Source organism: Vibrio sp. YT-15 (genome assembly GCF_033337445.1).
Classification (GTDB): domain Bacteria; phylum Pseudomonadota; class Gammaproteobacteria; order Enterobacterales; family Vibrionaceae; genus Vibrio; species Vibrio alginolyticus.
This window is the reverse complement of the sequence record NZ_JAWOQR010000013.1, coordinates 1-56,599: the sequence shown is the minus strand read 5'-3', so window position 1 is coordinate 56,599 and position 56,599 is coordinate 1. Positions and strand designations below refer to the sequence as shown.

At 42.9% G+C, this 56,599-nt stretch carries 58 protein-coding genes; 44 read left to right on the top strand and 14 right to left on the bottom strand.

What is annotated here, in order from left to right:
* The first annotated feature begins 231 nt into the window (after positions 1-231).
* The 9 genes from R7D93_RS19880 (at position 232) to R7D93_RS19840 (ending at position 14,646) form a co-directional block, all read left to right on the top strand.
* A complete protein-coding gene (locus R7D93_RS19880; RefSeq protein ID WP_225477992.1) occupies positions 232-1,671 on the top strand; it encodes a hypothetical protein in 1,440 nt (479 codons plus the stop codon).
* Positions 1,672-2,682: 1,011 nt separating this feature from the next.
* A complete protein-coding gene (locus R7D93_RS19875) occupies positions 2,683-4,362 on the top strand; it encodes a hypothetical protein (RefSeq protein ID WP_225477993.1) in 1,680 nt (559 codons plus the stop codon).
* A 498-nt stretch (positions 4,363-4,860) separates the two neighbouring features.
* On the top strand, positions 4,861-5,382 hold the full coding sequence (locus R7D93_RS19870; protein ID WP_225477995.1) for a FlhC family transcriptional regulator: 522 nt from the start codon (positions 4,861-4,863) through the stop codon (positions 5,380-5,382).
* A 39-nt stretch (positions 5,383-5,421) separates the two neighbouring features.
* Entirely contained in the window at positions 5,422-5,697 is a 276-nt protein-coding gene (traF, locus tag R7D93_RS19865; protein WP_053410900.1) for a conjugal transfer protein TraF, read from the top strand.
* Positions 5,698-5,820: 123 nt separating this feature from the next.
* Positions 5,821-6,861, top strand: coding sequence for a conjugal transfer protein TraF (gene traF, locus R7D93_RS19860; protein ID WP_225477996.1), 1,041 nt, complete (start codon positions 5,821-5,823; stop codon positions 6,859-6,861).
* Positions 6,861-8,285 (top strand): conjugal transfer protein TraH, encoded by a 1,425-nt coding sequence (locus tag R7D93_RS19855; protein ID WP_225478017.1) that lies wholly within the window; start codon positions 6,861-6,863, stop codon positions 8,283-8,285. The genes traF (R7D93_RS19860) and R7D93_RS19855 overlap by 1 nt, the downstream gene beginning before the upstream one ends.
* Positions 8,286-8,287: 2 nt before the next feature.
* A complete protein-coding gene (locus R7D93_RS19850) occupies positions 8,288-12,988 on the top strand; it encodes a conjugal transfer protein TraG N-terminal domain-containing protein (protein ID WP_225477997.1) in 4,701 nt (1,566 codons plus the stop codon).
* A 119-nt stretch (positions 12,989-13,107) separates the two neighbouring features.
* Positions 13,108-14,418 carry a hypothetical protein gene (locus R7D93_RS19845; RefSeq protein WP_225477998.1) on the top strand — a complete coding sequence of 437 codons (1,311 nt, stop codon included), beginning with the start codon at positions 13,108-13,110 and terminating at the stop codon, positions 14,416-14,418.
* 9 nt (positions 14,419-14,427) lie between these two features.
* Positions 14,428-14,646 (top strand): hypothetical protein, encoded by a 219-nt coding sequence (locus tag R7D93_RS19840; RefSeq protein WP_225477999.1) that lies wholly within the window; start codon positions 14,428-14,430, stop codon positions 14,644-14,646.
* A 66-nt stretch (positions 14,647-14,712) separates the two neighbouring features.
* On the opposite strand, the gene R7D93_RS19835 is transcribed toward R7D93_RS19840, so the two are convergent.
* Together R7D93_RS19835 and R7D93_RS19830 are read right to left on the bottom strand one after the other, a co-directional pair.
* Positions 14,713-15,360 carry a hypothetical protein gene (locus tag R7D93_RS19835; RefSeq protein WP_225478000.1) on the bottom strand — a complete coding sequence of 216 codons (648 nt, stop codon included), beginning with the start codon at positions 15,358-15,360 and terminating at the stop codon, positions 14,713-14,715.
* Positions 15,361-15,415: 55 nt separating this feature from the next.
* Entirely contained in the window at positions 15,416-16,300 is an 885-nt protein-coding gene (locus tag R7D93_RS19830) for a DNA replication terminus site-binding protein (RefSeq protein WP_225478001.1), read from the bottom strand.
* Between the two features lie 488 nt (positions 16,301-16,788).
* Here R7D93_RS19830 and R7D93_RS19825 point away from each other — a divergent pair, with 488 nt between their 5' ends.
* Entirely contained in the window at positions 16,789-17,367 is a 579-nt protein-coding gene (locus R7D93_RS19825) for an OmpA family protein (protein WP_189338761.1), read from the top strand.
* 37 nt (positions 17,368-17,404) lie between these two features.
* Here R7D93_RS19825 and R7D93_RS19820 read toward each other — a convergent pair whose 3' ends face one another.
* Positions 17,405-17,731, bottom strand: a complete 327-nt coding sequence (locus R7D93_RS19820) for a hypothetical protein (RefSeq protein ID WP_169600725.1) — start codon at positions 17,729-17,731, stop codon at positions 17,405-17,407.
* 312 nt (positions 17,732-18,043) lie between these two features.
* On the opposite strand from R7D93_RS19820, the gene R7D93_RS19815 reads away from it, so the two are divergent.
* The gene (locus R7D93_RS19815) at positions 18,044-18,457 is read left to right on the top strand and encodes a hypothetical protein (RefSeq protein ID WP_225478002.1); all 414 of its coding nucleotides are present in this window, start codon (positions 18,044-18,046) and stop codon (positions 18,455-18,457) included.
* Positions 18,458-18,511: 54 nt separating this feature from the next.
* Here R7D93_RS19815 and R7D93_RS19810 read toward each other — a convergent pair whose 3' ends face one another.
* Positions 18,512-18,832, bottom strand: coding sequence for a hypothetical protein (locus tag R7D93_RS19810; protein WP_225478003.1), 321 nt, complete (start codon positions 18,830-18,832; stop codon positions 18,512-18,514).
* A gap of 313 nt (positions 18,833-19,145) precedes the next feature.
* On the opposite strand from R7D93_RS19810, the gene R7D93_RS19805 reads away from it, so the two are divergent.
* The 4 genes from R7D93_RS19805 to R7D93_RS19790 all read left to right on the top strand — a co-directional run bounded on the left by R7D93_RS19805 (position 19,146) and on the right by R7D93_RS19790 (position 22,259).
* Positions 19,146-20,309, top strand: a complete 1,164-nt coding sequence (locus tag R7D93_RS19805; RefSeq protein WP_225478004.1) for a hypothetical protein — start codon at positions 19,146-19,148, stop codon at positions 20,307-20,309.
* Positions 20,310-20,377: 68 nt separating this feature from the next.
* Positions 20,378-20,887 carry a hypothetical protein gene (locus R7D93_RS19800; RefSeq protein ID WP_053411085.1) on the top strand — a complete coding sequence of 170 codons (510 nt, stop codon included), beginning with the start codon at positions 20,378-20,380 and terminating at the stop codon, positions 20,885-20,887.
* Between the two features lie 9 nt (positions 20,888-20,896).
* Entirely contained in the window at positions 20,897-21,367 is a 471-nt protein-coding gene (locus R7D93_RS19795) for a hypothetical protein (protein WP_225478005.1), read from the top strand.
* Between the two features lie 16 nt (positions 21,368-21,383).
* Entirely contained in the window at positions 21,384-22,259 is an 876-nt protein-coding gene (locus R7D93_RS19790) for a hypothetical protein (protein ID WP_276404800.1), read from the top strand.
* 39 nt (positions 22,260-22,298) lie between these two features.
* On the opposite strand, the gene R7D93_RS19785 is transcribed toward R7D93_RS19790, so the two are convergent.
* Both R7D93_RS19785 and R7D93_RS19780 read right to left on the bottom strand, forming a co-directional pair.
* The gene (locus R7D93_RS19785) at positions 22,299-22,721 is read right to left on the bottom strand and encodes a hypothetical protein (protein WP_225478007.1); all 423 of its coding nucleotides are present in this window, start codon (positions 22,719-22,721) and stop codon (positions 22,299-22,301) included.
* Between the two features lie 9 nt (positions 22,722-22,730).
* Positions 22,731-23,096: a hypothetical protein gene (locus R7D93_RS19780; RefSeq protein WP_225478008.1), complete on the bottom strand. Its 366-nt coding sequence runs from the start codon at positions 23,094-23,096 to the stop codon at positions 22,731-22,733.
* 190 nt (positions 23,097-23,286) lie between these two features.
* On the opposite strand from R7D93_RS19780, the gene R7D93_RS19775 reads away from it, so the two are divergent.
* The 7 genes from R7D93_RS19775 to R7D93_RS19745 all read left to right on the top strand — a co-directional run bounded on the left by R7D93_RS19775 (position 23,287) and on the right by R7D93_RS19745 (position 30,652).
* Complete coding sequence (locus R7D93_RS19775) at positions 23,287-24,603, top strand: EAL domain-containing protein (RefSeq protein ID WP_225478009.1); 1,317 nt, start codon at positions 23,287-23,289, stop codon at positions 24,601-24,603.
* Positions 24,604-24,723: 120 nt separating this feature from the next.
* Positions 24,724-26,631: a methyl-accepting chemotaxis protein gene (locus tag R7D93_RS19770; protein WP_276404799.1), complete on the top strand. Its 1,908-nt coding sequence runs from the start codon at positions 24,724-24,726 to the stop codon at positions 26,629-26,631.
* Positions 26,632-26,681: 50 nt separating this feature from the next.
* Positions 26,682-27,998: a PAS domain-containing methyl-accepting chemotaxis protein gene (locus R7D93_RS19765; RefSeq protein WP_276404798.1), complete on the top strand. Its 1,317-nt coding sequence runs from the start codon at positions 26,682-26,684 to the stop codon at positions 27,996-27,998.
* 292 nt (positions 27,999-28,290) lie between these two features.
* Positions 28,291-28,923, top strand: coding sequence for a hypothetical protein (locus tag R7D93_RS19760; protein ID WP_225478010.1), 633 nt, complete (start codon positions 28,291-28,293; stop codon positions 28,921-28,923).
* Between the two features lie 170 nt (positions 28,924-29,093).
* Positions 29,094-29,657 carry a hypothetical protein gene (locus R7D93_RS19755; RefSeq protein WP_225478011.1) on the top strand — a complete coding sequence of 188 codons (564 nt, stop codon included), beginning with the start codon at positions 29,094-29,096 and terminating at the stop codon, positions 29,655-29,657.
* Positions 29,658-29,669: 12 nt separating this feature from the next.
* Complete coding sequence (locus R7D93_RS19750; RefSeq protein WP_225478012.1) at positions 29,670-30,194, top strand: hypothetical protein; 525 nt, start codon at positions 29,670-29,672, stop codon at positions 30,192-30,194.
* On the top strand, positions 30,191-30,652 hold the full coding sequence (locus R7D93_RS19745) for a hypothetical protein (protein ID WP_225478013.1): 462 nt from the start codon (positions 30,191-30,193) through the stop codon (positions 30,650-30,652). The genes R7D93_RS19750 and R7D93_RS19745 overlap by 4 nt, the downstream gene beginning before the upstream one ends.
* 80 nt (positions 30,653-30,732) lie before the next feature.
* Here the strand turns inward: R7D93_RS19745 and R7D93_RS19740 are convergent, their stop codons facing one another.
* Positions 30,733-31,551, bottom strand: coding sequence for a hypothetical protein (locus R7D93_RS19740; protein ID WP_225478014.1), 819 nt, complete (start codon positions 31,549-31,551; stop codon positions 30,733-30,735).
* 70 nt (positions 31,552-31,621) lie between these two features.
* Complete coding sequence (locus tag R7D93_RS19735) at positions 31,622-32,005, bottom strand: hypothetical protein (protein WP_318129519.1); 384 nt, start codon at positions 32,003-32,005, stop codon at positions 31,622-31,624.
* A gap of 248 nt (positions 32,006-32,253) precedes the next feature.
* Here R7D93_RS19735 and R7D93_RS19730 point away from each other — a divergent pair, with 248 nt between their 5' ends.
* From R7D93_RS19730 to R7D93_RS19710, 5 genes are all read left to right on the top strand, one after another.
* The gene (locus R7D93_RS19730; protein WP_225478016.1) at positions 32,254-32,862 is read left to right on the top strand and encodes a hypothetical protein; all 609 of its coding nucleotides are present in this window, start codon (positions 32,254-32,256) and stop codon (positions 32,860-32,862) included.
* Between the two features lie 605 nt (positions 32,863-33,467).
* Positions 33,468-34,571, top strand: coding sequence for an ISAs1 family transposase (locus R7D93_RS19725; protein WP_225478370.1), 1,104 nt, complete (start codon positions 33,468-33,470; stop codon positions 34,569-34,571).
* Between the two features lie 425 nt (positions 34,572-34,996).
* A complete protein-coding gene (locus R7D93_RS19720; protein WP_017822040.1) occupies positions 34,997-35,653 on the top strand; it encodes a quinolone resistance pentapeptide repeat protein QnrVC10 in 657 nt (218 codons plus the stop codon).
* A gap of 165 nt (positions 35,654-35,818) precedes the next feature.
* Positions 35,819-36,067, top strand: coding sequence for a toll/interleukin-1 receptor domain-containing protein (locus R7D93_RS19715; RefSeq protein ID WP_225478353.1), 249 nt, complete (start codon positions 35,819-35,821; stop codon positions 36,065-36,067).
* Between the two features lie 82 nt (positions 36,068-36,149).
* Complete coding sequence (locus tag R7D93_RS19710) at positions 36,150-37,253, top strand: ISAs1 family transposase (protein WP_225478370.1); 1,104 nt, start codon at positions 36,150-36,152, stop codon at positions 37,251-37,253.
* Here R7D93_RS19710 and R7D93_RS19705 read toward each other — a convergent pair.
* Positions 37,240-37,536, bottom strand: a complete 297-nt coding sequence (locus R7D93_RS19705) for a hypothetical protein (RefSeq protein WP_258718607.1) — start codon at positions 37,534-37,536, stop codon at positions 37,240-37,242. The genes R7D93_RS19710 and R7D93_RS19705 overlap by 14 nt on opposite strands.
* A 259-nt stretch (positions 37,537-37,795) precedes the next feature.
* Between R7D93_RS19705 and R7D93_RS19700 the strand changes: the two genes are divergently transcribed.
* The 9 genes from R7D93_RS19700 (at position 37,796) to R7D93_RS19660 (ending at position 44,761) form a co-directional block, all read left to right on the top strand.
* Positions 37,796-38,428 carry a hypothetical protein gene (locus tag R7D93_RS19700; RefSeq protein ID WP_017190622.1) on the top strand — a complete coding sequence of 211 codons (633 nt, stop codon included), beginning with the start codon at positions 37,796-37,798 and terminating at the stop codon, positions 38,426-38,428.
* A 697-nt stretch (positions 38,429-39,125) separates the two neighbouring features.
* Positions 39,126-39,455, top strand: a complete 330-nt coding sequence (locus tag R7D93_RS19695) for a hypothetical protein (protein WP_017190623.1) — start codon at positions 39,126-39,128, stop codon at positions 39,453-39,455.
* Between the two features lie 14 nt (positions 39,456-39,469).
* Positions 39,470-39,898 carry a hypothetical protein gene (locus tag R7D93_RS19690; RefSeq protein ID WP_017190624.1) on the top strand — a complete coding sequence of 143 codons (429 nt, stop codon included), beginning with the start codon at positions 39,470-39,472 and terminating at the stop codon, positions 39,896-39,898.
* 210 nt (positions 39,899-40,108) lie between these two features.
* Positions 40,109-42,571: an S-type pyocin domain-containing protein gene (locus R7D93_RS19685; protein ID WP_318077172.1), complete on the top strand. Its 2,463-nt coding sequence runs from the start codon at positions 40,109-40,111 to the stop codon at positions 42,569-42,571.
* 1 nt (position 42,572) lies between these two features.
* Positions 42,573-42,854: a bacteriocin immunity protein gene (locus R7D93_RS19680; RefSeq protein WP_017190626.1), complete on the top strand. Its 282-nt coding sequence runs from the start codon at positions 42,573-42,575 to the stop codon at positions 42,852-42,854.
* Positions 42,855-42,932: 78 nt separating this feature from the next.
* Positions 42,933-43,298 carry a hypothetical protein gene (locus R7D93_RS19675; RefSeq protein ID WP_017190627.1) on the top strand — a complete coding sequence of 122 codons (366 nt, stop codon included), beginning with the start codon at positions 42,933-42,935 and terminating at the stop codon, positions 43,296-43,298.
* Positions 43,286-43,564 (top strand): hypothetical protein, encoded by a 279-nt coding sequence (locus R7D93_RS19670; protein WP_017190628.1) that lies wholly within the window; start codon positions 43,286-43,288, stop codon positions 43,562-43,564. Before R7D93_RS19675 ends, R7D93_RS19670 begins: the two co-directional genes overlap by 13 nt.
* A gap of 42 nt (positions 43,565-43,606) precedes the next feature.
* Positions 43,607-43,843, top strand: a complete 237-nt coding sequence (locus R7D93_RS19665; protein ID WP_017190629.1) for a hypothetical protein — start codon at positions 43,607-43,609, stop codon at positions 43,841-43,843.
* Positions 43,844-43,942: 99 nt separating this feature from the next.
* Positions 43,943-44,761, top strand: coding sequence for a hypothetical protein (locus R7D93_RS19660; protein WP_017190630.1), 819 nt, complete (start codon positions 43,943-43,945; stop codon positions 44,759-44,761).
* Positions 44,762-44,820: 59 nt separating this feature from the next.
* On the opposite strand, the gene R7D93_RS19655 is transcribed toward R7D93_RS19660, so the two are convergent.
* Positions 44,821-45,234, bottom strand: a complete 414-nt coding sequence (locus R7D93_RS19655; RefSeq protein WP_017190631.1) for an H-NS family nucleoid-associated regulatory protein — start codon at positions 45,232-45,234, stop codon at positions 44,821-44,823.
* A gap of 91 nt (positions 45,235-45,325) precedes the next feature.
* Entirely contained in the window at positions 45,326-46,642 is a 1,317-nt protein-coding gene (locus tag R7D93_RS19650; protein ID WP_202801023.1) for a tyrosine-type recombinase/integrase, read from the bottom strand.
* Positions 46,643-46,890: 248 nt separating this feature from the next.
* Between R7D93_RS19650 and R7D93_RS19645 the strand changes: the two genes are divergently transcribed.
* From R7D93_RS19645 to R7D93_RS19635, 3 genes are read left to right on the top strand one after another with little or no spacing between them, the layout of a single operon-like run.
* Positions 46,891-47,175: a hypothetical protein gene (locus R7D93_RS19645; protein ID WP_053411072.1), complete on the top strand. Its 285-nt coding sequence runs from the start codon at positions 46,891-46,893 to the stop codon at positions 47,173-47,175.
* A complete protein-coding gene (locus tag R7D93_RS19640) occupies positions 47,168-47,509 on the top strand; it encodes a hypothetical protein (protein WP_017190634.1) in 342 nt (113 codons plus the stop codon). The genes R7D93_RS19645 and R7D93_RS19640 overlap by 8 nt, the downstream gene beginning before the upstream one ends.
* The gene (locus tag R7D93_RS19635) at positions 47,506-47,709 is read left to right on the top strand and encodes a hypothetical protein (RefSeq protein ID WP_026000361.1); all 204 of its coding nucleotides are present in this window, start codon (positions 47,506-47,508) and stop codon (positions 47,707-47,709) included. The genes R7D93_RS19640 and R7D93_RS19635 overlap by 4 nt, the downstream gene beginning before the upstream one ends.
* On the opposite strand, the gene R7D93_RS19630 is transcribed toward R7D93_RS19635, so the two are convergent.
* The 3 genes from R7D93_RS19630 to intI1 form a co-directional block, all read right to left on the bottom strand.
* Complete coding sequence (locus R7D93_RS19630; RefSeq protein WP_001138073.1) at positions 47,678-50,650, bottom strand: Tn3 family transposase; 2,973 nt, start codon at positions 50,648-50,650, stop codon at positions 47,678-47,680. The two genes, R7D93_RS19635 and R7D93_RS19630, sit on opposite strands and share 32 nt — an antisense overlap.
* A gap of 2 nt (positions 50,651-50,652) precedes the next feature.
* Entirely contained in the window at positions 50,653-51,210 is a 558-nt protein-coding gene (locus R7D93_RS19625; protein ID WP_001162012.1) for a recombinase family protein, read from the bottom strand.
* A 296-nt stretch (positions 51,211-51,506) separates the two neighbouring features.
* Entirely contained in the window at positions 51,507-52,520 is a 1,014-nt protein-coding gene (intI1, locus tag R7D93_RS19620; RefSeq protein WP_000845039.1) for a class 1 integron integrase IntI1, read from the bottom strand.
* 171 nt (positions 52,521-52,691) lie between these two features.
* Between intI1 and R7D93_RS19615 the strand changes: the two genes are divergently transcribed.
* From R7D93_RS19615 to R7D93_RS19595, 5 genes are all read left to right on the top strand, one after another.
* Positions 52,692-53,591: an extended-spectrum class A beta-lactamase VEB-2 gene (locus R7D93_RS19615; protein ID WP_063865158.1), complete on the top strand. Its 900-nt coding sequence runs from the start codon at positions 52,692-52,694 to the stop codon at positions 53,589-53,591.
* A 144-nt stretch (positions 53,592-53,735) separates the two neighbouring features.
* Positions 53,736-54,269, top strand: coding sequence for an aminoglycoside nucleotidyltransferase ANT(2'')-Ia (gene aadB / locus R7D93_RS19610; protein WP_000381802.1), 534 nt, complete (start codon positions 53,736-53,738; stop codon positions 54,267-54,269).
* Positions 54,270-54,353: 84 nt separating this feature from the next.
* Positions 54,354-54,806, top strand: coding sequence for an NAD(+)--rifampin ADP-ribosyltransferase Arr-2 (locus R7D93_RS19605; RefSeq protein WP_000237816.1), 453 nt, complete (start codon positions 54,354-54,356; stop codon positions 54,804-54,806).
* Between the two features lie 132 nt (positions 54,807-54,938).
* Positions 54,939-55,412, top strand: coding sequence for a trimethoprim-resistant dihydrofolate reductase DfrA27 (dfrA27, locus tag R7D93_RS19600; protein WP_001749985.1), 474 nt, complete (start codon positions 54,939-54,941; stop codon positions 55,410-55,412).
* A gap of 180 nt (positions 55,413-55,592) precedes the next feature.
* Positions 55,593-56,438, top strand: a complete 846-nt coding sequence (locus R7D93_RS19595) for an ANT(3'')-Ia family aminoglycoside nucleotidyltransferase AadA16 (protein ID WP_001749984.1) — start codon at positions 55,593-55,595, stop codon at positions 56,436-56,438.
* Positions 56,439-56,599 lie beyond the last annotated feature (161 nt).

Below are 56,599 nucleotides of genomic sequence, written 5' to 3'. Positions count from 1 at the left end.
GGAGACATTTCACTCTGAAACGAGTGTGGCAGTACTGCTCAGAGTTAATTTTTTAAAAATTAAAATAGCACCTAACCAATTGAAAGATATAGATAAATAGGTCGTTTTACCAAAGTCTCCCACGTGGGAGACATTTAGGGTAATCCTAACGTCAAATAACGATTTCGGTGTACTGTGGTTATCAAAGACCTGTATAGCCACCTATACAACAAAGCAATAGAGAGCTATCAAATGGCAACAAATAAAACAGACGCATTGGACCTTATACATCTTCATGAAGAAGAAGGTTTAAGCGCTCCACTAGTGAAATTTGAAGATGCTGAGCTCCAGCTAAAAGTAAACCGCTTCCTACCCTCGGTAGGTGTAGCTCCTAAAAAAAGAGAAATGGTCAATGCCATTTTCGATATTTGCGAGCGCTCAAAAGAATCAATAACATCTCTTAGTAAAGTTTCAGACTCATTTGGTTTATCAGTCAATACTATAAGAAGCTATCTAAAGGAATTAGAAAAGTTAGGAGTAGTTGAAACTGTCACCTGTACAACTGATCCAATAAATAGACGTAGAGGTATGCTTTACGTATTTAAGCAACCGAACTTATCAGCTGTATTCGAGAAATTGGTAGAAGAAGACAGTAAACAGAATGACACGCGTCCAATAGTACAAATTGAAGATGTAGATTTAATAAACCAACATGAGCTGACAGATATAGCATTTTGCGACCTAATAACAACTGTACTATTTGGTGCTTTACGTTTTAACCGCAAGGGAAATGCAACCAAGATTGAATCACATGTTTTGTGGGGACCAGAGCGAGTTGCTGTAGAAACACGTTCCGGTAAGGGTGAAAGAATAGCTTTACTATTCGATTTAAAATACTACATAGGAACAATAACTGTCCTTGAAAACATAATTAAAGAAAGAATCAAAAATGATGAGTTAGTTACAGAAACCTATAATATACCTCTAAATGCAATTTTGAACTCATTGAGGCTACCCAAAACCGGAGGCCATAAAAACTCAGCACTAACAGCAATAAGGAGGTTGTCTGGTACAACATTCCATATTCGACAGCTACCAAAATGGTTTCTTCATAGATATGGGATGACAAGCAACTCTGCTTTGCACCTAAACATGCTGACATTAAGAGTCGAAGGAGAGTCCAGTGAAGCACCAGGATCAATTGTGCTGCAATTGCAATTCCCACCAGAAACTATTGCTCAAATAAAAAGACAAATAGACGGAAACACTGAGGCAATACATGAATTGACCCGAGTGTATTCAAATGCACTAACCACATCGAATAGTCTGGTGTTTGGATTTAATTTATGGACATCAAACTATTTCAGTGAAAAAGGCATGGCAATAATAGATTGGCTGGAACTTAAAGACCGAACAGCACCACAATTATCAATCACGGAATTTAAGAAAAGCTTTAGCGAGATACTAAAAAATCATGCGATTAAAGCGTCAGTAAAAGAGTATGACCAGAGTCTTGATAGAGAAGTTGAAGTTATCGATGTAGAGTACGAATCCATCTATAACAATCAGGGTATAGCATTGAAAGAGACATCTTGCATAAGTGGAATAAGGGTGTCACTTGAAGATGGCCAGTTCGTGTTACTGCCAGAAATAGATACTTCATCATTAATACTGAAAAATCTGTACCTTTAAACGATTCATAATAATAGATAAACGAGGTTGGCCTTAATGCCAACCTTTTTTATGGAAACAATAAAATTACTAATTATTAGAGCGAAGAAACGGTAGTGTTTTGTAATAAAAATAAAATGTTACGTCGTCACTTACCAGCGGAACTTTTAGAGAGCATCAACGGTACAAAAAGTATTATCAAGTACTGTTTCTAGAGATAAAAACTCTAAACCATAACAATAATAGGATAGGGGAGGGGAATCTGATAATTAATGTATATAAATCAACAGATTTCAGAATGAGATCTAAATCACTACAATATCAGCCCAATACGATTCCATACTTTTAAAAATTTTACGGATTCACTACGCATTTAAAGGCCAATAAAGTGAATTAAAATAAATAAATTGAACCTAAATCGGGAAAGATGATTTCAACAAATATCCTTTAGAAAAACATTTTTCTTTTTAATCAACAACTTATTAAAACATTAAAAAATCAAGCACCCTTTTATGGCTAAAAATTACGTGCATTCATGAAAAAAGAGTAAACGTGAAAACTTGAAAATAACAAAAAAACGATCGAAAAACGGTATTGAAAGTTCAAAACGGTACTGAAAGTTCGGATCGGTATTGAAAGTTTGATAATTGATCAAGGAAATATGGGGAGATCTAGCCGTTTTCATTAAATCTATCGCATAAACAATAGGTTACAGCACGATCTATTATGATCAGTAGATCGTTGATCTATTGACAAGATCAACTTAAAATCTAATAAGTTCGTAGATTCAAAAACATAACTGCAATTATGTGTTTCTACAACTAAAACCATAACGATGGTAAAAAAAAAGCTGAAAGCCCTGCAAGGCTAACAGCTTCATTACAACATTAAATATTGTGATGGATAAAGACTGCAATCTCTATCCTTCAAGCATCCAATTAAGTTTGGAGGACGCCCTTCACCCCTAATTATACTAGCTATCATAATTAGGTCAATGTCCCCAACTATGGATGCTCTCAAAAAGAGTGTCTTATGGCAGGGACTAAACACGCCTTTTTAAAGGCTATAGAGAAAACATACCCATTAACATTTGTTGATGACGAACGCGATCTACATACAGAAGAGTTGGCATTAACCAAAGCTCAACTTGTGGAGATCTTAACCCATCACCAAAAAGCTACAGATAAATCTGTTCCAGCATACATTCCAGGAACGTTTAACTCTCCAAAAACTAAAGCGATAGAAGAAGTGAGACAACTTTCACTTCTCGTTTATGATGTTGATTGTAAAACAACCACTTACACTTTAAGCCAACTCGAAAGTAAGCTTGAAGGATATGCTCATATAATCCATTCAACATACAGTGCTACCTATGAAGCACCAAGATGGAGAGTAATCCTATTTCCATCAAATCCAATACAACCAGAAGATTTTCATAAGGTATACGTTGGAACTGCTAAACGCTTTAACATTGAAATTGATCAAACTTGTACTAATGCTAATAGGCTTTTCTACCTACCATCAGTAAATGTACTAAATGACTTTGTATTCTCTACATTCAATGACGGTAAAGAGATAACAATCAAAGAACCTAAAATAAAAACTAAAAAGAAAGTGAACAGAGGATACGTTTCCTTAAGTTCAGTAAGTGAAGGTTCGAAAGATAGATTACCTTGCCAGTTCGGAAAAGCCTCTAGTAATGGCTCTGCTAATGGTTTTGTAGTACCACCAGCTCTTAAGGCGCCATTTACTAAGGAGCAGTTCGATGAATTACTCTCGCATCCGGGAACATGGCTTCGCGCAGCAGAGTATATGGGTCTTCCGGTAGAGGGTATTGGTTCCAAATCAAACTATTCCAAATCATTTTCGTCTGTAATTCCGGGTGTAGAAGATAGAAAACCAAGTTGCAGCCTTGGCCTTCTTTCAGATACAACAAGGCTTGTATATTTTGCTTTCAATGAAGTTCATGAGACTACTTTAAGCTCAGGCCCTGTTAAGTTCGATTTGGCGCATATATTTGCAATGATGAAGTGTGGTCGTCGGATACCTCAGACAGAGTTTAAATCTGGTATGCACAAAGCTTGGTTAACTCGTTTATTGATAGATTCAGGGCTGATTATCCCTCAACCAGTTACAGATTTACCTGAGTTGCCAACTGATGCTAAGTCAGCTGAAAGATTGTATGTTGGTTTTAAAGAGCTATTACAATGTAAACGAGCTTTCATCGATCAGATTGATGACCCAACTGCATTCAGCTTAACCTTTGCGTGCTATTGGTGTGGTATAGGCAACCGAAATACAGCTAAAAAGTATACTCAAATGCTATTAGAACACGGTGTATTACGATTTGTAGACAAAATCACATTGCCTCGTGGTGGTTCAATACCAGTATTGTTACCAGCAGGGAAAACTACCAATGTATATCAAATGCGTAAGAGAAATTCTCATAAGAAGTCGGTCGAAGCTGAGGTCGCTAAGCGTGTACCTACTGCGAACACTGTTCGTTCTACAAATACGGAGAGATTGCCATCTGAGCAAAATTCTTGTGAGGTTGTTACCTATGCAAATCGCCGGGAAATAGGGAATTATGCAAGGATCGATAAGCTTCATGACGATTATATTTTCGCAGATCAATCAGATGTTAATTGGATAGAAACAGATCCTGCGCTTAATAAAATTCACGAAACACCACGTAATTTAGGATACGGCTAACCCTTTCAATACTCATTGTATATAACCAACAGGGAAAATTGTTGAACGAACGAGCAAACAGACATATCATACTACTACATGTTTAATGATTTGCGTTTTAAAGGCTACCGTTCAATGGAAATTGGAATACTAGACAATAACAGTTATCGCTCGATTCAGGATTCGCAGACCGCATATATCATGTCAATGCGAGATTTAGCGCGTGTTGACCCTATCAGTGTGGCAGCATTGTTTAAGATTTCCACGGCAGAAGCACGTAGATTAGCAGAAACGTCAACATATGATCTGCAGGTCGCTTTACATTCTTGCCCTCCAATCTTGACGATTAAAGGCCAGGATACTTTACGCGGCGCAAGTCCAATGACAGCTCTTCTTGACTCGTTAGAATCTAATACTGACGAGTTTCACAACACGGCTGCACACATCAACGCTTATAGTGGACCCGTTAATACTTCTGGTTTAACTACCACCCCATTAAAAAAGGCGAGAGGGTAGTTTGTGAGTAGTGCTGCATCGAAGCGTAGAACCCAAAGTTGGGAACCAGATATTTATTACGAAAAACAGCAACTCTCTTACCAAATGGCAAGACTCGGTGCTAATACTCGTGTACTGAAAAAATTCTTTGTTGTTGATAAACGACTAGAGAAATCGATAAACAAAGAGCTAGGGAAATTTCGTAAGGGTTCTGGATGGATGACTACTCATGTTGTTCACCGAGTTCATGCAAACATTGTTTATCGTAATTACTGCAATGCAGTACCTGATAATTCAGACTTTCATCGTCCACCTACGCCAACTGAATTGCTGTCTTTAGCGCGTACATATTTGGTTGTGTATAACAATCAGTATATGGATATTAATAGAATCTATCATATTTTCGAGTACTTGAAGGATGGTACTTTCACAAGAAAAGTCTGCAACAAATGTGGGATAGATTATATCTTTCACTCAGAAAGAAACTACAATCAATGCCCGTTCTGTGAAAAGGACTCTACCTTGTATAACAAAGGTAAGCGTTAGTCATCTGTAATTCTTTTTAAATAATCCCATTAGGCAAATATGATTAACAAATTTACAACTCCAATCCTGTTGGCAATTGCACTATGTTCATGTTCTACAATTGAAACTGAACAACAGATAACGGTTGATTCTCCAAGCGATCTAGAACTGCCATCCGTTTTTACAGAAGCTTGGTTTAAAGATAACCTACCAATCCTTCGTGAAAGAGCTATAGATGATCCAACGGAAGCAAACGTTAGAAAATATTTTATCGCTCAAAAAGCTATGCTTGATATGGCTGAAAAGAAAGCTAACTCTACGACTTACCCTCAGTAATATACCTATTCCCACCCAGCGCTTTTAGCGCTACCACGCTATCAAAATCATATCGATTAAGTGTGCCTACTAAGACCCACTTAATCGACACGCAATCTATTCCAATCCTGCAATATTCATTGCATGAAAAAACATATCTTATCTTTGGCTGTGGCTGTCTGCCTGACGACGGCTTATACGTCGAATGCATTTGCTAATAGCGATACATCTGACTCCTTCTATAACCGTAAAAGTGAAGGTTGGTTTTGGTATGAGCCTGAACCGGAACCTGAGCAAGAAATAAAGGTAGAACCTAAGAAAGAACCAGTACAAGCACCGGAAACAAAACAAGAAGCTAAGCCAAAGAAAGAAGCAACTGAAAACAACGAAGTAGTTGTCAATGTTGCATGGCTTAGAGAGAACTTACCTAAATTACGCGATTCAGCGATCGATAATCCAACCTATGAAAACGTTAGGCGGTATTTCTATGCCCAGCGAATCATGATGGATAAAAGTTCGAAATTTGCCTCCGTCGCACAACAAGTATCAAAGTTTGAAGTGCCTTTGGATGAAACTTTGCGTCGACCAGAAAACCAAGTTGCACTAGTTGACCAAAAAATTGCGGCTAAACAAAATCGAAGTGATTTGATCAAACAGTTAGCAGATAAGGTCGGGTTCTTCTTTTTCTTCTCTTCTACATGTACTTACTGCATGAAAGAAGCACCCATGCTCAAACGTCTGCAGATGGAAACAGGTATAGACATACTTGCGATCTCACTTGACGGCCGACCGCTGCCTAATAACGAATTTCCAGATTATGTAACTGACCCAGGCACATTAAAACAGAAACTCCAGGTCATGGTTACACCCACAATTTACCTCGTTACGAAAGATGGCAGTGAATTCCATAACTTGGCCGTTGGACTTACCGCGCCAGATGAATTGATGCGTCGAACCATCATGTTAGCAAGCAAAGAAGGGTGGATTACCGGCGAACAATATGATGCGACACAAGACGTTCGTGAAATCCTCTTGGATGACGCAACTAAGAGTCAGTTAACAGTCGACCCAGACAAAGTGTTCAGTGACCCAGATTACCTAGCGAACAAGCTACGCGCCAAATTCCAAAAGCAATATGACCAAACGAAGGACATCCAGAATATTAATCAGGACGTGACACCGTGATGAATAGTAAGAAAAGACTGTTATTAGCATCGACAGCATTAAGCTTTTCTATGCTAATGCCTAGCCAAACCTTGGCTGGTGACCCCTTAAAAGAAATATTCGGGATGATGACCACTGCAACCGGTTCTCAAGTGTATGAATCACAGAAACGCAACGGTGTAGCCTTCGGTACGTTTAGTGCTAGGTTCTCTATGTATCAGCCAAAAGTTATTAATTTTCAAGCACCTAGCATGAATGCCGGGTGTGGTGGAATTGATTTTTTTGCGGGTTCAATATCGCTGATCAAGAAGGAGGAACTTGTTCAAATGGGCCGCTCGATAGCTGCTGGTGCGGCTGTCTATGCATTTAACTTGGCAGTTGAGTCCATATGTCCATCATGTGCTCAGGGTATGGCTTGGATTCAGGACAAGCTTGATGACTTCAATGACTTAGTAAGTATGAGTTGTCAGGATACTGTGGATGCATTGAGTGAAGCGAAAGTTGGCCAAGGTTTGGCAAAGTCTCTGACTGATACTGTAAACAAAGATGGTTGGCAAGAACGATTAGGTTCATATGCTGAAACAAAAGTTGACGCCATGAGTAGTTGGGGTGACTTTTTCTCTGAACGTTCAGAAGATGGAGACGCTAAATCTGTCAAAGTACCAGGCCTTAAAGGGAATATCGTTTGGGATGCATTGGGTGCTGCAAAAGTTGATCAATGGAGTTTTGCTACAGGCTGGGAAAAAGACGATATTCAAGAACTGATTATGTCGTTAATTGGTACAAAGGTCATTACCGTTGGTGATGGTGATGAACTTGAAACCACACCATACGCAAAAACAGTTTCTGCAGAGGACCTTCTTTATAACAAAGAAGGTGAAAAGATTGAATTACTTAGATGTGATACTAGTGAAACTAAAATCGATAACCGTCTCCCTTGTACGAAAATTAAATCAGGTTCAGCAGCAAAAGTAGAGTGGGAAGGGATTTATCCAAGAGCTCTTAAACTGTTAAACGGTGACGGTTCAGAAGTAGGCATCCGTAAACGCATTCTAACCAAACAAAACCTGACAAGTGAGCAGCAGAAATTTGTAGAAAATGCTGATGTTCCGATGATGACATGGCTATTTATGACGGGTAAAGATGATGGTGCTCAAGAAGCGATAGCCAATCTAGTAGCTTATCGTGTAGCGGAAAAGTCGTTACAAGATTTGATGTACCAATTACAAGAAATCCTCAAAAAAGCGGAATTGAGTGCTACCTCTGACGCTAAGGCAACCCAGAACTTAATAGATTTCTTGAAAGGCAGGATGATCGAATTCCAATCTCAGATTGATGACATCCAGACGAAGAAACGCGATGAAATAAAATCAGCTAATGATCTAATGAATACTTATGAAACTTTAGCTGAGGCAGTTAAAGCAATGGCAGCGAGTGGGGTGTAGGGATGTCAGGTTTTGTAATTTATTCTATGGGTGACCCTAGCTTCATGCGACTTGCGCTTCTGGGGTTATCTCATGCTTTCGAGCAAGGCGCTATTTCGATTGCAAAAATTGGTTTGATGCTCGGTTTACTTTCTGTCTTTTGGAACGGTATTTGGAACCCTGGAAAAATCGAATTCAAGCAGTTTTTTATCGGTTTCTTCCTAGTTCTGATCCTTTTCGGTAAATCCGTACCTGTCACACTCATTCATGCCGATGGTGGTGCTGATGCAATGCCTGATATTCCAGTTGGTATTGCACTAGGTGGAACACTTGCAACTACGTTTGGATATACGATGGCCAATAGTTTGCGAGAGTTCTACCACACAACTTATGTACCCGGTAGTGCGGCAACCGGTAGTTATCGCGCAATGATAGGGGTTGATGGTGACGACCCAAGTTCAGTTCCAGTTGCTGGTAATGGTTTAGAGCCATTGCGTGAATTGATGAAAATGCGATTCACAGGTGACGTTGATGAATTTAAGGCAGGCCAAACATATGCTGCAACAGCTGCCATTGCATCTGGTGCATCTGCTACTGATTTATCTTCATCGGTAGAGAGCTACATTAAAAATTGCGTACTAAAAGATTTATATCTAAAGAATGGCGCGCAAGAAATAAATGAGAATGCAATGTCAACACTTCCATACTCTTGGGATGCGATGAAGGTTACCTATAACGGTTGGACTACCGAGGTAAATGTAGACGCGGGTCAGGGCTGGAAAGTCATGGGTTGTGGTGATGCATATACCAAAATTGGTAATGCTATTGGTACTGAATGGAAGTATGTTGCTGAGCATGGTGCATCAATAGGTGGTAATGCTGACGAGATTCAGTTGAAAGAAGGTCAGAGCATGTTGACCCAAACAAGCTATGACGCATGGAAAATCAAAGTTAACCAAATTCTACAATACCATTGGAAAAAGGCTAAAGCGGGTAGCCCTTGGGCAAGTGAAGCTGAACTAATGGCAAGCCAGGCTGAATTCCAAGCAATTGACCAACGAAGGGTATCTACTGCCGTTCAGTATTCCTTGTGGTCAGAAATGGCTATCCCACTTATCACATACATCGAAGCATTTGTATTTCTGATTGGTCCAATCATGCCTTTTGTAGTTGCCTTTGGCGAGAAAGGTATGGGAATGGTGATCAAGTACTTCTTTCTGTTGATTTGGGTAAATACTTGGCCAATTCTGCAAGTCGGAGTGAATATGTACCTGCAGAATGCGATGAATAACGCGTCATTCAACTCGACTAGTTACGATGCCTTCTCATGGGCTGGATACAACACAAGCTTTACCGAATTAGAGTCATTTATAGCAATGGGTGCCACATTACAAACTATGGTGCCAGCTTTGAGTTTAATGCTTCTATATGGGTCTGTTCATACAGCTATCAACTTATCGAATAGTGCATCTAAAGGTGGTGGTAGTGAAGGCTCCGTTGCAACACCAAAAGCAACTGGCTCGGCTGATGGCGGTAAGCTGTCTGTTGGACAAAACACCAAAGCGTATGATGCGAGTGCTGGTGGAGCAGTAGATTCGTATAATGGTTCAAACGCCGCCCCAATTGGTATGGCACAAAACAATACTAAGACTGACCTTAACAACACTACCTCTACTGCATTATCCAATGCGACAGAAACGGCCAAGCAACAAGGAACGAAACTGAATAATGCTCAACAGGAAATGTATAACAACATGACTGTTAGTGGTGAAAATGCAACGGCAGCTCAAACAGAAGCGGCTACCAAAAATGAAGGTATTGCTCGAGCGAATTCTTACGCAAATACCTTGATGAAAACTGGGCAGTTTAGCGCTCAGGATGCTAAAACTCTTGGTTTAGCATTGTCAGGTGGTATGGGTGTTAAAGCACAAGCAGAGGCTGCAGCAGCACTTGGGTTTGGCAAAAAGGATGGTGTGGCAAGTGCCAAATTTGGTGCAGCAGTTAAAGGTGAAATTGGTGTAGATGCTAAATCGAAGCTCGACGCAGCTATTAGTAATGTTGCATCAAAAACAACTCAATCGGGCGATAACTGGAACTTTGCCAATACAGAAAGTGGTAGTGCCATGTTGTCTAAAGCCGAAACCTTATCGACTTCTCGTTCAACTGGGCAAAATGCAGGTTTTGGTGAGTCTGGTTCAAGAGCTGTTGAAGCAAGCACCGCATGGACTCAAGCCCAAAAACAAGTGGAACAGGAAAGTCGTGCTCAAGCAGCTATTGCAGGTATGTCATCTGGGATTAGCTACAACTTGGCAGGTGTAACATCTACTGGTGCAAACAATAAGAACGATGAAAAATTCGCAGATGGTTCTTTACTAGCAGGTGTTGCTCAGAAGACAGCATTAGGTTCAATGGATGCGGAACAGCGTCAGAAATTCGATGACTTTAAAAAGCAAGGTGGTTACGAACCGGGTCTTAATGGTGATATGAAAGCCCTTAAAGATTTCTCTGGTACTAAAGATGGTGAATCACTGAAAGGTATGTCAAGTCAGTTTAAAACGACTGACCAATACGCTGCAGAGTATGATCAAGCTATCAAGCAAGACGTAGGTAATGATAAGTCACTACAAGCTCGCATGGCAGCAACGGGTCGTTATGCCGACAACGCCTTTAAAGATATTATGAAAAATAGCGGAAGCCAAAGGTTTCAAGCAGGTGCAAACTATCTTGATACTTTAAATGAGAACATGGGTGGAGGAATGAAACAGTGGGCAGCAGCAGCTAACGATATAAGAAATATTGGTGCAGCAGCAGAAGCGCCTCTTAAAAACGGCCCACCTCCAACAGCAGCACAGGACGGCGGTCCAACTCAACAATCTGTCGTGGCCGCTAATCAACAAGGACGTGCTGGTGCGGTCGCTGCAGTTGCAAGTCAGCAGGCAGTAATTGCAACAACAAACCCATCTCAGACCCATGAAGAAAATAAGAATGCGGTTAAGGAAAAGGTTGTAGCTGATCCAACTAAGCAAGGCGAGGCAGACCAAGTTCTTAAGAAGGCTGATGACAGAACAGGAGCCGCCCAAAACGAGGTCCCTGCGATTGTTAAACCACTAACCGATGGAATAGTACCAACAGCTAAAGCACTTGAACCTTTAGCTCAAAGTGCAGCAGATACTGGTAAGTGGTTAAACAATACAATCAATGGAACCAAACAAGAACAAGCTACAGAAAGGTTGGCAGCTAGTGAAGGTGTGAGTAAAGATATTGCAGCAAAAATTACTGGCCAGGATTCTAAAACTCAACATTCTGATTTGGTTGAGAGCGTGTCTAATGGATTGCGATCTGATGCTACCGACCAAGAAAGGAAAGAAGCATTAGGGACATTAGCTGCGGCTAAAGGCGCAGAAACTGAAATTGCTCGACTACGTGCAACCGGTGACAAAGAAGATGCTGCTCTTGCTGACACAATGCAACGTAATGTCAACTCCGTGAACACAGCTATGGAACGCGTATCTGGCATTGATAAAGATGTCTTATCGGGACTAGCTAACAAAGTTAATAGCGGTGAGCTGTCATTGTCTCAGGCAAACGCCGGCCTTCAAATGGCTACGAATGATAAGTATGACCCGATAAAGGCTGCGGAGGGTAGCTTCAATGTTAATACTGGTGGAATGCAGGGTGCTAACCAGTATGGCCACAAGGTACAGGAAGCAGCATTCGACCGGTTGGAAAACGATATTGCTGGTGGTCGAGCAATCATGAGCGAGATGGAGAATAAAGGGCAGACCGCTACAATTGACTATCAACTTTTGAGTTCTCGAGTTGAACAGGCTGAACAGTTCATGGAGTCGAAAAAGGACGAACATACTGCATCTGTTGCAACCAGTGCTTACCGTGATGGTATTAATGGCCGCGACAACTATAACGAGTTAAGCAAAGTCGGTAATCAAGTTATTTCTGACGCCATTAGTGGCAAAGATGTTTCTGCATTGAACAAGGCTAACATCGATACTGCAATGTCCGGTTCGGAACAGAAAAACGGTTTCATGGGCTTTGGCACTGGTGAGACAACAAGCGTTGAGCAGATGAAGCAGTATGAGCAAATGCGAGGCGGTTTAGTTAATGCTGCAGAGGCGCTTAAGGCGACTCCAGGTATGGAAGATGCAGGCGCACGTCTTGAGAGTGCAATTCAAAAGCTAGATACTCAAACTGGGTTTGATGCACGTAACTCTGCGCAAGGACAAGGTACAGATACCAAGCCGAATTCGAATGGTGATAACGCACCTGTCGGTAACGGTGACCAAGGCACGACAGCACCTGCTAATGCTGGTAATGCCGCTCAAGGCCAAGGCGCAGATACTAAACCGAGCTCGAATGGTGATAACGCACCTGCTGGTAACGGTGACCAAGGCACGACAACACCTGCTAATGCTGGTAATGCCGCGCAAGGTCAGGGTGGTGATTCATCCGTGTCGATAGATTCTAAAACAGTGGCTGGTACTAATGGTGCTCCAGATCGTATCGATGTTACCGCTGATGGTTTCAAGGATATGATGCAAGCCGAAAACGGTAGTAAGTTGGAAATTGGTGGTGAAGAATTTACCAAGGTAGCCAGTGGTACTAACTTCGGCATGGAATCCGTGAAGTTAGAGAACACGCAAACCGGTGAGAACCATTATTTATATAACAGTGAATCAAAGGGTAGTAATCTTTCCATTGAAAAATAGGGTTGAATAAAACCATTAAGCCAGGGCAATTGCTCTGGCTTTTTTCATTTTTGCTATTGCGGAAGGATTGATGTGTGTTTTCATATTGTTAATTAGATAAAGGAATGTGATTTAAGTTTATGAAGAAAGTTGTCCTAATTTCAGTGCTTTCGCTTTGTTCATCAGGGCTATTTGCTCAAGAAATCCCATTTACGGGGACTGGTGTTTATCAACTTGGTGAATTCGATAGCATAAACTCAGCAAAGTCTATAGCAGAACAAAAAGCCTTTGAAAGTATCAGTGAGCAGGTTACCGATAGAGTGTTATCAATAAAGAGCATGGATAGCAATGGGTATCTAAGCCGGGCGAGCTGGTTGTTAAATGGCGCGACAATTAGCTCAAGACGAACAGATGAATCCATCGGCGCCTGTGTCAGTGAAGATGGTACTTGTGCAACCGTATCTGTTAAGGCTGTCATCGATACCGAACTGGCAGACAAGGTATTGAAACAAATGTACCTTGATAAAAAGGTTCAGCAGGTTCTAGAAAAATTGATTGTTGAAGATGAACGTTTTGAATCTTATGTACTCAATGGCGATAGCATTGATGTGGCGAAATTAAAAGAGCGTCAGAGTAAGAGGAACGAAATTGTTGAACTGATTAGTCGCCTGCCAGAAAGCAAAACGGCGAGAAGTGTGGACACTGAATTTCTAGAAGATTTGCTAACAGAAAAGGGTAAGTATGACCTAAAGCAAATTGGTAAAGAAAACAAGAAAACTACATACAAAGCTTTACTTGGTAAGTTGAAAGAGAATGTGTCATATGAAATTGTTCAGCAAGTTCCCGTTGTTAATAGTGATGGCACAAGTGGGGTTCGCTTAAAGCTGAAAGTCAGTACGGATGGCGCAGAAGATCTTGTAGAGTGGGTGACAAAGGAGCTTGGAGTCTCGGAAGGAGACTGGAGTGACTATCCAGATACGCGTGTCTCTACAAATAATAAGGTTTTCACTTACCATCCAGGAACAGCGGTGGCCGGCTTGCAAGATGCAATAACAGTGACCCAATTGGATGATAACGCAAGAGAGCCCGGTAGGTATCTAGTTGGTTATGGTGTTGATAATGTCACGTATGATAAAGCAAGTAACAAGATTGATGGACGACTTGATCCCGATAAGATAGCAGTTCTCAAGGCCTTGTCTAAATACCGCGTCTGCTCAGAAATCTCTTTGTTGGGATATGAGATTGGAAAACAATGCATCGCTGGTGGTGCAGGTAACAGCCAAAATGAATACGTCTCTCCTGTGTGGGATAAGGCTACACCGTATGTTTGGTTTACTAAGGATAATTCTGAGTTTAACGTCTATGTCCCATTATCATCAGAACGGTTGCGCGATACCGAGAAAATGAGAAAGTTAAGTCTCAGCTATACAAGTTATGTAACTACGGATTAAGGTGTCGGTTTGAAAATCAAAGTTTTAGCAATGTTGTTCGTTATTATTGTCGGTAGTAATGTTTATGCCAGTTCGAATGAATCATTTATCGATCGTATTATGAATTATGGAAACGTGTTACCAAAGCCCTTAGCTGAAATTGACAATGAATATTTGAATGGTCATCTAAGCACTATCGTTGAACAAGGGTTGAATCTAAAAGACGAACTGTTTGATAGATTTCAATAGTATGAAGATCAAAAAAGCCACCGCGAGGGTGGCTTTTTACTTGTGGTAATATAATGACAAATATTCTTACTTTCTTAGGCGAGAGTATCCTAGAAAATCTGGCCAACTAGTCCATTCGTTGCTTTGGTCATAATGCTTGTCTGGGTTACATGGCACCACTGACAGGTTCTTAGGGTCGTTACGGCGACCTTCACGAAATTCTAGATAACTTTTGAACCCATAGCCTTTGACTAACTTCTTCGCTTCTTCAAAAGTCACATAAGCTGATTTTTTTGGGCACAATAATTCTGAAAACTTCACATCGTATTTTTTATCAGGGGCTGATGGAATGAAGCCTGGTCGCTTACCGGATTTAGAAATTTCACGAAACTGAGTGACCGTGTAAACTTTGTTATCAGCAAACCACTTCTTACATTCTGACATGTCGCAGAATTCATCTTTGATGATTTGTGTTGCTTTGGTTGCAGTGCCTAAGAAACTTGGCCAGCTGACCCACTGGTCTCTACGACCAAAATATTTTGATGGATCTCCCGGAATGTTGCGTGGACGAGGTGTGCCGCCTTTACGAACATTATGGAATCCGAACCATTCACGCATGCTTTTGATGTTGTTCTCATGAGCGTACTGCTGAACTTCTTCGTAAGAAAGCATGTCCTCTGGAGTCGCCAGAGTGTCGGTATCTTTAGTTTCAATTGTACTAATTTCTTTATTCATATTCGTCACACTTCTTTTATCGAAGATCGGGCTAGGGTCTTCGTGTATTTGGACATTACTGCCTCTTTAGGTAGAGGTGTAGCCTTTTTATGATTGGCCTACCGCCAATCTTTGAGTCTGATCTTACACATCGTCTAAGCGATGAATCGTAATCCAACAGAGGACTGACGGTTACGGGTTGATCTTGAACAATAATTATGGGGAGATGCGCGCTTAATTGGGGCGTTTCCTCACAATCAGTATTTACGGCTGCACTTACCCTAACTGGGCGTTTGATACGTAACTCCGAACCAGCGGGTAGACGCTGAATATCGGTAACTTCCCCATTCAAAAATGACTCCCATTCTCTGGGGTCTTTCCCTTTAGGTGGATGCTTGATTTGCTTCTTAATGGAAGCAATTACTTCATCCTTGTTTGTTTTGTACGTAACGAACTTATTCGTCCAGAAAAAGCCCATGTAGCTTATGTTTTCGACAGCATACAAACTACGGTATAGCTGCTTAGTTATCAATCCAGGAAATAGCGAATGAACAATGTCATGCTTTTTCTTGGGGCCATCTATTTTTAGCACTGCAGACTTGAATAAGTCCTTATGCTTATTAATGCGGCCGATAATTTCTTTTATGTTGCTATTAGAACTTCCCACTTGTATGTAGCCGGGTAGTCTAAAAACAACTTTGGTCGAGATACCTTCTTCGCCGTACAATTTTTTGTAAGAACGAAGTCCTTCATAAAGTGCGAATTCGTCTTTTATCGATTCGACTGGAATTTCGGTAACATCGACATGCTCTTTTGCTTTTGGAACTGTTGGTAGCTTGTAGACTTCCGCACCAATGAGATCTGATGCATTTATGGAATCACTCAACTCAACAAAGAGCTCATTTATGATTCCCATTTGATTTAAAAGTTCTTGTTTGATCTTTAAATCTGCATCAGCCATTCATAAACCTACTAAGAAACTACTCATTCCAAAAGCTATGTATGTAATCTATACACATTTTGTCTAACTTGTAACCTTATAATATCCCAATCTGTATAATTATGTTGTCTAATTTTTAAGATATTTAACGTAAATCACTAAATTTATGGGAAATTATTGCTTTTTCATATCAGTTTCAAAAACTGTCTGTAGTAGTGCTACGAGCAGTGTTTAATTATCTGCAAATTTCATTACGGTTTCAATACAGTTAGTTTGTAAAAGGATGTAAATACTAAGCGTTTTATAAAGTTAGTCGTGTCATTAAACAGTAAACATTTCGAAATAAACCCGTGGTATCTCCATATACACTTGTTTTTACTTAACAATTCTCATGCCAAACACAATCGATTTAAAAAAGTTTTCACCTTCAATCATAAGCGTTAGAATGTGATTAAAATTATTGGAGATTGAGGTTTACGTTTGAAATGAGGATAGTTCACACGAGTTTTTTGATAAGTCTAATCTTATCGACATCTGGCTGTAGCCTTTTTCAGCCACCAGCAGATGAATCTCAAGAAGAACCAATGACATCTGTCGGACAACTAACAGGTCCTGAACACTTGTTTGAGGATAACAACCAGAATTACATGCAAGAACAAATGGCTAAGAACCAAGCAGCTAAAATGACTCGAAGTGAGCAGATTGAACTGGCGGTTGAAGCGGCAGTTAGTGACAGGGTAGAACCAATCCTGTTGTCGCAACCACCTCAACACACAGTTTATTTCACATTTAGTTCATCTGTAGTTGAGCAGAAATGGAATGAACAACTCAAGCAGCATGTGAACTATCTTTCATCTGATAAAAGCATCCGTCTTTTAGTGGCTGGCTTTACTGATTCGAAAGGCTCTGCCGACTTTAACTTAAAGCTTGGTCAGCTGCGGTCTAACAATGTTTGTAAAATGCTCGAAACTCTAGGAGCACGAAAAGAACAGTTAACTTGTGTGAGCTATGGAGAAACACATCCTGCAGATCCTGGTAGTTCAGATGAAGCTCGAGCGCGAAACCGTAGGGTCGAATTGCTTTACTAGAAATATAAAGGCGCTCAACCAGTTGAGCGCCTTTAAGCTAGTTTGGGTTTGCGAAAATTGGCTGAATAAGCCTTGATTTGCATAAACGATGGACTTCATCAATTACGTGATGACCGTGTTCTGAAATGATGATCGCGTTCGTGTCTTCATCACGAGTTAAATGACCAGCCTCAAGCAGTCGATTGATTATCGAATTACCAAAGTCTGAATCTTCGTTGTGAGTAGCGAACATTGCTAAATCTTCATCACTTACAGATGTTTGCTCATGTACATAAGCGATCGTCATGTATTCTTTTAATGTCATATTCCCAGTACCTAGACGACGGTCTAGTGCACTGATAGCTCCAAGCCATGCAGAAACCATTTCAACTCCTTAATACTTCGATTTTAATAACAAGCGTTTTATAAGTGTAATCATATGACAACATACTTCTTTTGTCATTGACTTGATTATCCTATTACGTATGTCATTGGCAGTTATGCGCTATGTATCAACTAGTTGTCTTTTAATTGGTAAGGCTGTTTTGTAGAGAAATTATTCAGTTAATTATCAATATAAATTTTTTTGATAGTCGAAGCGTTAAATTTCTTAATGTTTTTGGTAGTATGACCACGATTTCAATCAAGAGCGTTACTAAATGACAATCTTAAAACCAATTTGCTATGGGGCTGTCGTGTGAAGTTGTTTATAGATTTAAAACTAATTGCATTAGGGCTAGCTATTGGCTGGGCTGCTAAGAATGTAGTTAGCAACGTTACACAGAATTATGCGGTATATGGATTCTTAGACCGTCAAATTGATTGGTCAATTCTAAAGCCTACTTCAATGCAAGATTGGCCCTCGGTTGACGCCAGGGTAGAGCTATCTCCGAAAATGGATGGCAAGGGTAACGATTCATGTTTGTTTGTGTTACCAGTCAAGCCAGAATATTCAATCGTTTCAAAACTAGAAGATGGAACCAAGTTGTGCTGTAGCGTTTCGGACAGCTCTGTGTTTGTACCTTACAGAGAGACAGAAGAGGCTACCGAGTACTTCTGTGGTAATTACCCAAACCAGCAAATTGTTCGCGTCCTTAAAAACCAACCCTAAAGCAGATTTGCTTAGGGTTGGAACAAACTTTTGAAATAAACCTAATAGAACAAATCAAGTGTTCAAGTTATTTTGTAGCTGCGGGTCTTTTGGAGGAATGATCACAACAGTTGGGTGTTTGTCTTTGATGCCAGCGAGCGTCTGAACTGCATTGTCTAAGTTATCAGTCATGCCCGGCCAGAAACCTATCTCTACTTCCTGCTCCTTTTTCTTAGCAATAAGTTCTATATAAAAATATACAAGAGTTGAAAGTGCCACTCGAAAGCCTCGAATAGCTGCTACAATCTCGAACCCTTCTTGTTGTGCGTCCATTAGACGATCTTCAATGGCCAATGGAGGCATCTCCTGTTCTGGTTTTTCAAGTGTTTGCTTCATATTAACTTTTCTTATTCTCTATACACGATTAAATACATGTATTGTGCTTCTCTATGCCTATGGTGTGGCACTATCGCACTAAGTGACAGTTGCAAATGGGCAACCAGTTAAGGCTATTATCAAATTATTTTTTTCTAGTTGTGATGATTTTTCTATGCAATGTAAGGGCATTAAATCAGCCTCTACTACCCTAAATGCAAGTGATTATTACTTTTGGTCTAGTGCAATACTACCACTCGAATTTTCGCATATTACCTGTTAAACAATTTCAAACGCTTTATAATGATTACGAAGTAGTCAGGAGGGTTTGCAAGTGTCAAACAGGCTAAATACGTATCTATCCGAAAAGTTTTATCCGTTGTACAAGTTAACTAGAAACGATCTGTTTAATGGATTGCGACCGATTGAAAAGAGTGATGGTAAATCATGTAGCCTCGTATGCCCGTCTTGTTGGGGTAATAATGCCTTCCATTACTTTGGTACCGCAAGCATTCGCTGTAATAGCTGTCATCAACACACAACGCTAGTAAGCGCTTTATGCCTACTAGACGAGGTAACAGAACAAGAGGCAGCTAAACGTCTACTTGAGAGTGCTGGATTTGCGTTACCACCGATAGTTGACATTACTGCAGAGCCCCACGATAAAGCAGAAACTGAATCTAAAAAATCATCCGCGATTACAACCAGATGGCTGCTTGACCAATTACGTCTGTGGCTAAAAGATAATGATGACGCTATAGAATCTTTATTGAGCAGTGGTTGGGAGAAGGAATTACTGTTCAAAGCGCCAATTGGGTACCTTCCGTCAAGTAGAGCAATTCAAAATGTTGTGACGGATAGACTTCCTACGTCCCTTTATAAGTCTGTACGCAAGATTAAAAACGGTATAGTTGTACCTTGGGTACTACCAAATCACGATGTATTCCTATGGGGTTACAATGATTCCCTCCAACAAAACCAACCTAGTTTTGATATTAGCATCAAGCCCAGTTCACCTTGTCATTTGAACCACCCGGTCAATTTAAAGTCTGAGTGGCTTCTTGTTGTCGAAGACCCGATTTTGGCAAGTCTCTTGTTAGCAAGGCGAATCCCCGCTTGTGCTGTTGGTGATGAATCGTTGAGTGAGTTAAGCAGCAAAGGGTTGCAAGGCGTTAAAAAATCAATATTTATCCTCGCGGAAGCGGATTCTGTAGCGGTGAAGAATATTCAGAAATACTCTCCAAATGCAAAGGTAGTTGAAGAGGTCAAACCGATAGCATTTGGTCCTTATCATGGGGCTTACTATCGTAGGTTTACGAAGTGGCATGTATCTCGATTTAAGAAAATAGCCACAGTTGTACCGAATAACGTCCTTAGTGACGAACAAATCATATTAATGCTATCCGCTTTAGTAGATGCAGAAATGTCCTTTGACGAAGCAGTAGAAGTGCTTGAAATCAAAACCGGTAAAAGAGTCACCATCGCCCAGGTTAAATGATAGGTATTGTGCAATATGCATGATAGCTGATACTGGAAAAAACAATCGAAGAAGAGAATTAATAAAGGATGTTAGAGAAATTGAGCGATAACCAGATGCTCGCAGTTGCTGTCGTGTCACATGTTTACTACCACCGCGATCCGATGTCATTGATCGCAAATTCTGAAACAGATTCAGGGGTGGCGAAACTCAAGTTTTGGGTAGACACTCATAGCGGCCGCGTAACAAGCACACCATTAAATTCTCAAGTTCACTCACTACTCAAATCTCCGAGAGTTGAGCTGCCACATGTAGAAGTACCAATACACAGTATTGCTCAAAGCAATGACATGACTATGCCGTCTGGACGTCGAGGCTTTGTTCACTCTGTACTTAGTCATCTTGTAACAGCTCAATGGTCGAAAGAGGTTAAGTTAGAATCTATTGGCTTGACATCAGAGGACTGCAAAAATCTGAGAAGCAAGCTACTTACACCGAAGGTTACGCCAAGAGGAACAGAATGCGCTCAGCAAGTCTTGGATAATGTAATCTTGCCAGTGTTAATAAATGACATGCCATCAGACTCAAAAGTGCACTAGGACGAAAAGATGTTAGTACTTCCATTCCACACTCAGATTAATGGCCAGAAGGTTTTTGGTTTTAGCGTATCTGCCGTTTCTAAAGCTTTCTTATGTCTTTCTGGGTTTTTAGGGTTCGTATGCTTAAGCAGCGCTTATCATTCGATGCTCTATGGTTATACGATGCCGAACTGGGCTATTCCAATATTCATGTTGTCTGTTATTCCCTTTGGTTATCGAAAGCACATTGGTCTGAACACAGAGAAAACTCACTTACTAATCCAGAGTAGGGTTTTCGGACTAAAGCTAGGCGATAAGAAACAGCAAGTGAGCGCACCATTTGAAGAGTTTAACCTTGTAGAAACAGGGGCGTTAGACAAGCAGTATTACTTTGTAATAAGCAATGATCATTTGAATGAATCTGTGTTCTATTGCAAAGTAAATGATAAGAAAAAGAATGAAATAGCAACAAAGATTAGTTGTTTGCTGGGATTAAAATAAAAAGACGGATGTAACTATGAAAAAGCAAGGGTTGTTTGTAGTCGGATTGTCACTATTGGCTTTAAATGGGTGCTCAACGACAAGCGAGAAAAAAGTTCGAATGTGTTTGGGTGAGCCCTGCATCCAAGAAAGGAAACCTGTAGAAAAGCCAACGTTCTACGTTACTGAAACCGAAGAGAACTACACTCACTTCGATGATGGTTCAGTAAGCTCACATAAATTAGAGAAAGGGCTGTACCGCCTAAGAGAATATTTCAACCGTGATGGTTCTATCCAAACGAGAGAAGCTAAATTTCTTGACCCGGAGCGCGGCTCATTAAACCAGAAACTAACTGGTCGTCAGCTCAAATTTAATGGTGACGGCTTTGTTGCAAGCGCAGAATATGGATATAACCTTGAGTTTAACGAACCAACACAGTTCGATAACTTCTGGCTTAAAGAGTCAGAATCACTCTATGGATTACCAAAACCTGCATTCAGCGCCAACGATGACTACATCGCAATACTATATGCGAACAGAGAGAACCAATACACTGACTATGGTGCCCGATTTGGGATTGTAAACCTAGAAAAACCGACATGCTCTGTAAGCAACATAAGCAATACTGTTTATGGAAAAGTTTACGGTAGAGACATTACTTTCAGTCAACACTGCGCGAAGGTTGGTAATAAGGTTGCGTTGATCTACAAGCCAGCTTCCAAAGCTGATGCACAAAACATGATTAATGCGATTATTAGGCCTATTGCACGGGCAAAGGTCGTGGATGGCGTTAAGTTAGAAAAGGTATACATCGAGGTGCAAGGTAAGCGGGTATCTTTTGATGTTCGAGGTTGGGATCAGTACTTCATCAAGAATGGGGAAAATAACGGTTCTCCTTACAGATTGTTTTAAACATAACAACACAAAAAAGGTGCCGATTGGCACCTTTTTTTATCCCTGCACATCTATGAAAAGCATGTTTGTAAAGGTATCAAGTGACTGTCCTGTAAATATGGATAAAGCGTAGAAAGGTAGCTTCATATAAAAAAGGGCAACCGTATCTGATAGGACTGGAGCAATAAGGAATGCTGCAATCAGGACTACTGATAAGATGTACGGGTCGGTTGAATACTCATTCGCTGGTGGCATTTCCTTTAGAGCAATGGCAATCATTACAGTAATCACCCAAGTTAGGAAGCAACATAAAACAGTATCGAAAGTGTTCATGTCACCAGAGAAGAACCACATTGAAAAGAGTATCGCTCCCCCCGTTAAAACCACCAGCATTTGGCCAACAGTTCGTTCAACCTTACCCGGATAGCGCAAACGGACAATATGGTTAGGTGCTGCTGATTTGCCTTGATCAGAATTCATATTCACACCTTACTTGACCAAAACACATAGAGAACCATCAACCATTGCTTCATCGAGCAATTGGACCGATTTTTTCATGCCGGTTGCGATTGTTTCAGTATTCATGTTGTATTGGCTGTCTACCGCGCCGTCACGTGCGATAGTTTTTGCACTCTCCGAACCAGAAACATCAACCTTGTTAAAGCCTCGGCCTTGGTCTTCTGACGCGAACTGCAAAGCCACCTTACGAGCCATATCGATGTTAGCGCCGGCTGGGACGCAATAAACAGATTGCCCCGCAGGAGTGCTCGAAACCCACTCGGGGATTTTTTTTGCAAGTACAGGGGCTGAAACTAACGTCAAAGTTACCAGGACTGTGCTTAGGGTTTTGTTCATTATTTATACCTAACTCTGTGTTTTATATTGACATTGAAACTCAAAACAATTTAAAACCAGTAAGTTTTAAATCAGCAAACTTTTCTCTGTTATACACCGTCTGTGAATATCTTCAACAGCAAAGTCTTACGCTCTTAAAAAACTTTGTATATAATCATTCTGTACGTTGTTCCACTACGAGCAGAATTCAATGATTGAAGACGAGACAGTAATTTTGGATAAGAGTAAGCAAGGCAAAAATAGAGCCGTCAAAGCTCCACTGAGTGAGTTAGTTTCTCCTATCCAGAAGGTGTTAGATCGTCGGGAGTTTTTCAGTGAAATTGAATTGCTCATTTCATTCAAACAACGGTTCTTCTTGCTGGCTTTAAAGGTAAGTAACCAAGACCGGTTGAACGAAGAATATGGCTACATAGAAACAGAAAAACAGATTGAGATGGTTCAACCTTGGATTATAGAGGTCATCAGTAAGCTCGTATCACCAGAAAACTTCACCCTGTCAAAAGTCGAATCAGATACTTTCTTCATATCACTGCATGACGATGTACCAAGGGAACGCATATCCAAAATCATTGACCATTTACTACAAACAGGAACTGGCCAAGACCTAAACACAATTCATTCAGCACCATCACTGATTCAACTCGCCGCCGGCCTTGGGGTTTATCCAGAAAGCGGTGACACCTTAAACCAGTTAATCAATAGTACTGTTGCCTCTTTAGCAAAATTCCGCAATTCAAGAGATCTCGGTGGAGATTCTGCATCCCATGCTATGGCCTTCTCACTGTACGACATTAAACGAGCTATCAGCCAAAAGCAGTTTCAACTCTGGTATCAGCCGAAGGTTGACCTGAAAACATCCACTGTAGTTGGTGTGGAAGCTCTTATCCGCTGGAATCACCCAGAGCTAGGCATTCTATTACCGCCGTACTTTCTGAACTGGGTAAATATGTATGGCCTAATGGGTGAGCTCAACAAGTGGATCATAGATACAGGCTTCGCTAAGTGTCGAGAGTTCTTGGATTCAGGTAAAGAGATAACAGTGGCCATGAACTTAGATGCCTCATGTCTATTGGATAAGAACAGCCTACTAAGCATTCAAAAAGCACAACGAAAATATAAAGTGCCACCGCATTTAATAGAGTTTGAAATCGTAGAGACTGTAGGCGTTAGAAAGGGTGACAAGGGGTTAGAAGTTCTTGCCGCCCTTAAAGCAAGAGGTTACCAAATTTCTATTGATGATTTTGGTACCGGTATGAGCAACATCTCGTATCTCATGTACATGCCAGCCAACATTGTGAAGCTGGACAGGATGTTTTGTAACAACATCGATGACGAGAAAATGATAGTACTAACGAAGGCCGCGATCGAGATGGCCAGCATCGTGGACATGTCAGTTGTAGCAGAAGGAATCGAAACCCAAGAGCAGTTAGATGCAATGTTAGCTCTTGGGTGTGATATAGGGCAGGGTTACTTCTTTGGTCGTCCTGCCCCGGACTATTCAATATAAGATCATACGCCAGAACTGAGCGATAGAACTCAGAACGGCAAAATTCCATAAACAAGTAGTTACTTTTAGGGGCCGCTGTCCCTAAGAGAACTATGCGTTTTATTTAGAGATGAGGAAACAATGAGCCAACTTGGATTTAAAAAAACGCTTATCCTAGCGATGTTATCGGTCATAACACTGGCTGTGGGTGTGTCGAGTTATATTAACTTTACGAGTTACTACGACGACTTTAAAGATTCCATATACAGCAACACAGAGTTTATGGTTGCTGCAGAAAAGAACGCAATCACGAAATATCTAGAGAACAAAGCCGCAACCGTTGAGCAGGTTGCCAATGAATATGCTCGATATGGGCATACGGATAATCATGCAGAAAGAATGAGATTGGCGGCAGTAGCCGGTGACATCCCGAATTTAACAGTTGGATTTTCAAACGGTGATGCATTTTGCTCAGCTGATGTACCAGGATGGACCAATCACAAAAATCCACCTTCCTATGACCCTCGAAAACGCCCTTGGTACCAAAGTGCGATGGCCACTAGTGGATTGATTTATACAGACCCATACGAAGATGCCACGACGAAGGAGCTGATGGTTTCCATAGGTATGAAAGCTGACCGTAATGGCGTGGTACTAGCGGATATTCCCCTCACCATCCTTTCAGATGCAGTAAAGAAATTCGCCACTGATAGCCTTATATCTCTAATCGTAGATGAACAAGGGAATGTATTGACGAGTAGTTCAAAGTATGTGAAAAACGGACAGAACATTGCGAAAGACTCTTCGCTGCGCGAAGTGAGTAAACAACTTGGAAGCCGCGGCGCCTCGGTAGTTGATTACACGATCGATGGAACGGATAAAGTAATGTTCATCGACGAAATTATCTTTGGTGATAAACGTTGGTATTTAATGGTTGGAATGGACAAAGATAAGGTGTTTGAGAAGCTCAACGCCACAAAAAATCACTCAATCATCATAACTATCATATGTGCGGTATTAAGCATCGTTGCCACGATGGTCGTTCTGAATCTGCTATACAAACCGATTATTGCTCTTAAAGATACCATTCAAAACCTATCAAGTGGGGATGGTGATCTTACACAGCGTCTTGATGTTAAAACTGATGACGATATTGGCGCTATAGCTAAAGGGATAAACGAATTTATCGCGCAGCTGCAGAACCTAATGATTCAAGTTCAAGAGGTTGCAAAAGAATTAGAGTCCAATGCTTCTGAGCTAAAAATGTCATCGTCGGATAACAGTCATGTGCTTGGTCAACACGCTCAAGAGACAGACATGATTGTCACCGCTATTGAAGAAATGAGCGCGACAGCTAATACGGTTGCACAAAACGCTAGTGAGTCATCAGCTCAAACCCAAGATGCTGCGACCATTGGTGAAGCATCGATTAAGGTTCTAGACGAGGCAAAAGCAAATGTTTCTCAGTTGGTGTCAAACGTTGAGAAAACCAGTAGCCAAATGAGCCACCTAACAAAAGAAACTGAAAGCATCAGCGGAATTTTAAATGTGATTGGTGATATTGCCGATCAGACAAACCTGCTGGCTCTTAACGCAGCAATTGAGGCAGCTCGAGCAGGTGAGCAAGGTCGCGGTTTCGCTGTGGTAGCTGATGAAGTTAGAGCTCTAGCAAAACGTACTCAAGAAAGCACTGTTGAAGTTGAGAATGCCTTAAGTCGACTTTTGGCGGGTAACAATGATGTATTGGGTTTGATGGAATCTACACGAATGGAAAGCCAGAAAACACTTGATAGCACTGAGTCAGTCAACGCTACGTTGAACGAACTGGTCACACAAATCATGTCTGTGAAAGACCTGTCTTTCCAGATCGCCACTGCAGCCGAGGAACAGTCATCGGTAACTGGTGAAGTGAACCAGAACATGAGCGCGATTCAAGACATTGTTCGTTCCCTAAATGAGAACGGAGAAAGTGTTGTAAGTCAGTCAGATGAAATTTCAGCAATGAACCAAAAGCTCAATGCAATCGTAGGTCGATTCAAGCTGAACTAAAGTGCGGTTGCTGGTGGCCTCAGATACGAATAGTAATTTAGGTGTATTCTATGTTCTTTAATACTGCTTTAAAAAATGAGCTAGAAGCGACAAAAGAGAAACTTTTCTCGTTAGAACAAGTAAGTGAGGGTATTCAGAAGGATTTGCTTACTCTTACACTGGATTCAAGCGGAAAGATAACTTCTGCCAACGAAAAGTTTTTATCTCAACTAGAGTTAGACATTTACGAAATTTTGGATATGCCAATTGGAGAATTGGCACCAAAAAATTGTAGATCAACAGATCATTATAAAAGCATGGTAGCTTCACTTTCGGCTAAGCGTATTTGGAATGGCGCTATGCAGATTCAAGCTCGTGGCCAAAGTGAGGTTTGGTTGCGAGTATTGATACTCCCAGTATTTGACACAAAAGGAGTGTTGATTCAGTTTTCGGTCATTGCATCAGAATTGACGCGTACCATAACAACGTCACGTGAACATGCTGATTTGCTCAAAGCTTTGAACAAGTCGATGGCTGTCATTGAGTTCACTCCAGAAGGAACAATACTGAATGCGAATTCTAACTTTCTTCGAGCAATGGGCTTTAATGACGTTACTCAAGTATCAGGTAAGCACCATCGCATTTTCTGCAGCCAGGATGAAGTTGATTCAGAAGCATACAGAGAATTTTGGCGAAAACTTGCTAAAGGTGAGTATGCTACCGGACGGTATAAGCGATTAGATAACTATGGGAATGTGGTTTGGTTAGAGGCTTCATATAATCCGATCTACAACGATAATGGTGAGCTCTATAAAGTAGTAAAGTTTGCGACTGTAATCACCAGTCAGGTTGAGCAGGAACAAGCAGTTTCAGAAGCGGCCCAAGTTGCGCATGATATATCGCAGGAAACTGGCAAACACACTGTTCACGGCAAAAATGTTGTCACCGATATCATTGAACAAATGGAAGACCTTGTTCATGAGATGAAACAAGCAAGCAATGACATTGAAGCTTTGAATGAGCACTCTAAGGCAATAAGCGATCTTGTTAGTAATATTGGCGGTATTGCTGACCAGACCAATCTTTTGGCACTTAATGCCGCGATAGAAGCAGCTCGAGCAGGCGAATACGGGAGAGGATTTGCAGTAGTCGCGGATGAAGTCAGAAAGCTTGCGGCAAGAACCAATGAGACAACAGAAACCATCGTTAATATGGTTTCTGAAAATTTAGACAGAACTACAAAGGCAGTGAGTTTGATTACTGACTGTCAAGCAAGGACAACAGAAGTGTTGGGGTTATCAACAGAAGCCGGCCAAGTGCTCAATGAAGTACAAAGCGGTGCGGATGAAGTCATTACTGTTGTTAGCCAATTAAACCAAAGACTTTAGTCAAATCAATATACAAATGCCAGAACCTGTTTACGGGAACTGGCATTTTTTGTCTAATAAAGTAGCACTACTGGTTGACATGGAAACTCCATGAGAACTATTATTTAGAGGCACCACCTGGCTTTGGGAAACCTAATAAGTGCACTTGGGAAGTCACACGCTATGAGAGCAAAAGTGAATACCCCAGAGAAACAGAACCCACTATTTCGCAGCATTTATCATTATTTGCTGACGCCGCTTGCTTAAATTCCCAACCTGCATATGTCAGCATAATTACTGATAAGGTTGCCTTATGAAAAACATAACTATCCAAAATAAAGCCATTCAACTAAAACTTGAGCTTGAAGATGGCTTGTCTCAACCACTACCTTTCGATCAATTATCAAGTGAACCTAACCGGGTTAAAGTACAGCTATCACATTGTTACGAACTGATCGCGGCCACATTAGGTTATCGTACGCATCCATCCATGAAAGCTGATGATTATGAATGGGATGACCATGAGTTATTCACAGAACGCTGGCGAGATGACGTGTACCAGAATCCACGCGTCAATCAAGCCATTGTAGATCGAATCAAGGATTTAAACTCGCCATCACTCAAAGCTGCTCCGGGATTTATTGTAACTGGGATAGTACAAGCTGTCTTAACTCCACCATGCAAAGATTGTGAGCACCAAGACCCGCGAGGTCAATTTGTCCATGATGAAAGTGGACAGGATCCAATTGACTTTGTTTGTAGGGATTGTGCGAGTGATGATGAAGAGTACGGCACTTGTATCTTTTGTGGTGACGGAATTTTATACCCGACATCTCTGTTAAATTCAGCAGGTGAATGTCCTGAGCATAAAGGAGAGTCTGACTTAGATGACGAAGAAAGAGAAGATTGGGACTCATATATAGAGTACCTCAATAAAGATTACTGATTTTCATATTTTTGAACGAATGGGCTCCGATTGGAGCCTTTTTTTATTGTTTATAGGGTAATTGTACAGAAAGGCACCCGGTATTAAGTAAGGCCATATCGTCGTACAAAATCGTTACATCACAATCTTTAAGTTGAAAGAGTGGAAAAATATCCAACGAACCAAACAGTATGAAAACCAGTAAGTTAGTTATAACCTTCGCAATCATCTTTAGTTCAAGTATCAGTTATGCGTCAACTGACACACACTTAGATAGCGTCACTCTTCCAGTAGAACAGGTATTAAAATCTCGCCATGATGATAGTGAGCTAGGTTATGTGCAGACAGGGCCACTTTTATCAGACCAAGGCAATATTGCTACCGATAACCAAGATGTCACAATAACTCTTCCGACGGATGCGGCATTCTCGGTACAAATTGAGGGGCAGGTAATTTCACCAGGTAGTTCACAAACATTTACCATACCGGCAGACGAATCGGGTAACGTTAAGTTTGGTGTTTTACCAAAACATATACTTCGTGATGGCAAAGTTAAATTTGGAATCGCTGTTGATGTTAAATCGAATTTGGATAGATTTTGGGAGACAGTAGATCCTGTTGTTGGTGATTGGGAGGACACTGGTGACGATAAAAACTATTCTGATTGGTCGCCTGTTGCCGGTAACCAGATGGCTAATTTCACACAAACGCGAACCCATTATGATCTAATGACGCGGAGCATTCAAAATCGATAATATGAACCAAATTTGGATGAATACCGGGACGTGGGTGAGCCTGTAAATGAAACACAGTTAGAAGAGGCGACTGATAGCCGTGATGTTATCGCGGCCTCAAGTGAATGGACTCCAAGCGGAGCTATTACTGATTGTTCTGATTGGTCACCAGATCCAAGTAGTATTCAAAGCGGAACTGCATTCGAGCAAACACAGACATGTAGCCAGAATAAAAGTCGAACATGGACTTACACAACTGGTGTTGATGTTATTCACCAACATGATCAGATCATTGCAGGCGAAGTCATAAACAAGAGACAAGCAACCGGTAGTAAGGTATCTGCAGTTTGGGTGCGATCGTCGACACTATATCCTTTTGACTGTGGGACTCTCTCAAACAGTAGTACAACCATAAAGGTCAAATCACTATCAAGCATGCCAGCGAATGGAAGTAGCTGTGACCCTAGCGTAAATACAAAGAAATACGTTCACGGTGAAGATGCAATGGGCGGTAATTCATACTGCACAGTTACTCAAGCTATTTGTACGTCTCAATGAAATTATTAGCAATGAATTTAAAAAAAATCTCTGGTTATTTTAAGTTGGTTTTTTTTGGAATTGAATCGCGCTATATGCAAAAGGGTGATTCAAAAAAAAGTGTGAATTTTGCATTCCATGCACTTTGTTTTGTTATTGCTCTGCTTCTTTCTCCATTATATCAACCTAACGTAAAAATAATTGGGGTGACTAGTGGGAGAGGCCCAGGTGCAGGAGGTGATTTTTTATCAATCTTAATGTTGATTGTATTGACTGCAATTCTTTACGCTGCACGATATAGAGGTAATTTCAAAACTAAACCTACCAGTAAAGTAGCTAGAGAATATAATGTACGTTCAGCAACATTAATATTTATATATTGCCTATTTTTCTATTCAATGCCCGTAATTAACAATTATTGCCACTACGGAATATTATATTTCAATCCATTCGAGTTACTAGTTATTGACGTTAGGTAATAAAATAAACGCCCATTTTCAATGGGCGTTTATATAGGGTTATCTTTCAATGAAAATATGACAAAGCAATGTTTTGTTAATTATCTCAAGCTGTTCAGTTTTTCAATCGCTTCATATTTTGCTTTGTTTGCAAAAGCTTCAAGAAAAGACATAAAATCAGCATCAGGATATGTTTCTAAGTATTTTGGATAGGCGTACTCATGCAATCCGTATATTAAATAGCCAATAAAACAAAGTATTGCAAGGACGATAAGCCATGCTACTACTTTCAAAATCCGCTTTTTTTTACCCTTTGATTTATTCCATAAGTAAACAAGAACTATGTTGAGGCAATTGATTAATGGGAAATAGAAACAAGTCCAGACTATGACCCAAGCGAAAAACTTATTCATGAAAAATAAATCGCTTAGGTATTCATCATAAAGTGAATCAGAGACACCCCAAGCTAAAATCAGGGTTGTTACTGCAAGTGGAGCCCAAAAGTAATGAAATATCTCGTTTGGGTTATCGTCATACTTTATAAATATTTCCTTATTGACAATAAATAATAAACCAACCAATGGAATAATAGAAAATAGATACTTTAATTCATCTATTGACCATACAAAGGAGAATGTTAGGTACATTGGTGATGCTACGAACACTAACACGAAAATTAAGAGCGCCAGATATATTGGCGCATACTGATTTGCAAGTGATGAAGCCATATTAAAGGTACGGGTTTCTTTGCTGCCGTCTGCGTGTGTAATAACCTGCTTGAAATCATGTACATAACGCTGACGTTCTGCCTCTTCTCTATAGGGGCGTACTTTTTCTTCGAAATGTTTATAAATCTTGACCGGATAAAACGTCAGAATAAATACTGTCCCGATAAAAGGAATTAATAAAAAAGGTAACAATTTACATCTCTCCTGATAAATTCAATGTTCTTTCATTGAAATAAAAATAGTTGTTATAAAAATAAGTTTTCTAAAAGAAATTTAATTTTTTTGTCTCTTCCTCATTGAGTACAACTTCATTTTGCATAGGGAACGTGCCACAAAGTACATGCAGCTTATTATCCACCAACTTGTACGGTGCCAGATAACCATCACGACTTACATCATGTGAACAACAAAACAGTGCATCATCGGTAGCGCCGAATACGTTGTGTTTACCATCCGTTCGCGTTACGTGGTCACAACTGTAAGAGCCATCATCATTCACTTTAGCTTCGAGAAACTTGGCCGGGGAAAGAGCATTCCCAAGTTGTATCTTTGGTATCGCAATTTTGGTTTCGAAGTTTTCCACTGCTTCGTCACCATAGAAATCCCTTTGCACGTATGTGTTTCCCGCGGTGATGAAAGTAAGCATGGCTAATGCAACCATTAAGGTACAAAAGAATGCAGTGCTTATTCTCTTGAAAATGAGATAGTTGAAAACCATCAAAATTGTTAAAGATGTCATTGATAAATAAGCCAAACTATACCTCTAGTAAGCGTTTCTTGTAGTAACATCATGATATTACCCTGGGCTATGATTCCCGCAAGTTCATATAAATTTGATGGAATTTACAGTATTCAGAGTAGTATTGAAAATCATTCTTTCTAGATGGACCATTTATGTCTAAATATCAGAAACAATTCGAAGAAGCACTCCAGTTCGGTACGGACCTGTTTGGCGCGGATGCTATCTCTAATAAATCAGCAAACAGATTTGCATCAACCTTAATGAAGGATGACCAACTCAATGCAACTATTCACCAATTTATCATTTCGCTTACTGATCATTTCTTGTTGGATAGAGCAAAGTTAGTAGGTGGAAGTCCTTCATTCAAATGCCATGTTGTGTCCCAACAATTTAAAGAGTTTGCAGATAATTGGAAGGTAAGCGAAAGGGCCAGTTCTATTGCAGATCTTCGTCTTACTGTTGGCAACGTATTTTATAAAGGGAATAACATTTACCAATTAAACAGAAAAAAGTTGAAGACGATAATCAATGATGGCCAAAACCTTTCAAAATCTCTCGACCTTCACGTATGGTTAACTGCATCCGATATGACTGTTTACGATTTATCAATCATACCGACTTTAAGGGAGCTTGGTTACGACATGAAGAGTTATGAGAATTTTGACTACAAGGTTTGGAGTTCTGGAGATAAGAGAGATTTTGATTATGTCCCGCTATTGGTGGATGATAAATTCTCACGCCGTGTCGATATTTTTAGCTAACGACAAGATTCAGCATAGCAAGGCTCCTAAAACGGGAGCATTTTTATTGCCTGCAATCCTCCAAGTTAAACCATTTTATTAAATTGTTACGTTGTCACTTCTCACGCGCCGAGGGCTGAACATTATTACCTTCGATAAATGTTATTAACGAAGGTAATCAAAAAAATTGATTATTTATCGGATTTATTGAGTTTTTATGTGTTTATACGGTGGTAGTGTCGATGACTTGGATCCCGATGAATTCGAGATCGATTCGACAACATCATTTGGCAGATCTGCGCCCAATGGGGAGCACGTATGCTGTTTAGGTCGAATAGATGTTGATGTGTATTTTGTCGAAGTGTCTACTTCAAGGTGTTTAGTGAGCGTTATGAAATTATACTAAATGAATTAGTGATTAGGTGATGGATCAAATAAACGAATGGCTATGCGTAGTGCATAGCCATTTTTTGTATTAATCGAGTTCGCTCAGTTTTGCTAACTGTGTAAGTGTGAAAGGGCGGGATCGAACTTTAACCACTGAAAATAAAAGACTTTATGTTATTGGGAACTTTTCAAGGTAATCACGATCTGATCATGAAGTTAAAAATATGAGAAACTCGTACATGATTATCATTGAGCAGCTAAAAAAAGTGAAAGATACCCGTTCGCATATCAACCAAGTGTATCCTGTTATGGAAGTGGCTTTCTTGGTCATAACCGCCATGATTTGTGGTCAAAATAAGTGGACTGATATTAAGGATTTCGGCGAAGGAAATATCGAGTGGTTGCGTGAGTATCTCCCCTACGACAATGGTCTCCCCACTCGGCATAATATTGCCGCGATAATGAGAACTGTTGTGCCAGAGACGCTCTTGGAAGCGATGGTAGGCTGGGTCAATTTGCACAGAGAAAAGCATGATCAGCCCATAATCAGCGTTGATGGGAAGGTTCTAAAAGGAGCGAAAGCAAGCAAACAAGAACACCCTCTCTATATGGTTTCGGCATTTGACGTAGATGAAGGTTTGACTCTCACACATCAACCTTGTGACGGTAAAGGTATGGAGCTAATAGCGATAAAAAACATGCTCGACGCTTTGGATGTCAGAGGGTGCTTATTAACTGCTGATGCGCTTCATTGTCAGGTTGAAACACTGAATAAAGTGGTTGATAAAGGTGGTGATTTCTTAGTGCAAGTCAAACTGAATCAGCCAAGTTTGTTAGCAGAGATTGATACGCAGTTCCAAGACTATTGGGCTTTGCCAGAAGAACAACAGGAATCGTATATCACTGAAGATAAAGGGCATGGAAGAGAAGAGATTCGAGAGGTTTACGTGCTTCCTGCCTCCTTCAGCGAAGAACTCAAAGATAAGTGGAGTGTTGTAAAAAGCATTGTTGCGGTGGTGAGAGATAGAAGCGTCAAAGGGAAAGGAAGCTATGAAACATCGTACTACATTTGCACAGACCATTTGTCTTTAGAGTTAGCCTCAAACGCAACAAGGAAACACTGGCACATCGAGAACCAGCAGCACTGGGCTTTGGACGTTATTTTCAAAGAAGACGAGCAGCGAATTTACGCTGGGGACTCGGCATTGAATATGGCTTGTTGTCGCCGATTTGTGCAGAACCTCTTCAGGAAGTCAGAAGGGAGCGTGTCTGTACCAAGAAAGATGAATAAGGCTACGTGGGACAAAGATTATAGAGCAAAAGTTCTCTTTACATCAGCTTAACAAAGTACGTTCGCGCCCTTGGAGCTAAGTACATGTTGAAAACTTGCGGTGTGCCTCTTCAGTATAATGTAAATGCAAGGTGATTTTGCATAACAAAGCATTTAAGAGTGATTCTCAACGCTTGGCATTTTTTATTCCATCGTTGAGTTCAGTGTTTACGGTGGTATGGTTATGTTTCGTGATCGCGTTGTTCACACCTTAATGCGGCGTTATGTGCTTTCTCTAAAGCCCGCCAGATTCACTAAAACTTTTTTCTAGCTGGCCGCATCGGTTGTTTTGAATTAGTCCCCTTTAAAATGCCGTTTTGATGCCTTATTTTGGCTAAAATGGGGTGTTTTAAGTGTCTGTTTTTATTGGTTTTGTTTTTGTTGAGAACTTTCAGGTAAATGGTAGTCTTCAAATCAAATGTTTTTTGGAGCTACAGCATGGAAAAATCAAAGCAATTATATAATCAAGTGAACTTCTCACATCAGGACTTGCAAGAACATATCTTTAGCAATTGTACTTTTATACATTGTAATTTTACGCGCTCAAACCTTCGAGATACACAGTTCATTAACTGTACTTTCATAGAGCAGGGGGCACTGGAAGGGTGCGATTTTTCTTATGCTGATCTTCGAGATGCTTCATTTAAAAACTGTCAGCTTTCAATGTCCCATTTTAAGGGGGCAAATTGCTTTGGTATTGAACTGAGAGATTGTGATCTTAAAGGAGCAAATTTTAGCCAAGTTAGTTTTGTAAATCAGGTTTCGAATAAAATGTACTTTTGCTCTGCATACATAACAGGTTGTAACTTATCCTATGCCAATTTTGAGCAGCAGCTTATTGAAAAATGTGACCTGTTCGAAAATAGATGGATTGGTGCAAATCTTCGAGGCGCTTCATTTAAAGAGTCAGATTTAAGTCGTGGCGTTTTTTCGGAAGATTGCTGGGAACAGTTTAGAGTACAAGGTTGTGATTTAAGTCATTCAGAGCTTTATGGTTTAGACCCTCGAAAGATTGATCTAACAGGTGTAAAAATATGCTCGTGGCAACAGGAGCAGTTACTGGAGCAATTAGGGGTAATCATTGTTCCTGACTAAGCGCAAGATTCGGCTACGCACATAACAAAGCGTTTAAGACAGATTCGCAACGCTCGGCATTTTCGGTTTGCTTTTATTTTAGTGTTTACGGCACAATGGTTTAGGTTAGGTGGAAATGTTGCTCACTACTTAACGCGGCGTTATGTGTAAAGAAAGGAGAAATCGTTGAGTAAAATTTTTATATCCCACAGTCATGAGGATAAAGCGCTGCACGACACTTTAAAGGATGCGCTTATTGAAATTGGCCACGAAGTTTTAGGCGTCGATTCATTGTCTGTTGGGGCAAATATCTCCAAGGCTCTAAATGAGCTTTTGCACTCAGCTGATGCGGTTGTCGCAATAATTACGGAAGACTCACTCAATTCCAAAAACGTACTCAGTGAAATAAGGGCGGGATCGAACTTTAACCACTGAAAATAAAAGACTTTATGTTATTGGGAACTTTTCAAGGTAATCACGATCTGATCATGAAGTTAAAAATATGAGAAACTCGTACATGATTATCATTGAGCAGCTAAAAAAAGTGAAAGATACCCGTTCGCATATCAACCAAGTGTATCCTGTTATGGAAGTGGCTTTCTTGGTCATAACCGCCATGATTTGTGGTCAAAATAAGTGGACTGATATTAAGGATTTCGGCGAAGGAAATATCGAGTGGTTGCGTGAGTATCTCCCCTACGACAATGGTCTCCCCACTCGGCATAATATTGCCGCGATAATGAGAACTGTTGTGCCAGAGACGCTCTTGGAAGCGATGGTAGGCTGGGTCAATTTGCACAGAGAAAAGCATGATCAGCCCATAATCAGCGTTGATGGGAAGGTTCTAAAAGGAGCGAAAGCAAGCAAACAAGAACACCCTCTCTATATGGTTTCGGCATTTGACGTAGATGAAGGTTTGACTCTCACACATCAACCTTGTGACGGTAAAGGTATGGAGCTAATAGCGATAAAAAACATGCTCGACGCTTTGGATGTCAGAGGGTGCTTATTAACTGCTGATGCGCTTCATTGTCAGGTTGAAACACTGAATAAAGTGGTTGATAAAGGTGGTGATTTCTTAGTGCAAGTCAAACTGAATCAGCCAAGTTTGTTAGCAGAGATTGATACGCAGTTCCAAGACTATTGGGCTTTGCCAGAAGAACAACAGGAATCGTATATCACTGAAGATAAAGGGCATGGAAGAGAAGAGATTCGAGAGGTTTACGTGCTTCCTGCCTCCTTCAGCGAAGAACTCAAAGATAAGTGGAGTGTTGTAAAAAGCATTGTTGCGGTGGTGAGAGATAGAAGCGTCAAAGGGAAAGGAAGCTATGAAACATCGTACTACATTTGCACAGACCATTTGTCTTTAGAGTTAGCCTCAAACGCAACAAGGAAACACTGGCACATCGAGAACCAGCAGCACTGGGCTTTGGACGTTATTTTCAAAGAAGACGAGCAGCGAATTTACGCTGGGGACTCGGCATTGAATATGGCTTGTTGTCGCCGATTTGTGCAGAACCTCTTCAGGAAGTCAGAAGGGAGCGTGTCTGTACCAAGAAAGATGAATAAGGCTACGTGGGACAAAGATTATAGAGCAAAAGTTCTCTTTACATCAGCTTAACAAAGTACGTTCGCGCCCTTGTAAGTGTGAGGTTTGCACTGCCATCACTTGAAACTTCTTCGTAAGCATTTCCCCAGCATACCCAAGGCCACTCCATTGATGACGCAAAGCGTGTTTTAGTTACTTCCAAGCCGTAGGTTGGGAAGAATGCGCCTAGTCTGCTTGAAGTGTTCTGGAAGGAGAACAAAATCTTAGCAGTTCGGCTGATACTTGCCTGAGTCATGTTATAAGTCATCAGCGCTCCAGTAGTACCGGATCTTGCGGCTAGTAGTGTGTTATCCAATGATTAAGCGCCTACTAAACTCGACCCGCACATATTGCTGAAAGTGTATATATCGACGTTTTCGAACCACCAACCATATTGCTCGCCATCATTGAGATCACTATATTCAGGAACCCAAACAACTGTGTTCATTTTACAACATATAAAAATATTTACTGTTTAAATGCTCATTTAGTACTCATAAATAGTTCCATAAATTCAACACATTCTCTCTGTTGCTCAAATACGATCAGTTTTTATTTTGAGTGTTGGTGACAGAATGACTTCTAAAAAAGTGCTAGTGGAAAGGAAGATTAAAAGGAAAGTGATGGCCAGAGTTCTTCTAAGCTCGGGTATTGGAATTTCCATCACGGCTGCTGTTGCAGGTATGGTTTATGCACAATCGGTCGAGCACTTCAAAACGATGGAAGATAAAAAGCTGGAAAGGCCAGTAAATTTTGATTCATTCCCGGCATTCATTAGAGGTATGAACCAGGAGCCAGCACGAACTGACAGTGACAACAATGGCCTCCGTGATGACATACAGTTAAAGATCGCCTATCAATACCCATTTGATGCCAACAAGAGAGCGGCCCTAATTCAGTATTATGAGTCCCTAATTCAGCTTCTACGATTAAATACTGAAATGCGTGAGTTGAAGATTTCATATGGAATTATGCAAGTGAACAAGGCTCTAAAGTGCCTCCAGAGTGAAGGGGTGCCAGAAGATGTATCATTAGCTATCAAGGAAATGGCACTTGATAGGGATGCGCTTCTAGTAAGGCATGATGAAATATTGGCTATGGAACCGAACTTACCCCCTGAGTTATTCCAACGAAGAATCGAGAGTGATTGTAATTTGCTGCTACAAAACAATGAGCAGTCGTTACAGAGTTGGGTACCTAACGATTAAAGATTGCTTACTGTACAACTCACTAATTAACGGTGAGTTTTTGTTGCATTAAGATCACGATTGGTCGTCATTGATAGTTGAACGCTAAGTTTTAATATCGTAGTATTCCTTTGTTGTTTTTGCGTAAACATAGCATGAAGCGTATATTTTTTGACTATATTGCATTCTCGTTTGACTATTGGGAAGTTACATCACCTTTTCTCATAACCCGCTTCGGCGGGTTTTTTTTATCCAACCATCACCTAATATCGTTCTACATCGGACCAATCCGTTTACCTCGCCTCTATAAACAACAATCAGAGTTATACCGCCTGCCTTAATTTGTGGCCATTAGACTTACCTGTTATGGGTCATCGCCACGAAGGGATAGAAGATAAATTTTGTCATTTATATATTCATTAACACTAATGAGTTATTTATCATTAGTTCAAAATAATGTATAGATCCACGCCAATGTTTGCATGCCGAATAAAAATGAATGCATGTTCGTATGACTAGTTGAGGGGCAATGAATTAAAAATATTGTGGTCGCTTTTTATACCTATTCACTTAAATGACTGCGCATTCAAAAAAAAATGTATTGCCCCCGAATTTTTTCAAGCCTGATGCTTATCTATGCAAATGTTATTCACAATCATATAGAAACCCACGTGCATAATAAGGTAATATTTGTAGTCGATAACATTGGAACTATTACATGGGCTATTTCATCGGTCATCGCCAGTACGTAAAGTCTGAGCTTCAAATTCAAATAGAAAGTGAGAAGCTAGAGTTAAAAAAGCGATTAGCAAAGGAAAAATGGGATAGCCAATGGATCACTGTTTGGCGCCTTAAACGCTTTAGATTGTGGACAGATCAAGCAATCGTTAGGTGGTTAGGCAAACCCAAAACAAAAGGGAAATATAGGGTTTTCTCTGTAGATGATGTGCGAATAGTTGAGGCTGAGAAGGATTTCAAAGACTGGCTTGCCCCACGGTTAACGCGCAAATTATTGAAAGATGAATTTTTTAATATCAACAAGTTGTAACATTAAGGTTAGATGTGAAGCGCTTTTTAGTCAGCTTAGTTGGATTGGGATTTCTAGTAGGCTGTAACAAACAATTCGAGACAATCAAATTACCTCATAATTCAGTCATTAATGAGGGCAGTTTTGTTTTTGCTGAACTTGGTACTGAATATAATGTGAAGGTTTCCAAAATCGGCGTCCATGCACCAGAGAATTGTTTTTTTGACACATTCTCGACAAGGCTGGACAACCATTCTCACCGTATATTTTATGATTTTCTCTCTATGACGTGCGGTAGTAGTACTTTGTCATTTAGGGGGTACGCGATAGGTGGCGATGAAATAAGAGGGTTGAGACTTGATCCTGAATCTGGTGAACCAATATCAGCAGATTACCACTTTAAAGTAAAAGTGATTAAGGATGCCTACATAAGCGATATTGAATTAGTCATAAAGGAAATTTAGCCTTTGAACGATTTGTGCGTAGGACGTTATCCACTGGCGCGCCTACGTTGCAAATGCATTTATCATCAACAAGTTGTGGTTTTGTGAAGGGTGCTCACACTCTCACGATTTTACCCAGTAAACAAACAGTCAGCCTTATTGTTGTACTAAAGCAATTGTTTAAAAATGTGGTTCACATTGATAAATTTGGGCACTGTTTTGACTTACAGAGTGGTAAGAATCACCGAACTGATGGACTATGAATTCGGGCAAGTTGAGGGTGATATTAACCGTTTGGAAAAGCGGGATATTTCTAATCTGCCAGGTGGCTATTCGTTTGAGAAGCTGGTGGATAAATTAAAAACCGGTGAGTTGGCTCTATTAACGGATTTCCCCTCAAAGCCAGTCCTCTCACAAGATAGTATGACTCGAACATGGTCATTAACATCAGACGCTAGTGACTTACTGACAGATAGTGCTAAATCTGCATTTTCAACTCGAGCAAATATGGCCGGCGGCCCTCCAGTATCCACCAGTTCTGCAGCTGGTTATTCCTATGTACCCAACATTGATGAAACCTACGTCCCGGAACCTATTGTCATCGACAAGCAATCTGAACCGGAGCTTAAATTTGAATATTGCTTTGAGATTGTCGGTTCAGAAGAGTCATTTAGGAGCAATGTAGGATATTGGTTTTCATTGGCAAAAACCAAGGCTGAGATCTCTCGTGGACGTTGGGGCGCTGTTCGTACTGAGCATGGTATGAAATACACTACTCAGACCGCGGTCGATGAACCAAAGAGATTATTAGCATCCGTGGGTGATAGGGTTCTCGGCATTAGCCTGCCACATGAGGTTAAGGTGAAGCCCATTGGTTCAGGGCAGGTAAAAGATTCGTTTATACCGATAACGCCCACTGTACAGTTAGGTGAGCGACTAGCTTTCCCGTCAGAAGGTTATTTTTATCATTTTGCGAATGGTCATCTGATCCAGGAATATAAAATGCTTGGTGATGGCCACTTCGGTTTCTATGCGACCCGAACGACCCAAAATAGGCTCGATGACGAGCAGTTAGCTAACTTGTATCAAAATACTATCCTAGTGTATTGGAAGATTGATGGTCAGCTGGTCACTGACCAAAGCCTTGTGTATTTAGATCATCAAATCACGAAGGAACAATTAGCCAATATCAATGACGAATGGGTCAATGAGAATGGGAAGGTTCTGGATGTTAACGCACTACTATCAGCCCCAAATCTCCCTGTAGATGAAAGGCTCTCAGTTACTTCTAACGCAACACCTCCACCTCCACAAGCAACACATACGGTTTCAATTAATCCAAATACCAACAGTCGTGAATTGTGGCCAGAGATCGCAGAGCAACATAATCTCAACGCAAAACAGCTATTAGACCTTAACCCTGAATTCAACGATGACCCAATGAAGCTAAAGGTTGGTGACGTATTGAAGGTTTCCGCACCACCAGCACCAGTTAAAAGTGACAAAAAGACGGAACTACCACCGACATCACCAGGTACCTACAATTGCGCTTCAAATGTCTTCTACCGCCATACTGACCCACTAATTTCAGGCACTAGCTGTCATTCAATCAACCAAGAACGGTTGCTCGAGAAAGACTATCCGGTAGTGAACGTCAAAACGCTTAGTAAAGATAGTAAGGCAACTGACTACGGCAAGGCCGCTATTCTTGCTTTGCCGGCAAGTGCTGGGGCTTCTAATTTAGGTTTGATCAGTACCAGTACATCAAACACTATGGGCTCTTGGGCTATTTCCGGTGAGGCGGTCGGTGCATTTGCTCGAGTAGGTGGCTTTCTACTTGCAGCATTATGGCCATCTCAATTAGCGGATAGCACGCTGGATGCTCACCCCGAATACCATGCACATGACTCTGGTCAAATGCGTGTTCGTTTCAATATGTACACCGATGAAAACGGAAAGCAGCAAATCGTCGGGATTAAAACTGGGGATGGCGCCGCGTATGGTGATCGGGTTTCTAAGCGTGCCGCAGAGAAAAGTGGCCAGAACTTTGTCGCGGAACTGGACTACGGGATCACGTTAACATGGACACCTGATGGTTCCACGGATGTACTATCTCCCGATACCGTGACAACTGAAAACAACGAGCTGGACGTACAAAATATCTGGGTCCGTCCTATTGAAGAACATGAGCAAGAACTTGGGACGGCGCTCTATCCAGAAGATGATCTAGCCGAGTACATCATCACGTTTCCAATTGACTCTGGGTTGCCTCCACTTTACATAGTGTTTAGGAAGACTGCACGTGACGAAAGTGGTGTAGTTACCGGTCATGGTGAAGAGATCGCTGGTATATGGCTCGAAACGGCAGGGGAAGAACTTGGGGCTCCAATTCCTAATCAAATCGCTGACAAGTTACGAGGGGAGGAATTCAAGAGCTTTGATGCATTTAGGAAGGCATTTTGGCTAGAAGTGGCAAATGACCCTGATTTATTGAGCCAGTTTAGCAAGGCTAATCAGCGCATCATTAAGCGTGGTAGCTCTCCATTCCCTATACCAACAGAACAAAAAGGTGGACGGGATCGTTATGAGATACACCATGTTGAAGAGGTTCAGCACGGTGGTAAAGTGTATGACGTGGACAATTTAAGAGTAATGACTCCGAGAAGACATATCGATATTCATAAAGGCTTATGAAATGGAACTAAAAGGTAAACTCCAAGACTACACAGAATCAGAATTTAGACGATTTCTGGATGAATTTTTTGAAGACACTGAGACTAATAACCTCCCGGACTCAGAATATGATGAGTACATTTCCAAGCTGGCAAAACACTTCTCTACTATTGTTGAACACCCAGAAGGTAATGGTTTGATTTTCCACCCTGCCGCAAGTCGTGAAGATTCAGTTGATGGTGTGATTGAAGAACTCAAATCATGGTACAAACAGCAAGGGAAGGGGTGTTTCAAAGATGAATAAAACCGATGGTTATGGGATACTTCACTCTTAAACAATGACGTATATAAGTTCATAATGAGTGGGGTTGTCCTGGATAGAATGCAGATAATCGTAACCGGTAATGGAAGATTCCAGCCACTAGCCGTAACCGAATCCGTTCTTAATGCATTGCTAGAGAAGGGGATTACTGTACCTATTGTTGAGATCGCTGATGATGCAGATAACCTTTTCCTTTCACCATCAGCTGGTGGTGATTTAATACATGAAGAGTATTTGCAGATCCAACGAGATGAAAGTTATTTCACTGATAGCCCAGTATTCTTCGTTGAGATTTTCGAACGACAGCATAGTGGTGGCGATATTGGGTTGGAAGAATTGCTTGAGTTTCTGCCCAGCGAATCTGAACAATTCATCAGTCAGATTACCGCGGCTTACATAACACATCGAGGGCTATGCCTATCATGATCTATAAGCGGATTGCAAAAACGAAAGGCGCAGAACCTATTAACCAAGCGCTAAGAGTTCTTTGGCCTTGCAAGGTAATCAGTGGTCTGAAAATTAATAATGCATCAACTGAGCTTAAAGCACGGTTTCTAGACGAAGTAACGGTGAGTGCAATGGCGTTTCTTGCTCTTGGTTTCTGGTTGGGCCAAGGAACAGTACTATTTACTCTTCCTGTCTTCACATACCTTGGCTTTCGTTGGCGCAGAAAGCTAAATTCTATTGATTGAAATCACTATAAACGCCGATAAACAATATCGATTTAATGAGTAATGATTCGCATGAAAAATGAAGACCTGATTAATGCACTACGACACGAAATCGAAAGCAATAAACTGGGCTTGGTAGCTGACTTGATCGCTCACCTATCAAGTAAAGGTGATGAAGATTTAGACCTCTACCGTTATCTAACCAAAGCTACTGAAATTGAATACGAACTCCTAATCGATGTTATTAGGGTGACAAGAGAAAAAGGCATTTATATGTTCAATGGTCTTGTATGTGAGTAAAAAGCGCCATATTGTCATCTAATTTGATGTTTAAGTTATACAGCTAATCCTTGTGTTGTTATATTTGATCTGAATCCTAAATCGACCATTGGTGAACACTTGAATTTTCAAACTTCAAATACCACCGTAACGGTAAACACACTTAAGGTAGATGGTAAGAAGCTAACTAAGTCCGTCCTGTCTAACTTGGCTGTTGTTGATTTTTACGATATTTATGAAGGCGCCCTTTCAGGGCGTTATCAATTTATTGCCAAGTTCCCTATCGAAATTTTTGCCAAGTTAGCAATTGCTAAAGAAAAGATCTTACCTGTTAGGTTGACGTTGCCATCAAAAAATGATTTATCTGACTCTTCTGCCGAAGTTTCAGGTGTTGTTATTTTTGACACAAAACTTGAGGCTTTGGTGATTGGTTGGTTTTGCAACCGGTATGCTCATAAAAGCACAATTGAAGCTAAGAAACGCCATGAATTGTACCGAGAATTAGCTGACCTCTCTGATAATGACTTGCTCAATGAGTTTCAAAAACATCCTGAGACTTACCTGTCTATTTCTAACTCGCGTGAGTTAATAGAGTTTTTGTATGTTTGTTCCAAGCTAGAGAATGAACGGTGGTCAGTTTCCTATGGCGACGGCATCGAGCATTTGCAGGGTTTAATGGATTATGAACAGACAGAAAAATGGTGGAATGAAATGGATAGATCTGATCCGAATTTTCATATGCATGAATACATTTCCGATATACCTAGTGGAGAATGGGTACACGAAAAGATTAATCAAATGTGGGAACGAAACAAGGAGGATTATCTCCGAGATGTTTCATCAGATGAAGCGATTGCTTATGAAAAATTGATGGCGAGTACTAGTAACGATTTGAAGGTACACAATCAATATGAAGCTTCTCCGTTTATTTACCTGTAAGACTTATTAAAAAAGGGAGCACATTTGCTCCCTTTTTCATCCACCGAATATTAAGAAGATTAAATTGCAAAATCTTCTAGCTTTTTATCACCGCTATCGATCGCTGATTGAATGATGGAAGGAGTACGGCCTTGGCCAGTCCACGTCTTCTCTACACCAGCTTCATCAGTGTATTTATACTTTGCTGGTCGAGGTTGGCGGGTACCTTTCGCTTTCGCTTTAGTCGCGCCTGTTAATGCAGAGATCAGCTGTTCTACATCTAGGCCTTGCTCTTCAATTTGCTTAGCGATGGCACTCATTTTCTCTTCTTGTTCTTTTTGCGCTGCGCGCTCCAATTCTTCTGCTTCTCTGCGTTCTTCTACTACAGTAGTCAGCTTATTAAGCGCGTCCTCCAATTGTTCCAACGTCATTTCTTCACGAGCGTAAGCACGAAGGGAACGGATATTTAGTAGCACTTTAGTAAGTTCTGTCATTGTAACCTCTAGTTTAAGCCAATAGGGTAGGCATCAGTGTTCATGTTTAATCGGACTGATCGGGAATGCATCAGCAGTAGTATTACCAGTTTTATTCAAGAGGATTCAACTTCTTAGTCTTAGCACTATGATGTCGCTCAGCTCTTGTTGTGTGTAAGTAACGTGACGTTACATCAATACTTTCGTGTCCAGCATCCGCTTGAACGTGTTGCAAAGGTCGGCCATTAGCAATGTCATGTGAGATACCAGTGTGACGAATGCTATGGACAGTTAGAACTCTTATCTCTGCAGCGTCTTCCATCAAACCATCTTTTTCAAATCGCGCAGCAGTTTTATCGAGAACTTCTTGAATTATTTCGCGTATTTGTCGAATCCCCAAGTTTGCATTCAACACGCCTTCTTCGCGGCCATGTGAAGCTGCTCTGTGACGAACAAACAATGGTTCATCATCCGTGGGACTTGGCATCTCCGGGAGTTTACGGAATGTCCTGTAACGGATTAGTGCCTCTTTGAGTTCATCCGACACGGCTACTGTGCGTCGCTTACCGCCCTTAGACTTAGGGATGTAGAAGCCCAGATAACCGGTTTTTTTGTCACGCCTGAACTGGGACATGACTGGCGCATAGCCGGGGCGAGCCCCGATCTCTGAAATACGGCAGTAGGTTCCGTAAAGCAGCCTCACCAGGAATAGTGTTCTTTCGTGAGTTTGAGGGTCTTCTTGGGCCATCTCTTCGACGGTATCCATTACATATGACCACTGCAAATCAGAGAAGAACTTCATTTCGTCATCATCTTCACCGGCTGCAGTAGATTGAGATTTTGATTTGTACTTCCCAAACTTTAAGACTATCGCTGCAGGATTTGCATCACAGTACTCTTCGGCATTCAAATACTGAAAGAATAAGCTCAATATGCTCAGTTTTTGATGTGCTGCATTAGCAGAGAGTTTGTATTTAACTTCGTTTATATCGGCATTTGATGACTTAGGTTTTGATTTTCGGAACAGTCGCCATTTGAAATTAGGCACATTCTCGCCAATACCCTTGTTAAATACGAACTGTGCCGCGTTGTAGGTGCCGATCAGTTCTTCTGGCGGGTTCTCACACCATTCAATGTATTCGCGCATTCTGGCGCGATTCACCATCGATACAGACATACCTTGAACAGACCAGCACCAATGAAGAAACGTATTAATCTCGGCGCGGTAGGCTTTGAAGTTATTGTATGCTTCTTTTTGCTCTGATAGCCAAGCAATAGCATGCTCATATAACTCGCCGGCATCTTCGACAAGGTTAATCGTCAAATGTGCAACGAACTCGTTAATGTATGGGCTAGGGTTATCCAATTCCTCAGCTGAGCCAAACAATGGCATCGCAGGAGGCAGTGGAATCGAATGTCTTATATTCAACGTATTATTCACCTGTTATTTCGCACATAACCATTTTACCACTCTTTGTATTTCTCATGCTGCAAACCTGAGTCTCGTTGTAAACAGTAAATGTTGATAGTTTTATACATCAATTTAACGCCACATATTAAACATGTAAGACATTTATTGTATTATGCGCCAAGAAATTGATTTATGAAACGAACATTGTTTGAAAGTGCTTGTTTTTGAATAACAAATACTCACTTTTGGACTCTAAGGACAGTTAGATGACTGCGATCATTGAAATTCATCAGCAAGATAACCCGAAAGATTTCGATTTGTCAGATGGTAAACAAGAAGCAAAAGCACGAGTAACAGCAAATCGAATTACTGGCTTAATGGGTAATACGTCTACTAATTCAGTCCGTGTACACCTATCAGATATAGAAAGAGGTTTGCTCGATACCTCCCCAAATCCAAGAGGAAACTGGCGCACCTGCTGGGTGATGTATCTTAGTAAGCAGCCATGTAGCTGCAGATTACCTCGCGGCTTTGGACAGTTTAATGTTTAAGAACACGGTCAATACTCACCAAATGTATGACACAAACTATCATGAACATCTCGATAGCATGGTCACGTGGGCAACCGGCATTTATCCCGATTCTGGATTAATGGTGATCGGCACTGCAGATAAGCGTTGGTTTGTTGAGGTCGACTTCGGTACCGATTTTGATTATTGCAATGGTATCTCAAGACCGCATATCGCGCCCTATCAAGAGCCACTGTTCTTTAAGAGTGAGAGTGAAGCCCGAGACTTTGCTATTTCGCAAATACGAGCGATAGACAATACCTTCGAAGTTCTGGATCTACATGGTTACTTCGAGCAAAACGGGGAAGACGAATGACACCATACAAAAAATCTTTTGGCCAATGGGTATCTGTAGGCGAATCACTGCCGACTACGGATGGTAAATACATGTGCAAGATTGAGCGCGCTGGAGTAGAGATAGAAGCTCTTCGCCTTCTAAAAGGGAATCATTGGGGTCGTCTCAGAAAACGGAAAATAAAGCACGCTAAGCCGGTGGCAGCGGTCGCAATGGCCTAAACTTCCCCGCACCGACCTTGGCGCTGCTGCGCCATAGGTAATCGCCGGTCAGGTTGATGTGCTCCCACCCCAGCGGCGACAGATATTGCAACAATGTGTCGTCCAGCGCCGTGCCGTTGCCACGCAAAGCACTGGTGGCACGCTCCAGATATACCGTGTTCCACAACACGATGGCCGCCGTCACCAGATTGAGGCCGCTGGCCCGGTAGCGCTGCTGCTCAAAACTGCGGTCGCGGATTTCACCCAATCGGTAGAAGAAGACCGCCCTGGCCAGCGCGTTGCGCGCCTCGCCCTTATTCAGCCCCGCATGGACGCGGCGGCGCAGCTCCACGCTTTGCAGCCAATCCAAAATGAACAGCGTGCGCTCGATGCGCCCCAGCTCGCGCAACGCCACGGCCAAGCCGTTCTGGCGCGGGTAGCTGCCGAGTTTGCGCAGCATCAGCGAAGCCGTTACCGTGCCTTGCTTGATGGAGGTGGCCAGCCGCAGAATTTCATCCCAATGGGCGCGTATTTGCTTGATGTTCAGCCTGTCGCTGCTAATCATCGGCTTGAGCGCGTCATAGGCGGCATCGCCCTTGGGGATGAATAGCTTGGTTTCGCCCAAGTCACGGATACGCGGCGCGAAGCGAAATCCCAGCAAATGCATCAAGCCAAACACGTGATCGGTGAAGCCTGCCGTGTCGGTGTAGTGTTCCTCGATGCGCAAGTCCGACTCGTGGTACAGCAGGCCATCAAGCACGTAAGTTGAATCACGAATGCCCACGTTGACCACCTTGGCACTGAAGGGCGCGTACTGGTCGGAGATATGGGTGTAGAAAGTCCGTCCTGGACTGCTTCCATACTTCGGGTTGATATGACCAGTGCTTTCTGCTTTGCTGCCGGTTCTGAAGTTCTGGCCGTCCGACGATGACGTGGTGCCGTCACCCCAGTTGCCGGCGAAGGGTTGCCGAAACTGCGCATTCACCAGCTCGGCCAGCGCCGTCGAATAGGTTTCATCGCGGATGTGCCAGGCTTGCAGCCAAGACAGCTTGGCGTAGGTGGTGCCAGGGCAGGACTCGGCCATTTTGGTCAGACCCAGGTTGATCGCGTCGGCCAGGATCGTCGTCAACAGCAAGGTTTTGTCCTTGGCCGTGTCGCTGGTCTTCAGGTGTGTGAAGTGGCGGGTGAAGCCCGTCCATTCATCGACCTCCATCAGCAACTCGGTGATTTTGAGGTGCGGCAGCAGCATAGCTGTCTGGTCGATCATGGCTTGCGCGGCGTCTGGTACTGCCGCGTCCAGCGGCGTGATCTTCAGGCCTGACGCGGTGGTGATGATGGCATCCGGTAAGTCGTTGGCCGCAGCCATGCGGTTGACTGTGGCGAGTTGCGCCTCCAACAATTCCAACCGGTCATGCAGGTATTGGTCGCAGTCGGTGGCCACTGCCAGCGGCAATTCGCTGGCCAGCTTCAAAGTGGCGAACTTCTCGACCGGCACCAGGTATTCGTCGAAGTCCTTGAACTGGCGAGAACCCTGCACCCAGACATCACCGGAGCGCAGCGCGTTCTTCAGCTCCGACAGGGCGCATAACTCGTAGTAACGCCGGTCGATGCCGTCGTCGGTCAGAACCAGCTTTGCCCAGCGCGGCTTGATGAATGCGGTTGGCGCATCGGCGGGCACCTTGCGCGCGCTGTCGCTGTTCATGCCGCGCAGCATGTCGATGGCATCGAGCACACCCTTGGCGGCGGGCGCAGCCCGCAATTTGAGCACGCCCAGGAACTGCGGCGCGTAGCGGCGTAGCGTGGCATAGCTTTCACCGATGTGGTGCAGGAAATCAAAGTCGGCAGGCCGCGCCAATGTTTGCGCTTCGGTGACGCTGGCGGCGAAGGTGTCCCAGGGCATAACGGCCTCGATGGCGGCGAACGGATCGCTGCCGCTTTGCTTGGCCTCAATCAACGCTTGACCGATGCGCCCATACATCCGCACCTTGTCGTTGATCGCCTTGCCGGAAGCCTGGAACTGCTGCTGATGCTTGTTCTTGGCCGCGTTGAACAGCTTGCCGATGATGCGATCGTGAAGGTCGATGATTTCATCGGTGACGGTGGCCATGCCTTCGATGGCCAGCGCTACCAGCGTGGCATAGCGTCGTTGCACCTCGAACTTTGCCAGATCAGCAGGCGTCATCTGGCCACCTTCACGAGCGATTTTGAGCAGGCGGTTCTGGTGAACCTGCCGCTCGATGCCTGCGGGCAGATCAAGTGCTTGCCAGGATTTCAGGCGCTCAATATGTTCGAGCATGTGGCGAGAGTTCGGTTTGGCAGGCGACTGGCGCAGCCATGCCAGCCACGTCACTTTACTGCCGTCCTTGCGCTTGAGAAGTTCGTCCAGGCGCTGACGGTGGGGTGATAACAAAGAATCGGTCAGCGCCGCGTAAATGCGTCGGTTGGCACGGGTGATGGCCTCGGCGCTTGCGCGCTCGATGGCATTCATGGCGGGCAGGATAATGCTCTGCCGCCGCAGATTCTCGACAAGTGCGCTCGCCAGCACGATGCCTTTGTCGGTCTGCAAGGCCAGCTCGGTCAATGTATGCACGGCTTGCCGATAGTGGCTCATGGTGAAGGGCTTGAACCCAAAAACCGTTTGCAGCTCGACCAAGTGCTCCCGCCGTGTCTGTTCGCGCTGGCCGTACTCGCTCCAACTTTCCACTGGCATCTTGAGTTGCGCGGCCACCATGCGCAACAGGGGCGGAAACGGAGGCTCATCGACGCCCAAAAAGGTGCCAGGGAATCGCAAGTAGCAAAGCTGCACAGCGAAGCCCAATCGATTCGCGGCGCCGCGACGCTGACGGATCACCGACAGGTCGGTTTCGTTGAACGTGTAGTGCCGTATCAGTTCGTCTTTGGCATCTGGCAGTGCCAGCAGGCTTTCGCGCTCGGTGGCGGACAGGATTGAGCGGCGTGGCATGGTCAGTCTTCCCGCAGGTACTGGTACAAGGTTTCGCGGCTGATGCCGAAGTCACGGGCCACCAAGGTTTTTTGGTCGCCTGCCGCAACTCGCCGTTTCAACTCGGCAATTTGTTCGCTGTTCAGCGATTTCTTTCGTCCCCGGTAGGCACCGCGCTGCTTGGCCAGCACGATTCCCTCGCGCTGACGTTCGCGGATCAGGGCGCGCTCGAACTCAGCGAAGGCTCCCATGACCGACAGCATCAGATTGGCCATCGGTGAGTCCTCGCCGGTGAACTTCAGCCCTTCTTTGACGAACTCCATGCGCACGCCCCGTTGTGTCAGCCCTTGGACGATGCGGCGCAGGTCATCAAGGTTGCGTGCCAGCCTGTCCATGCTATGCACCACCACGGTGTCGCCCTCGCGGACGAAGGCCAGCAGCCTTTCCAGCTCGGGACGCTGGGTGTCCTTGCCAGAAGCCTTGTCGGTGAACACCCGCGCCACCTGAACACCCTCCAATTGCCGTTCCGGGTTCTGGTCGAAGCTGCTGACGCGGACATAGCCGATGCGTTGACCTTGCAAGATGCCTCCAAAGGCAAAAGTGTCAGGATGAAATCTATTACCTTTGACGGAATATGTCAATCAATAGGAAATTTAACTCTATTCTGACATCGTTTGTCGTTTTCAGAAGACGGCTGCACTGAACGTCAGAAGCCGACTGCACTATAGCAGCGGAGGGGTTGGATCCATCAGGCAACGACGGGCTGCTGCCGGCCATCAGCGGACGCAGGGAGGACTTTCCGCAACCGGCCGTTCGATGCGGCACCGATGGCCTTCGCGCAGGGGTAGTGAATCCGCCAGGATTGACTTGCGCTGCCCTACCTCTCACTAGTGAGGGGCGGCAGCGCATCAAGCGGTGAGCGCACTCCGGCACCGCCAACTTTCAGCACATGCGTGTAAATCATCGTCGTAGAGACGTCGGAATGGCCGAGCAGATCCTGCACGGTTCGAATGTCGTAACCGCTGCGGAGCAAGGCCGTCGCGAACGAGTGGCGGAGGGTGTGCGGTGTGGCGGGCTTCGTGATGCCTGCTTGTTCTACGGCACGTTTGAAGGCGCGCTGAAAGGTCTGGTCATACATGTGATGGCGACGCACGACACCGCTCCGTGGATCGGTCGAATGCGTGTGCTGCGCAAAAACCCAGAACCACGGCCAGGAATGCCCGGCGCGCGGATACTTCCGCTCAAGGGCGTCGGGAAGCGCAACGCCGCTGCGGCCCTCGGCCTGGTCCTTCAGCCACCATGCCCGTGCACGCGACAGCTGCTCGCGCAGGCTGGGTGCCAAGCTCTCGGGTAACATCAAGGCCCGATCCTTGGAGCCCTTGCCCTCCCGCACGATGATCGTGCCGTGATCGAAATCCAGATCCTTGACCCGCAGTTGCAAACCCTCACTGATCCGCATGCCCGTTCCATACAGAAGCTGGGCGAACAAACGATGCTCGCCTTCCAGAAAACCGAGGATGCGAACCACTTCATCCGGGGTCAGCACCACCGGCAAGCGCCGCGACGGCCGAGGTCTTCCGATCTCCTGAAGCCAGGGCAGATCCGTGCACAGCACCTTGCCGTAGAAGAACAGCAAGGCCGCCAATGCCTGACGATGCGTGGAGACCGAAACCTTGCGCTCGTTCGCCAGCCAGGACAGAAATGCCTCGACTTCGCTGCTGCCCAAGGTTGCCGGGTGACGCACACCGTGGAAACGGATGAAGGCACGAACCCAGTGGACATAAGCCTGTTCGGTTGGTAAGCTGTAATGCAAGTAGCGTATGCGCTCACGCAACTGGTCCAGAACCTTGACCGAACGCAGCGGTGGTAACGGCGCAGTGGCGGTTTTCATGGCTTGTTATGACTGTTTTTTTGTACAGTCTATGCCTCGGGCATCCAAGCAGCAAGCGCGTTACGCCGTGGGTCGATGTTTGATGTTATGGAGCAGCAACGATGTTACGCAGCAGGGCAGTCGCCCTAAAACAAAGTTAGCGGTAATTTAACCAGATAGGAGTACAGACATATGAAAATCGTAAAAAGGATATTATTAGTATTGTTAAGTTTATTTTTTACAATTGTGTATTCAAATGCTCAAGCTGACAACTTAACTTTGAAAATTGAGAATGTTTTAAAGGCAAAAAATGCCAGAATAGGAGTAGCAATATTCAACAGCAATGAGAAGGATACTTTGAAGATTAATAACGACTTCCATTTCCCGATGCAAAGCGTTATGAAATTTCCGATTGCTTTAGCCGTTTTGTCTGAGATAGATAAAGGGAATCTTTCTTTTGAACAAAAAATAGAGATTACCCCTCAAGACCTTTTGCCTAAAACGTGGAGTCCGATTAAAGAGGAATTCCCTAATGGAACAACTTTGACGATTGAACAAATACTAAATTATACAGTATCAGAGAGCGACAATATTGGTTGTGATATTTTGCTAAAATTAATCGGAGGAACTGATTCTGTTCAAAAATTCTTGAATGCTAATCATTTCACTGATATTTCAATCAAAGCAAACGAAGAACAAATGCACAAGGATTGGAATACCCAATATCAAAATTGGGCAACCCCAACAGCGATGAACAAACTGTTAATAGATACTTATAATAATAAGAACCAATTACTTTCTAAAAAAAGTTATGATTTTATTTGGAAAATTATGAGAGAAACAACAACAGGAAGTAACCGATTAAAAGGACAATTACCAAAGAATACAATTGTTGCTCATAAAACAGGGACTTCCGGAATAAATAATGGAATTGCAGCAGCCACTAATGATGTTGGGGTAATTACTTTACCGAATGGACAATTAATTTTTATAAGCGTATTTGTTGCAGAGTCCAAAGAAACTTCGGAAATTAATGAAAAGATTATTTCAGACATTGCAAAAATAACGTGGAATTACTATTTGAATAAATAAAAAACTACCGCTAACACTGGCTCATAGGCAATGGCGGGTTGAAGTGCAATTTGCAAAGTCGGTAGCCCGCCCGAGCGTTTTCTCGGTTTGACAGGAAAGGCTCACGCAAACCGCCACTGCCCATAGCCCAAACCGTTAGGCCGCATGGACACAACGCAGGTCACATTGATACACAAAATTCTAGCTGCGGCAGATGAGCGAAATCTGCCGCTCTGGATCGGTGGGGGCTGGGCGATCGATGCACGGCTAGGGCGTGTAACACGCAAGCACGATGATATTGATCTGACGTTTCCCGGCGAGAGGCGCGGCGAGCTCGAGGCAATAGTTGAAATGCTCGGCGGGCGCGTCATGGAGGAGTTGGACTATGGATTCTTAGCGGAGATCGGGGATGAGTTACTTGACTGCGAACCTGCTTGGTGGGCAGACGAAGCGTATGAAATCGCGGAGGCTCCGCAGGGCTCGTGCCCAGAGGCGGCTGAGGGCGTCATCGCCGGGCGGCCAGTCCGTTGTAACAGCTGGGAGGCGATCATCTGGGATTACTTTTACTATGCCGATGAAGTACCACCAGTGGACTGGCCTACAAAGCACATAGAGTCCTACAGGCTCGCATGCACCTCACTCGGGGCGGAAAAGGTTGAGGTCTTGCGTGCCGCTTTCAGGTCGCGATATGCGGCCTAACAATTCGTCCAAGCCGACGCCGCTTCGCGGCGCGGCTTAACTCAGGTGTTATGCAGCCAAATCCCAACAATTAAGGGTCTTAAAATGGTAAAAGATTGGATTCCCATCTCTCATGATAATTACAAGCAGGTGCAAGGACCGTTCTATCATGGAACCAAAGCCAATTTGGCGATTGGTGACTTGCTAACCACAGGGTTCATCTCTCATTTCGAGGACGGTCGTATTCTTAAGCACATCTACTTTTCAGCCTTGATGGAGCCAGCAGTTTGGGGAGCTGAACTTGCTATGTCACTGTCTGGCCTCGAGGGTCGCGGCTACATATACATAGTTGAGCCAACAGGACCGTTCGAAGACGATCCGAATCTTACGAACAAAAAATTTCCCGGTAATCCAACACAGTCCTATAGAACCTGCGAACCCTTGAGAATTGTTGGCGTTGTTGAAGACTGGGAGGGGCATCCTGTTGAATTAATAAGGGGAATGTTGGATTCGTTGGAGGACTTAAAGCGCCGTGGTTTACACGTCATTGAAGACTAGTCCTTTGCATAACAAAGCCATCAAACCGGACGCCAGAGATTCCGCGCCTGTTGCGCATGGCTTCGCCATTTTATGCGCAATAGGCGCGCCACCCTGTCGCCGTTTATGGCGGCGTTAACCCAAAGGAGTATCGTGAAAATATCACTAATGGCTGCAAAAGCAAGAAATGGGGTTATTGGCTGCGGCTCGGATATCCCGTGGAACGCTAAAGGTGAGCAGCTGCTTTTTAAAGCAATAACTTACAATCAATGGCTCTTAGTCGGCCGTAAAACATTTGAGGCAATGGGGGCTCTCCCAAATAGAAAGTATGCAGTTGTCAGCCGCTCAGGATCGGTAGCTACTAACGATGATGTGGTTGTGTTTCCATCTATAGAAGCAGCAATGAGGGAGCTAAAGACTCTTACGAACCATGTTGTTGTTTCTGGTGGTGGAGAGATCTACAAGAGTCTGATCGCCCATGCCGACACGCTACATATCTCGACAATAGATTCCGAGCCAGAGGGCAATGTTTTCTTTCCGGAAATCCCCAAAGAGTTCAATGTGGTGTTCGAGCAGGAATTTCATTCAAATATAAATTATCGCTATCAAATCTGGCAAAGGGGTTAACCATCCAAGCCATCGGACACATTTTGCTTCGCTGCGCTCAAAACGCAAAATGTGCCGCTGCTTAGCGGCGTTAGATGCACTAAGCACATAATTGCTCACAGCCAAACTATCAGGTCAAGTCTGCTTTTATTATTTTTAAGCGTGCATAATAAGCCCTACACAAATTGGGAGTTAGACATCATGAGCAACGCAGTGCCCGCCGAGATTTCGGTACAGCTATCACAGGCACTCAACGTCATCGAGCATCATCTGGGATCGACGTTGCTGGCCGTGCATTTGTACGGCTCTGCACTCGACGGTGGCCTGAAGCCATGCAGTGATATTGATTTGCTGGTTACTGTGACTGCACAGCTCGATGAGACTGTGCGGCAGGCTCTGTTCGTAGATTTCCTGGAAGTTTCCGCTTCTCCCGGCCAAAGTGAAGCTCTCCGTGCCTTGGAAGTTACCATCGTCGTGTACGGCGATGTTGTTCCTTGGCGTTATCCAGCCAGACGGGAACTGCAATTCGGGGAGTGGCAGCGCAAGGACATTCTTGCGGGCATCTTCGAGCCCGCGACAACCGATGTTGATCTGGCTATTCTGCTAACTAAAGCAAGGCAACACAGCCTTGCCTTGGCAGGTTCGGCCGCGGAAGATTTCTTCAACTCAGTCCCGGAAAGCGATCTATTCAAAGCACTGGCCGACACCTTGAAACTATGGAACTCACAACCGGATTGGGCAGGCGACGAGCGGAATGTAGTGCTTACTTTGTCTCGCATTTGGTACAGCGCAGCAACCGGCAAGATCGCGCCGAAGGATGTAGCTGCCAACTGGGTAATGGAACGCCTGCCCGTCCAACATCAGCCCGTGCTGCTTGAAGCCCAGCAGGCTTACCTTGGACAAGGGATGGATTGCTTGGCCTCACGCGCTGATCAGTTGACTGCGTTCATTTACTTTGTGAAGCACGAAGCCGCCAGTCTGCTCGGCTCCACGCCAATGATGTCTAACAGTTCATTCAAGCCGACGCCGCTTCGCGGCGCAGCTTAATTCAGGCGTTAGATGCACTAAGCACATAATTGCTCACAGCCAAACTATCAGGTCAAGTCTGCTTTTATTATTTTTAAGCGTGCATAATAAGCCCTACACAAATTGGGAGATATATCATGAAAGGCTGGCTTTTTCTTGTTATCGCAATAGTTGGCGAAGTA

Excerpts from the sequence above, each read along its gene's own strand:
- R7D93_RS19880 (WP_225477992.1), top strand. The coding sequence starts at position 232 with ATGGCAACAAATAAAACAGACGCATTGGACCTTATACATCTTCATGAA.
- R7D93_RS19875 (WP_225477993.1), top strand. The coding sequence starts at position 2,683 with ATGGCAGGGACTAAACACGCCTTTTTAAAGGCTATAGAGAAAACATAC.
- traF (WP_053410900.1), top strand. The coding sequence starts at position 5,422 with ATGATTAACAAATTTACAACTCCAATCCTGTTGGCAATTGCACTATGT.
- traF (WP_225477996.1), top strand. The coding sequence starts at position 5,821 with ATGAAAAAACATATCTTATCTTTGGCTGTGGCTGTCTGCCTGACGACG.
- R7D93_RS19855 (WP_225478017.1), top strand. The coding sequence starts at position 6,861 with ATGAATAGTAAGAAAAGACTGTTATTAGCATCGACAGCATTAAGCTTT.
- R7D93_RS19850 (WP_225477997.1), top strand. The coding sequence starts at position 8,288 with ATGTCAGGTTTTGTAATTTATTCTATGGGTGACCCTAGCTTCATGCGA.
- R7D93_RS19845 (WP_225477998.1), top strand. The coding sequence starts at position 13,108 with ATGAAGAAAGTTGTCCTAATTTCAGTGCTTTCGCTTTGTTCATCAGGG.
- R7D93_RS19835 (WP_225478000.1), bottom strand. The coding sequence starts at position 15,360 with ATGAATAAAGAAATTAGTACAATTGAAACTAAAGATACCGACACTCTG.
- R7D93_RS19830 (WP_225478001.1), bottom strand. The coding sequence starts at position 16,300 with ATGGCTGATGCAGATTTAAAGATCAAACAAGAACTTTTAAATCAAATG.
- R7D93_RS19820 (WP_169600725.1), bottom strand. The coding sequence starts at position 17,731 with ATGGTTTCTGCATGGCTTGGAGCTATCAGTGCACTAGACCGTCGTCTA.
- R7D93_RS19810 (WP_225478003.1), bottom strand. The coding sequence starts at position 18,832 with ATGAAGCAAACACTTGAAAAACCAGAACAGGAGATGCCTCCATTGGCC.
- R7D93_RS19800 (WP_053411085.1), top strand. The coding sequence starts at position 20,378 with ATGTTAGAGAAATTGAGCGATAACCAGATGCTCGCAGTTGCTGTCGTG.
- R7D93_RS19795 (WP_225478005.1), top strand. The coding sequence starts at position 20,897 with ATGTTAGTACTTCCATTCCACACTCAGATTAATGGCCAGAAGGTTTTT.
- R7D93_RS19790 (WP_276404800.1), top strand. The coding sequence starts at position 21,384 with ATGAAAAAGCAAGGGTTGTTTGTAGTCGGATTGTCACTATTGGCTTTA.
- R7D93_RS19785 (WP_225478007.1), bottom strand. The coding sequence starts at position 22,721 with ATGAATTCTGATCAAGGCAAATCAGCAGCACCTAACCATATTGTCCGT.
- R7D93_RS19780 (WP_225478008.1), bottom strand. The coding sequence starts at position 23,096 with ATGAACAAAACCCTAAGCACAGTCCTGGTAACTTTGACGTTAGTTTCA.
- R7D93_RS19775 (WP_225478009.1), top strand. The coding sequence starts at position 23,287 with ATGATTGAAGACGAGACAGTAATTTTGGATAAGAGTAAGCAAGGCAAA.
- R7D93_RS19770 (WP_276404799.1), top strand. The coding sequence starts at position 24,724 with ATGAGCCAACTTGGATTTAAAAAAACGCTTATCCTAGCGATGTTATCG.
- R7D93_RS19765 (WP_276404798.1), top strand. The coding sequence starts at position 26,682 with ATGTTCTTTAATACTGCTTTAAAAAATGAGCTAGAAGCGACAAAAGAG.
- R7D93_RS19760 (WP_225478010.1), top strand. The coding sequence starts at position 28,291 with ATGAAAAACATAACTATCCAAAATAAAGCCATTCAACTAAAACTTGAG.
- R7D93_RS19755 (WP_225478011.1), top strand. The coding sequence starts at position 29,094 with ATGAAAACCAGTAAGTTAGTTATAACCTTCGCAATCATCTTTAGTTCA.
- R7D93_RS19745 (WP_225478013.1), top strand. The coding sequence starts at position 30,191 with ATGAAATTATTAGCAATGAATTTAAAAAAAATCTCTGGTTATTTTAAG.
- R7D93_RS19735 (WP_318129519.1), bottom strand. The coding sequence starts at position 32,005 with ATGCTTACTTTCATCACCGCGGGAAACACATACGTGCAAAGGGATTTC.
- R7D93_RS19730 (WP_225478016.1), top strand. The coding sequence starts at position 32,254 with ATGTCTAAATATCAGAAACAATTCGAAGAAGCACTCCAGTTCGGTACG.
- R7D93_RS19725 (WP_225478370.1), top strand. The coding sequence starts at position 33,468 with ATGATTATCATTGAGCAGCTAAAAAAAGTGAAAGATACCCGTTCGCAT.
- R7D93_RS19720 (WP_017822040.1), top strand. The coding sequence starts at position 34,997 with ATGGAAAAATCAAAGCAATTATATAATCAAGTGAACTTCTCACATCAG.
- R7D93_RS19710 (WP_225478370.1), top strand. The coding sequence starts at position 36,150 with ATGATTATCATTGAGCAGCTAAAAAAAGTGAAAGATACCCGTTCGCAT.
- R7D93_RS19700 (WP_017190622.1), top strand. The coding sequence starts at position 37,796 with ATGACTTCTAAAAAAGTGCTAGTGGAAAGGAAGATTAAAAGGAAAGTG.
- R7D93_RS19695 (WP_017190623.1), top strand. The coding sequence starts at position 39,126 with ATGGGCTATTTCATCGGTCATCGCCAGTACGTAAAGTCTGAGCTTCAA.
- R7D93_RS19680 (WP_017190626.1), top strand. The coding sequence starts at position 42,573 with ATGGAACTAAAAGGTAAACTCCAAGACTACACAGAATCAGAATTTAGA.
- R7D93_RS19675 (WP_017190627.1), top strand. The coding sequence starts at position 42,933 with ATGCAGATAATCGTAACCGGTAATGGAAGATTCCAGCCACTAGCCGTA.
- R7D93_RS19670 (WP_017190628.1), top strand. The coding sequence starts at position 43,286 with ATGCCTATCATGATCTATAAGCGGATTGCAAAAACGAAAGGCGCAGAA.
- R7D93_RS19665 (WP_017190629.1), top strand. The coding sequence starts at position 43,607 with ATGATTCGCATGAAAAATGAAGACCTGATTAATGCACTACGACACGAA.
- R7D93_RS19655 (WP_017190631.1), bottom strand. The coding sequence starts at position 45,234 with ATGACAGAACTTACTAAAGTGCTACTAAATATCCGTTCCCTTCGTGCT.
- R7D93_RS19645 (WP_053411072.1), top strand. The coding sequence starts at position 46,891 with ATGACTGCGATCATTGAAATTCATCAGCAAGATAACCCGAAAGATTTC.
- R7D93_RS19640 (WP_017190634.1), top strand. The coding sequence starts at position 47,168 with ATGTTTAAGAACACGGTCAATACTCACCAAATGTATGACACAAACTAT.
- R7D93_RS19635 (WP_026000361.1), top strand. The coding sequence starts at position 47,506 with ATGACACCATACAAAAAATCTTTTGGCCAATGGGTATCTGTAGGCGAA.
- R7D93_RS19630 (WP_001138073.1), bottom strand. The coding sequence starts at position 50,650 with ATGCCACGCCGCTCAATCCTGTCCGCCACCGAGCGCGAAAGCCTGCTG.
- intI1 (WP_000845039.1), bottom strand. The coding sequence starts at position 52,520 with ATGAAAACCGCCACTGCGCCGTTACCACCGCTGCGTTCGGTCAAGGTT.
- R7D93_RS19615 (WP_063865158.1), top strand. The coding sequence starts at position 52,692 with ATGAAAATCGTAAAAAGGATATTATTAGTATTGTTAAGTTTATTTTTT.
- aadB (WP_000381802.1), top strand. The coding sequence starts at position 53,736 with ATGGACACAACGCAGGTCACATTGATACACAAAATTCTAGCTGCGGCA.
- R7D93_RS19605 (WP_000237816.1), top strand. The coding sequence starts at position 54,354 with ATGGTAAAAGATTGGATTCCCATCTCTCATGATAATTACAAGCAGGTG.
- R7D93_RS19595 (WP_001749984.1), top strand. The coding sequence starts at position 55,593 with ATGAGCAACGCAGTGCCCGCCGAGATTTCGGTACAGCTATCACAGGCA.